This is a genomic window from uncultured Roseovarius sp., assembly GCF_963972555.1.
Lineage (GTDB): Bacteria > Pseudomonadota > Alphaproteobacteria > Rhodobacterales > Rhodobacteraceae > Roseovarius > Roseovarius mucosus.
The window spans coordinates 55,040-110,876 of the sequence record NZ_CAXAUM010000005.1; the positions used below are offsets into that span (position 1 = coordinate 55,040).

Annotated in this window: 59 protein-coding genes (2 of these 59 cut by a window edge); 28 read left to right on the forward strand and 31 right to left on the reverse strand. The window is 63.7% G+C overall.

All coding sequences use genetic code 11. From position 1 onward, the window contains the following. Both AACZ65_RS06595 and AACZ65_RS06600 read left to right on the forward strand, forming a co-directional pair. Positions 1–416 carry the 3' end of an MFS transporter gene (locus AACZ65_RS06595; protein WP_339669101.1) on the forward strand. Its footprint begins 802 nt before the window's first position, so 416 of the gene's 1,218 nt are visible here — the last part of the coding sequence; the start codon falls outside the window, past its left edge; its stop codon occupies positions 414–416. Between the two features lie 14 nt (positions 417–430). After that, on the forward strand, positions 431–817 hold the full coding sequence (locus tag AACZ65_RS06600) for a hypothetical protein (RefSeq protein ID WP_339669104.1): 387 nt from the start codon (positions 431–433) through the stop codon (positions 815–817). A 12-nt stretch (positions 818–829) separates the two neighbouring features. Here AACZ65_RS06600 and AACZ65_RS06605 read toward each other — a convergent pair whose 3' ends face one another. Then, positions 830–1,720: an NAD(P)-dependent oxidoreductase gene (locus AACZ65_RS06605; protein ID WP_339669106.1), complete on the reverse strand. Its 891-nt coding sequence runs from the start codon at positions 1,718–1,720 to the stop codon at positions 830–832. Positions 1,721–1,800: 80 nt separating this feature from the next. On the opposite strand from AACZ65_RS06605, the gene AACZ65_RS06610 reads away from it, so the two are divergent. From AACZ65_RS06610 to grxD, 7 genes are all read left to right on the forward strand, one after another. Then, complete coding sequence (locus AACZ65_RS06610) at positions 1,801–4,278, forward strand: penicillin acylase family protein (RefSeq protein WP_339669108.1); 2,478 nt, start codon at positions 1,801–1,803, stop codon at positions 4,276–4,278. Between the two features lie 168 nt (positions 4,279–4,446). Next, positions 4,447–4,983, forward strand: a complete 537-nt coding sequence (locus tag AACZ65_RS06615) for a phosphoribosylglycinamide synthetase (RefSeq protein ID WP_339669111.1) — start codon at positions 4,447–4,449, stop codon at positions 4,981–4,983. Positions 4,984–5,161: 178 nt separating this feature from the next. Next, entirely contained in the window at positions 5,162–7,327 is a 2,166-nt protein-coding gene (purL, locus tag AACZ65_RS06620; protein WP_339669113.1) for a phosphoribosylformylglycinamidine synthase subunit PurL, read from the forward strand. A gap of 251 nt (positions 7,328–7,578) precedes the next feature. Then, entirely contained in the window at positions 7,579–8,112 is a 534-nt protein-coding gene (locus AACZ65_RS06625; protein WP_339669115.1) for a hypothetical protein, read from the forward strand. Between the two features lie 150 nt (positions 8,113–8,262). Then, a complete protein-coding gene (locus tag AACZ65_RS06630; protein ID WP_037269401.1) occupies positions 8,263–8,499 on the forward strand; it encodes a BolA/IbaG family iron-sulfur metabolism protein in 237 nt (78 codons plus the stop codon). A 5-nt stretch (positions 8,500–8,504) separates the two neighbouring features. Next, positions 8,505–8,723, forward strand: a complete 219-nt coding sequence (locus tag AACZ65_RS06635) for a hypothetical protein (protein ID WP_339669118.1) — start codon at positions 8,505–8,507, stop codon at positions 8,721–8,723. Between the two features lie 21 nt (positions 8,724–8,744). Continuing rightward, entirely contained in the window at positions 8,745–9,107 is a 363-nt protein-coding gene (gene grxD / locus AACZ65_RS06640) for a Grx4 family monothiol glutaredoxin (RefSeq protein WP_037269394.1), read from the forward strand. 39 nt (positions 9,108–9,146) lie between these two features. On the opposite strand, the gene speB is transcribed toward grxD, so the two are convergent. Next, positions 9,147–10,112 (reverse strand): agmatinase, encoded by a 966-nt coding sequence (gene speB / locus AACZ65_RS06645; RefSeq protein WP_339669121.1) that lies wholly within the window; start codon positions 10,110–10,112, stop codon positions 9,147–9,149. A 12-nt stretch (positions 10,113–10,124) separates the two neighbouring features. Further along, entirely contained in the window at positions 10,125–11,288 is a 1,164-nt protein-coding gene (locus AACZ65_RS06650; protein ID WP_339669123.1) for a M20 aminoacylase family protein, read from the reverse strand. Between the two features lie 62 nt (positions 11,289–11,350). Here AACZ65_RS06650 and mazG point away from each other — a divergent pair, with 62 nt between their 5' ends. The 3 genes from mazG to AACZ65_RS06665 all read left to right on the forward strand — a co-directional run bounded on the left by mazG (position 11,351) and on the right by AACZ65_RS06665 (position 13,021). Continuing rightward, positions 11,351–12,166 (forward strand): nucleoside triphosphate pyrophosphohydrolase, encoded by an 816-nt coding sequence (mazG, locus tag AACZ65_RS06655; protein WP_339669125.1) that lies wholly within the window; start codon positions 11,351–11,353, stop codon positions 12,164–12,166. 74 nt (positions 12,167–12,240) lie between these two features. Then, the gene (locus AACZ65_RS06660; RefSeq protein ID WP_339669127.1) at positions 12,241–12,621 is read left to right on the forward strand and encodes a DUF2237 domain-containing protein; all 381 of its coding nucleotides are present in this window, start codon (positions 12,241–12,243) and stop codon (positions 12,619–12,621) included. A 4-nt stretch (positions 12,622–12,625) separates the two neighbouring features. Further along, positions 12,626–13,021, forward strand: coding sequence for a carboxymuconolactone decarboxylase family protein (locus tag AACZ65_RS06665; protein ID WP_339669130.1), 396 nt, complete (start codon positions 12,626–12,628; stop codon positions 13,019–13,021). Here AACZ65_RS06665 and AACZ65_RS06670 read toward each other — a convergent pair. The 9 genes from AACZ65_RS06670 to ihfB all read right to left on the reverse strand — a co-directional run bounded on the left by AACZ65_RS06670 (position 12,988) and on the right by ihfB (position 18,177). Continuing rightward, complete coding sequence (locus AACZ65_RS06670; protein ID WP_339669132.1) at positions 12,988–13,536, reverse strand: helix-turn-helix transcriptional regulator; 549 nt, start codon at positions 13,534–13,536, stop codon at positions 12,988–12,990. The two genes, AACZ65_RS06665 and AACZ65_RS06670, sit on opposite strands and share 34 nt — an antisense overlap. A gap of 21 nt (positions 13,537–13,557) precedes the next feature. Continuing rightward, positions 13,558–13,992 (reverse strand): hypothetical protein, encoded by a 435-nt coding sequence (locus AACZ65_RS06675; protein ID WP_339669134.1) that lies wholly within the window; start codon positions 13,990–13,992, stop codon positions 13,558–13,560. Further along, positions 13,982–14,299 (reverse strand): hypothetical protein, encoded by a 318-nt coding sequence (locus AACZ65_RS06680; protein ID WP_339669137.1) that lies wholly within the window; start codon positions 14,297–14,299, stop codon positions 13,982–13,984. Before AACZ65_RS06680 ends, AACZ65_RS06675 begins: the two co-directional genes overlap by 11 nt. A 144-nt stretch (positions 14,300–14,443) precedes the next feature. Then, positions 14,444–15,667 (reverse strand): tryptophan synthase subunit beta, encoded by a 1,224-nt coding sequence (trpB, locus tag AACZ65_RS06685; protein WP_339669139.1) that lies wholly within the window; start codon positions 15,665–15,667, stop codon positions 14,444–14,446. A gap of 81 nt (positions 15,668–15,748) precedes the next feature. Then, positions 15,749–16,378: a class I SAM-dependent methyltransferase gene (locus tag AACZ65_RS06690; RefSeq protein ID WP_339669141.1), complete on the reverse strand. Its 630-nt coding sequence runs from the start codon at positions 16,376–16,378 to the stop codon at positions 15,749–15,751. A gap of 64 nt (positions 16,379–16,442) precedes the next feature. Beyond that, a complete protein-coding gene (locus tag AACZ65_RS06695; protein WP_339669144.1) occupies positions 16,443–16,901 on the reverse strand; it encodes a GNAT family N-acetyltransferase in 459 nt (152 codons plus the stop codon). After that, complete coding sequence (locus AACZ65_RS06700) at positions 16,885–17,532, reverse strand: phosphoribosylanthranilate isomerase (RefSeq protein WP_339669147.1); 648 nt, start codon at positions 17,530–17,532, stop codon at positions 16,885–16,887. Before AACZ65_RS06700 ends, AACZ65_RS06695 begins: the two co-directional genes overlap by 17 nt. Positions 17,533–17,541: 9 nt before the next feature. Then, the gene (locus tag AACZ65_RS06705; RefSeq protein ID WP_339669150.1) at positions 17,542–17,892 is read right to left on the reverse strand and encodes a DUF1049 domain-containing protein; all 351 of its coding nucleotides are present in this window, start codon (positions 17,890–17,892) and stop codon (positions 17,542–17,544) included. A 3-nt stretch (positions 17,893–17,895) separates the two neighbouring features. Beyond that, positions 17,896–18,177, reverse strand: coding sequence for an integration host factor subunit beta (ihfB, locus tag AACZ65_RS06710; RefSeq protein ID WP_008282380.1), 282 nt, complete (start codon positions 18,175–18,177; stop codon positions 17,896–17,898). A gap of 318 nt (positions 18,178–18,495) precedes the next feature. Here ihfB and AACZ65_RS06715 point away from each other — a divergent pair, with 318 nt between their 5' ends. Genes AACZ65_RS06715 through AACZ65_RS06725 form a run of 3 tightly spaced genes read left to right on the forward strand, consistent with a single transcriptional unit; the run spans position 18,496 to position 21,336 of the window. Further along, complete coding sequence (locus tag AACZ65_RS06715; RefSeq protein WP_339669155.1) at positions 18,496–19,437, forward strand: nucleoside hydrolase; 942 nt, start codon at positions 18,496–18,498, stop codon at positions 19,435–19,437. Further along, positions 19,434–19,883 carry an N-acetyltransferase gene (locus AACZ65_RS06720; RefSeq protein ID WP_339669158.1) on the forward strand — a complete coding sequence of 150 codons (450 nt, stop codon included), beginning with the start codon at positions 19,434–19,436 and terminating at the stop codon, positions 19,881–19,883. The genes AACZ65_RS06715 and AACZ65_RS06720 overlap by 4 nt, the downstream gene beginning before the upstream one ends. A 31-nt stretch (positions 19,884–19,914) precedes the next feature. Further along, on the forward strand, positions 19,915–21,336 hold the full coding sequence (locus AACZ65_RS06725; RefSeq protein WP_339669160.1) for a YdiU family protein: 1,422 nt from the start codon (positions 19,915–19,917) through the stop codon (positions 21,334–21,336). A gap of 38 nt (positions 21,337–21,374) precedes the next feature. Here AACZ65_RS06725 and AACZ65_RS06730 read toward each other — a convergent pair whose 3' ends face one another. The 5 genes from AACZ65_RS06730 to AACZ65_RS06750 form a co-directional block, all read right to left on the reverse strand. After that, positions 21,375–22,676 carry a DEAD/DEAH box helicase gene (locus AACZ65_RS06730; protein ID WP_339669163.1) on the reverse strand — a complete coding sequence of 434 codons (1,302 nt, stop codon included), beginning with the start codon at positions 22,674–22,676 and terminating at the stop codon, positions 21,375–21,377. 418 nt (positions 22,677–23,094) lie between these two features. Continuing rightward, positions 23,095–24,060, reverse strand: coding sequence for a DUF3179 domain-containing (seleno)protein (locus AACZ65_RS06735; protein ID WP_339669166.1), 966 nt, complete (start codon positions 24,058–24,060; stop codon positions 23,095–23,097). A 90-nt stretch (positions 24,061–24,150) separates the two neighbouring features. Next, positions 24,151–24,798, reverse strand: coding sequence for a DUF4336 domain-containing protein (locus AACZ65_RS06740; protein WP_339669168.1), 648 nt, complete (start codon positions 24,796–24,798; stop codon positions 24,151–24,153). Positions 24,799–24,854: 56 nt separating this feature from the next. Beyond that, the gene (locus tag AACZ65_RS06745; protein WP_339669170.1) at positions 24,855–25,403 is read right to left on the reverse strand and encodes a peptidylprolyl isomerase; all 549 of its coding nucleotides are present in this window, start codon (positions 25,401–25,403) and stop codon (positions 24,855–24,857) included. Next, the gene (locus tag AACZ65_RS06750) at positions 25,396–25,902 is read right to left on the reverse strand and encodes a peptidylprolyl isomerase (protein WP_037269353.1); all 507 of its coding nucleotides are present in this window, start codon (positions 25,900–25,902) and stop codon (positions 25,396–25,398) included. Before AACZ65_RS06750 ends, AACZ65_RS06745 begins: the two co-directional genes overlap by 8 nt. 126 nt (positions 25,903–26,028) lie before the next feature. On the opposite strand from AACZ65_RS06750, the gene AACZ65_RS06755 reads away from it, so the two are divergent. Both AACZ65_RS06755 and AACZ65_RS06760 read left to right on the forward strand, forming a co-directional pair. Further along, complete coding sequence (locus AACZ65_RS06755) at positions 26,029–27,213, forward strand: phosphoglycerate kinase (protein WP_339669176.1); 1,185 nt, start codon at positions 26,029–26,031, stop codon at positions 27,211–27,213. A 102-nt stretch (positions 27,214–27,315) separates the two neighbouring features. Continuing rightward, entirely contained in the window at positions 27,316–28,209 is an 894-nt protein-coding gene (locus tag AACZ65_RS06760; protein ID WP_339669179.1) for a fructose bisphosphate aldolase, read from the forward strand. Between the two features lie 84 nt (positions 28,210–28,293). Here AACZ65_RS06760 and mfd read toward each other — a convergent pair whose 3' ends face one another. After that, complete coding sequence (mfd, locus tag AACZ65_RS06765; RefSeq protein ID WP_339669181.1) at positions 28,294–31,746, reverse strand: transcription-repair coupling factor; 3,453 nt, start codon at positions 31,744–31,746, stop codon at positions 28,294–28,296. Between the two features lie 37 nt (positions 31,747–31,783). Beyond that, a complete protein-coding gene (locus AACZ65_RS06770) occupies positions 31,784–32,311 on the reverse strand; it encodes a component of SufBCD complex (protein ID WP_339669183.1) in 528 nt (175 codons plus the stop codon). Between the two features lie 122 nt (positions 32,312–32,433). Here AACZ65_RS06770 and hemB point away from each other — a divergent pair, with 122 nt between their 5' ends. Together hemB and AACZ65_RS06780 are read left to right on the forward strand one after the other, a co-directional pair. Then, positions 32,434–33,435, forward strand: coding sequence for a porphobilinogen synthase (gene hemB / locus AACZ65_RS06775; protein WP_339669186.1), 1,002 nt, complete (start codon positions 32,434–32,436; stop codon positions 33,433–33,435). Between the two features lie 130 nt (positions 33,436–33,565). Continuing rightward, positions 33,566–34,126, forward strand: coding sequence for a YSC84-related protein (locus AACZ65_RS06780; protein ID WP_037269339.1), 561 nt, complete (start codon positions 33,566–33,568; stop codon positions 34,124–34,126). A 42-nt stretch (positions 34,127–34,168) separates the two neighbouring features. On the opposite strand, the gene AACZ65_RS06785 is transcribed toward AACZ65_RS06780, so the two are convergent. Together AACZ65_RS06785 and AACZ65_RS06790 are read right to left on the reverse strand one after the other, a co-directional pair. Next, on the reverse strand, positions 34,169–35,986 hold the full coding sequence (locus tag AACZ65_RS06785; RefSeq protein ID WP_339669190.1) for an SLC13 family permease: 1,818 nt from the start codon (positions 35,984–35,986) through the stop codon (positions 34,169–34,171). 87 nt (positions 35,987–36,073) lie between these two features. Then, positions 36,074–36,343, reverse strand: coding sequence for an usg protein (locus AACZ65_RS06790; protein WP_037269335.1), 270 nt, complete (start codon positions 36,341–36,343; stop codon positions 36,074–36,076). A 221-nt stretch (positions 36,344–36,564) separates the two neighbouring features. On the opposite strand from AACZ65_RS06790, the gene gyrA reads away from it, so the two are divergent. The 3 genes from gyrA to AACZ65_RS06805 all read left to right on the forward strand — a co-directional run bounded on the left by gyrA (position 36,565) and on the right by AACZ65_RS06805 (position 40,416). Further along, entirely contained in the window at positions 36,565–39,264 is a 2,700-nt protein-coding gene (gene gyrA / locus AACZ65_RS06795) for a DNA gyrase subunit A (RefSeq protein WP_339669497.1), read from the forward strand. 139 nt (positions 39,265–39,403) lie between these two features. Continuing rightward, a complete protein-coding gene (locus AACZ65_RS06800; protein ID WP_339669194.1) occupies positions 39,404–39,985 on the forward strand; it encodes a hypothetical protein in 582 nt (193 codons plus the stop codon). 80 nt (positions 39,986–40,065) lie between these two features. Next, the gene (locus tag AACZ65_RS06805) at positions 40,066–40,416 is read left to right on the forward strand and encodes a DUF6614 family protein (protein ID WP_339669197.1); all 351 of its coding nucleotides are present in this window, start codon (positions 40,066–40,068) and stop codon (positions 40,414–40,416) included. An 87-nt stretch (positions 40,417–40,503) separates the two neighbouring features. Here AACZ65_RS06805 and AACZ65_RS06810 read toward each other — a convergent pair whose 3' ends face one another. Continuing rightward, a complete protein-coding gene (locus AACZ65_RS06810) occupies positions 40,504–41,622 on the reverse strand; it encodes a polysaccharide biosynthesis/export family protein (RefSeq protein ID WP_339669200.1) in 1,119 nt (372 codons plus the stop codon). A gap of 99 nt (positions 41,623–41,721) precedes the next feature. Between AACZ65_RS06810 and AACZ65_RS06815 the strand changes: the two genes are divergently transcribed. From AACZ65_RS06815 to AACZ65_RS06825, 3 genes are all read left to right on the forward strand, one after another. Continuing rightward, positions 41,722–42,570, forward strand: coding sequence for an SDR family oxidoreductase (locus tag AACZ65_RS06815; RefSeq protein WP_339669203.1), 849 nt, complete (start codon positions 41,722–41,724; stop codon positions 42,568–42,570). Continuing rightward, a complete protein-coding gene (locus AACZ65_RS06820; RefSeq protein ID WP_339669206.1) occupies positions 42,567–43,202 on the forward strand; it encodes a sugar transferase in 636 nt (211 codons plus the stop codon). The genes AACZ65_RS06815 and AACZ65_RS06820 overlap by 4 nt, the downstream gene beginning before the upstream one ends. 168 nt (positions 43,203–43,370) lie before the next feature. After that, positions 43,371–45,248, forward strand: coding sequence for a nucleoside-diphosphate sugar epimerase/dehydratase (locus AACZ65_RS06825; RefSeq protein ID WP_339669209.1), 1,878 nt, complete (start codon positions 43,371–43,373; stop codon positions 45,246–45,248). Between the two features lie 3 nt (positions 45,249–45,251). Here AACZ65_RS06825 and AACZ65_RS06830 read toward each other — a convergent pair whose 3' ends face one another. From AACZ65_RS06830 to prfA, 6 genes are all read right to left on the reverse strand, one after another. Further along, positions 45,252–46,721, reverse strand: coding sequence for a carboxypeptidase M32 (locus tag AACZ65_RS06830; protein WP_339669211.1), 1,470 nt, complete (start codon positions 46,719–46,721; stop codon positions 45,252–45,254). Between the two features lie 2 nt (positions 46,722–46,723). Further along, positions 46,724–47,866 (reverse strand): heme A synthase, encoded by a 1,143-nt coding sequence (gene ctaA, locus AACZ65_RS06835; RefSeq protein ID WP_339669213.1) that lies wholly within the window; start codon positions 47,864–47,866, stop codon positions 46,724–46,726. A 55-nt stretch (positions 47,867–47,921) separates the two neighbouring features. Continuing rightward, complete coding sequence (locus AACZ65_RS06840; protein WP_339669216.1) at positions 47,922–48,665, reverse strand: RNA methyltransferase; 744 nt, start codon at positions 48,663–48,665, stop codon at positions 47,922–47,924. A gap of 112 nt (positions 48,666–48,777) precedes the next feature. Then, positions 48,778–49,497, reverse strand: coding sequence for a DUF4167 domain-containing protein (locus AACZ65_RS06845; RefSeq protein WP_339669219.1), 720 nt, complete (start codon positions 49,495–49,497; stop codon positions 48,778–48,780). A 206-nt stretch (positions 49,498–49,703) separates the two neighbouring features. After that, a complete protein-coding gene (gene prmC, locus AACZ65_RS06850) occupies positions 49,704–50,561 on the reverse strand; it encodes a peptide chain release factor N(5)-glutamine methyltransferase (RefSeq protein WP_339669222.1) in 858 nt (285 codons plus the stop codon). Beyond that, positions 50,558–51,604, reverse strand: a complete 1,047-nt coding sequence (gene prfA, locus AACZ65_RS06855; RefSeq protein ID WP_339669225.1) for a peptide chain release factor 1 — start codon at positions 51,602–51,604, stop codon at positions 50,558–50,560. The genes prmC and prfA overlap by 4 nt, the downstream gene beginning before the upstream one ends. 64 nt (positions 51,605–51,668) lie before the next feature. On the opposite strand from prfA, the gene AACZ65_RS06860 reads away from it, so the two are divergent. Next, positions 51,669–51,956, forward strand: a complete 288-nt coding sequence (locus tag AACZ65_RS06860) for a hypothetical protein (RefSeq protein WP_297542661.1) — start codon at positions 51,669–51,671, stop codon at positions 51,954–51,956. On the opposite strand, the gene AACZ65_RS06865 is transcribed toward AACZ65_RS06860, so the two are convergent. From AACZ65_RS06865 to AACZ65_RS06875, 3 genes are read right to left on the reverse strand one after another with little or no spacing between them, the layout of a single operon-like run. Further along, on the reverse strand, positions 51,888–52,292 hold the full coding sequence (locus AACZ65_RS06865) for a DUF1499 domain-containing protein (protein ID WP_339669233.1): 405 nt from the start codon (positions 52,290–52,292) through the stop codon (positions 51,888–51,890). The genes AACZ65_RS06860 and AACZ65_RS06865 overlap by 69 nt on opposite strands. A gap of 19 nt (positions 52,293–52,311) precedes the next feature. Next, positions 52,312–52,707, reverse strand: a complete 396-nt coding sequence (locus AACZ65_RS06870; RefSeq protein WP_339669236.1) for a cell division protein ZapA — start codon at positions 52,705–52,707, stop codon at positions 52,312–52,314. Continuing rightward, positions 52,700–53,203 (reverse strand): hypothetical protein, encoded by a 504-nt coding sequence (locus AACZ65_RS06875; protein WP_339669238.1) that lies wholly within the window; start codon positions 53,201–53,203, stop codon positions 52,700–52,702. Before AACZ65_RS06875 ends, AACZ65_RS06870 begins: the two co-directional genes overlap by 8 nt. Before the next feature lie 211 nt (positions 53,204–53,414). Between AACZ65_RS06875 and tkt the strand changes: the two genes are divergently transcribed. Then, entirely contained in the window at positions 53,415–55,430 is a 2,016-nt protein-coding gene (tkt, locus tag AACZ65_RS06880) for a transketolase (protein WP_339669240.1), read from the forward strand. Between the two features lie 290 nt (positions 55,431–55,720). Continuing rightward, positions 55,721–55,837 carry the start of a DNA polymerase IV gene (locus AACZ65_RS06885; RefSeq protein ID WP_339669243.1) on the forward strand. It continues 1,137 nt past the right edge of the window, so only the first 117 of its 1,254 coding nucleotides appear in the window; the start codon lies at positions 55,721–55,723; its stop codon lies beyond the right edge, outside the window.

The window sequence follows — 55,837 nt, forward strand, 5'->3', positions numbered from 1 at the left end:
TCCCCTCTTTCTTCACCGGCCACCTGATTGCCCGCTTTGGCGTGGAAAAGATCGTGGCCACCGGCCTTGTCATCCTCGCCGGTGCGGGGGCTGTGGCCCTCAACGGCGTGCAGCTGGAAAATTTCTTTGTCGCCCTCATCCTCTTGGGCATCGGCTGGAACTTCGGCTTTATCGGGGCCACCACCATGCTCGCAGGCGCCCATGCGCCGCACGAGCGTGGGCGGATGCAGGGCCTCAACGACCTCATTGTCTTTGGCGGCGTGACCTTTGCCTCGCTCTCGTCGGGTGGGCTGATGAATTGCTCAGGCGGCACGCCTCAGGCTGGCTGGACGTCCGTAAACCTCGCCATGGCCCCGTTCCTGATGCTGGCGGGCGGCGCGCTGATATGGCTGACGCTGCGCCCCAAGGACGCCTGATAGAAGGGGCAAACATGATATTGCAAATTTGGCAGAGTTACCGCCGCCTCCCCCTCTGGGTGCAGCTTTGGGTCGCGCTCATCCTCGTGCCGGTCAATGCCGCGTCGCTCTTTTTTGTCACGCAGCCCGCAGGCGCGTGGCTGGCGCTCATGGCGGTGGGCGCCATGCTCTGCAATGGTGTGCTGATGCTGGTCGAGCGCGGCTTTTCCAAGGTGATGGCCGTGCCGCATGTTCTGATCTGGACGCCGATGCTGGGGCTGATCCTGTGGCTCTTGACCCAAGACATCGCCGATGGCTTTCGGACCTATCTCCTGATCCTGCTGGCGGTCGATGTCTTTTCGCTCATCCTCGACGTCATCGACACCCGCAAATGGCTGTCAGGCGACCGCAAGATCGCCTGACGCCCTGTTTGTTCAGCCCAGCTTGCGCAGACGCGCAAAGAGGCTCGAGGTATCCCAACGCCCGCCGCCCATCTTCTGCACATCCTTGTAGAACTGATCGACCAGCGCCGTCACCGGCAGGCTCGCGCCGGTCTCGTCTGCGGTGCTCAGGCAAATGCCCAGGTCCTTGCGCATCCAGTCGACGGCAAAACCGTGGTTCCACTTGTCGTCCAGCATGGTCTCATAGCGGTTCGACATCTGCCACGACCCGGCCGCACCCTGAGAGATCACCTCGACCACCGCGCGCCCGTCGAGGCCCGCCTTCTCGGCGAAATGCAGCGCTTCGGCCAGCCCCTGCACCAGACCGGCAATCGCGATCTGATTGCACATCTTGGTCATCTGACCGGCCCCGCTCTCGCCGATCCGGCGGCAGAGCTTGGCATAGACCTGCATCACCGGCTCGGCCGCCGCATAAGCCGCCTCATCGCCGCCACACATGATCGAAAGCTGGCCATTCTCTGCCCCCGCCTGACCGCCCGACACCGGCGCATCGACAAAATTCAGCCCCGCCGCCTTGGCCTCGGCGTAAAGCTCGGCCGTGACCTTCGACGACACCGTAGTGTGATCCACGAACACCGCGCCTGTCGCCATCCCGGCAAAGGCACCATCTGCCCCCTGACAGACCGAGCGCAGATCGTCGTCATTGCCCACGCAGGCCATCACGAAGTCGGCCCCCGCTGCGGCCTCGCGCGGGGTGGCGGCGTGCCGCCCGCCATGCTGGGCCGCCCACGCTTCGGCTTTGGCGGCCGTGCGGTTGTAGACACAGACCTCATGCCCAGCTGCCGCCAGATGCCCCGCCATCGGATAGCCCATAACCCCGAGCCCCAGAAACGCCAGTTTTGCCATTGTCCTGTCCTCTCCCATACTGTGTGCCATTGTCTTGCCGGGGTTTTCTGACTATCCCCGGCAGGTGATGCAAGCGGAAAATAGGGCGGTGCCGGGGCATGTCAGGGCTGTTGAAATGGTTGTTGCGGCTGGCGAGCGGCGCGATCCTGCTGGCGCTGTTGGCACTGGTCGGCACCTATTTCCTGCTGTCGCGCTCGCTGCCAGACTATGACAAGACGCTGACCGTTTCGGGCATCTCCGCCCCGGTCGAGATCGTGCGTGACAATGCCAATGTGCCGCATATTCTCGGCCAAACCGATGCCGACAGTTTCTTTGGGCTGGGCTATGCCCATGCGCAGGACCGGCTCTGGCAAATGATGACCATGCGCCGCACCGTGCAGGGGCGGCTTTCAGAGGTGTTCGGCTCCCGCACTGTCAAGATCGACAGCACCCTGCGCCGGCTCGACCTCTACACGCTCGCGCGCCAGTCGGTCGCGGTGCAGGACGCCGAGACATTGGCGGCGCTCAAGGCCTATTCCGATGGCGTCAACGCCCGCCTGACCGAGATCAACCGCGAGGCACTGGGGCGCGGGGCACCCGAACAGTTCATTTTCAACGCCCCCATCGCCCCATGGCAACCCGCCGACTCCATCGCGCTGATCAAACTCATGGCGGTGCAGCTTTCCTCGCATCTCGAAAACGAGGTGCTTTTTGCCCGCGCCGCTCTGGCGCTGGAAGATCCGGACCGTCTTGCCGACATCATGCCTCTTGCGCCCGGCAGCGGCATCGCCGCCCTGCCCGAATATGCCGCCCTCTTTCCCGGTGCGGACTGGTCGCGCGTCGCGCAGAGCAAAGCCGAAACGGACGATCCGCTCTCGCCCTTCAAACATCGCGCCTTCGCCGGGGCCTCGAATGCCTTTGCCGCTGCGCCCTCGCGCTCGGCCTCGGGCGGGACACTTCTCGCCAATGATCCGCACCTGGGCTTTTCCGCGCCGAACATCTGGTATCTCGCCCGGCTTGACCTGAAAACCGGTGGCGTGATCGGCGGCACCATTCCCGGTATTCCCGCGATCCTGACCGGGCGCAGTGCGCGACTGGGCTGGGCAGTCACCTCATCCTATCTGGACGATCAGGACCTTTATATCGAAGAGGTGAATCCCGATAATCCCGATGAATACCGCACACCCGACGGGTGGAAAGAATTTCGCACCACGCGCTCCATAATCGAGATCAAGGATGCCGATCCCGTCACCCTCACCCTGCGCTGGACAGACAACGGCCCCGTCCTGCCCGGCAGCCATTACGATCTGGCCGAAGTGACCCCTGCAGGCCATGTGGCCTCCCTCGCCTGGACAGCTCTCAGCCCCGAGGATACCACCATGTCCTCGGCCATCGGCCTGATGCGCGCGCAGACTGTGCAAGAGGCGATTAACCTAAGCCGCCTTTACATCGCGCCTTCCCAGAACCTTACCCTTGTGGACCAAAGCACCATCGCCATGCGCCTGATCGGGGCCATGCCGCGCCGCGACGCCCGCCACGAAAGCGAGGGGCGCATGCCCGCACGCGGTTGGCTGCCGGAAAACCGCTGGCAAGGCATGCTGCCCTTTGCCGCCAACCCCGAATTCATCGCCCCCTCGGGTGGCATCCTCGGCAATACCAACAACAAGGTGGTGGATCGTCCCTTTCCCATGCATGTGAGCCACCTCTGGGGCGACACACAGCGCGTCCACCGCTGGCGCCGCCTGATGCAGGGCCGCGAAGTGCATACCCGCGACAGCTTTATCGAGGCGCAGCTGGACACCGTCAGCTTTACCGCCCGTTCGCTCTTGCCACTCATCGGCGCCGATCTGTGGTTCACCGGCGAAGCCGCCCCCGAGGGCACCCCCGAACGCCTGCGCCAAAGGGCGCTGACCATGCTGGCCGACTGGAACGGCGAAATGAACGAACACCTGCCAGAGCCACTCCTCTATGCCGCTTGGATGCGCGCGCTGATGGACCGGCTCATTCGCGACGATCTGGGCCCCCTCTCGCGCGAATTCGACCACCCCGATCCGATTTTCATCGAACGGGTGTTCCGCAATGTCGATGGCGCTGCCGCCTGGTGCGATGTCAAGCAGTCAACGGCGGTCGAGACCTGCACAGACATCGCGCGCATGGCGCTCGACGATGCGCTGATCTGGATTTCAGAGCGCTACGGCGCGTCGCTGGAAAGCCTGCGATGGGGCGACGCGCATCAAGCCACCCATGATCATCAAGTGTTGGGCGATGTGCCGCTCCTGCGCTATTTCGTGAATATCCGCCAATCCACCTCGGGGGGCGATAATACGCTCTTGCGTGGGCGCACGCGCGGCGGCAACGGGCCAGACCGGTTCCAGAATGTCCATGGCGCGGGCTATCGCGGGGTTTACGACTTTGCCGATCCTGACAGCAGCGTGTTCATCATCGCCACCGGCCAGTCGGGGCATTTCCTCAGCCGCTATTACGACAACCTGTCACAACTCTGGCGGCGCGGCGAATATATCCCCATGTCGCTCGACCCCGATCTGGCACGCGCGGCGGCGGTGGGGATCACGACCCTGCGCCCCGAAGCGCAATAGCAGCGCCCTCAGCCCCCCGCGCAGTCGTTAAGGCTTGCAGGGTCAAAGCGTTTCAACTTTTTTCATTCTATTTGGAACCGTGCCGTGCCTCCGGCGTTGACCCTCCAAGCGCGCATTCGGCGCGTTGATGCAAATCGCAGGACTGACCCTGCAGAAACGGAGGATACTATGACGTTCCGCACACTGGCTCTTGCAACGGCCCTTACAAGCGTTTCAGCCCTGACGGCCTTGGCCGCAGACGAAGGCGGCACTGAACGGCAGGCGCAAGACAACAGCGGCGTGGATGCCATCTATGAACAAGGCGAGGGCACAGCAGCAACCGCGCAGTCCGACACTTGGTCAGAGGCCACGGTGGCCGAGAATGGTGACATTCACGCACCCACCGATCTTGATCTGACAGCAAAAGGCGAGCGCGAGGCCAGCAAGACCCTCGTCGAGAATATTCTGGCAGAGGCCGAGACCGGCGCAAAGCTGACGTCGGTGGATGACAAGATCATCGGCGAAGTCGCCTCGCACGAGGGTGACAAAAGCGCAGAACACCTGATCTACGTCGATGTGAGCGCAGATGCCGACCTTGCGGCCGAGCGTATCGGATTTGAGGCAGGCACGCTCAGCGTCGGGGAAAACGGTGGCTTGGAATATGCCATGACGCTCGAGCAATTGCGCACCGCCGTGGCAGAAAAAGTCGCGACGATGACGCAGTAACGCCCCGCGTTTCACGGCGCGCCCCTCCCTCTCGGCGCGCCCACGGCCCGGCCCTCAAAGGCCGGGCCGCTTTGCTGTAATGCCCCAAAATCTCCCGCAGCCGATCACGCGCCCCTTCCCCCCGCCGCGCGGGTGCTTTAAAGACCCGCGCATGCACATCCCCGAAGGAGCCCGCCCGATGCAGGAACCGTCCATCACCCCCGATCTCATTGCGGCCCATGGCCTCAAGCCAGAGGAATACGACCGTATCCTCGAGATCATCGGGCGCGAGCCGACCTTTACCGAACTGGGCATCTTTTCGGCCATGTGGAACGAGCATTGTTCCTACAAATCGTCAAAGAAATGGCTGCGCACCCTGCCCACCACCGGGCCTCAGGTGATCTGCGGTCCGGGTGAGAATGCCGGCGTGGTTGATATCGGCGACGGTCAGGCCGTGGTGTTCAAAATGGAAAGCCACAACCACCCTTCCTATATCGAGCCTTATCAAGGGGCCGCAACCGGGGTGGGTGGCATCCTGCGCGATGTCTTCACCATGGGCGCGCGCCCCATCGCCTCGATGAACTCGCTCAGCTTTGGCGAACCGTCGCATCCCAAAACGCGCCAACTCGTGCATGGTGTCGTGGCGGGCGTAGGCGGCTATGGCAACTGCTTTGGCGTGCCATGCGCAGGGGGCGAGGTGCGCTTCGATCCGGCCTATAACGGCAACTGCCTTGTAAACGCCTTTGCCGCAGGTCTGGCCGAGGCAGACAAGATTTTCTACTCCGCCGCCTCTGGCGTCGGCATGCCCGTGGTCTATCTCGGGGCCAAGACGGGCCGGGACGGGGTTGGCGGTGCCACCATGGCCAGCGCCGAATTCGACGACAGCATCGAGGAAAAGCGCCCCACCGTGCAGGTGGGCGACCCCTTCACCGAAAAGCGTCTGATGGAGGCCTGTCTCGAATTGATGGCTACGGGCGCAGTGATTTCCATTCAGGACATGGGTGCTGCGGGCCTCACCTGTTCCGCCGTGGAAATGGGCGACAAGGGCGGTCTCGGCGTCAAGCTGCAACTCGACGCGGTACCACAGCGCGAGGCGAACATGACCGCCTATGAAATGATGCTCTCGGAATCTCAGGAACGCATGCTCATGGTCCTGCGTCCCGAGCTTGAGGCCGAGGCACGCGCGGTGTTCGAGAAATGGGACCTCGATTTCGCCATCGTCGGCGAAACCATCGCCGAAGACCGCTTTCTCATCCTGCATGGCAATGACATCAAGGCCGATCTGCCCTTGGCCACCCTCTCGGGCTCTGCCCCGGAATATGACCGGCCATGGGTGGAAACAGCGCCCGCAGTTCCGCTCGATGCGGCCAGCGTGCCTGGCGTCGATCCCATCGACGGTCTCAAGGCATTGATCGGCTCGATCAATTACTGCGCGCGGCAATGGGTCTATGAGCAATATGACACCATGGTCATGGCCGACACAGCCCGCACGCCGGGGCAAGGCGCAGGCCTCATCCGCGTGCATGGCACCGACAAACTTCTGGCCTTCACCTCCGACGTGACCCCGCGCTACGTCAAGGCCAACCCGTTCGAGGGCGGCAAACAGGCGGTGGCCGAGGCCTATCGCAACCTGACCGCCCTGGGCGCGGTGCCGCTTGCCACCACCGACAACCTCAACTTCGGCAACCCCGAAAAGCCCGAGATCATGGGGCAGTTCGTGGGCGCGATCAAGGGCATCGGCGCGGCGGTGGCCGCTCTCGACATGCCCATCGTATCCGGCAACGTCTCGCTCTATAACGAAACCGACGGTGCCGCGATCCTGCCCACGCCGACCATCGGCGCTGTGGGCATCATCCGCGATCCGGAAACGGCAATCACCGGACAGGCGCGCGACGGGCATGTGGCGCTTGTCTTGGGCGAAACCCATGGGCACCTGGGCCAATCGGCCCTTTTGGCCGAGGTGTTCAACCGGGTCGAGGGCGACGCGCCCCCCGTGGATCTGGCCGCAGAAAAACGCCACGGCGATTTCATCCGCGCCAACCATGCGCTGATCAAGGCCTGCACCGACCTTAGCGATGGGGGTCTGGCCCTCGCGGCCTTCGAGATGGCTGAGGCGGCAGGCGTGGGCGTGCAGCTTGACAGCGATGATGCCGCCACCCTCTTCGGCGAGGATCAGGCGCGCTATCTCATCGCCTGCAACTTCGATCAGGCCGAGGCGCTGATGATCGCCGCAGGTCAAGCGGGCGTGCCACTCGCCTCCGTTGGGCGCTTCACCGGCGACACCGTGCGCTTTGGCAAATCCGAGGCTCCGCTCGCCGAATTGTCGAGCCTGTTCCGGGGCACCTTCGGGGCGACCTTCGGCTAAGGAAGCAGGCACATCAGGATGGCGATTCTGGCCTGTTTCTGACGTTCGTCCCAATCTCCAAAGCGCGAACTCAAGGCGCGTAGCGCCGCCGCGCAGCGCCCGTCCGCCCCCTCGGACGGGCCCCGCGCGGCTCATCGCATAAGCGCAACGATCCCTTAAGACCACCCTCTCACCCCATCACATTATCCGGAGCCCCATGGCGCGGACACGGCCACCGTGGCAGGCTCGTGCCAGCCATGAAAGGATCGTCCATGCTTCGCCGCCTGCTTCTTGCCAGCCTTGTCCTGCTCGCCACGCCCCTCACGGCGCAGGACACCCCCCCAGAGCCAGAACCCGCGATGACGCTCGACCGGCTCGATACCATCATCCGCGCCCTCGACCCGCAAGCGCAGAGCAACGGAACCGTCTGGCAGCTCAGCGTCAATGACGTGCAGGTTCTCATCGTCACGGATGAAACCGCCGACCGGATGCGCGCCATGACCCCCGTTGCCAAGACCGAAGACCTTGCACCCGAAGACCTCAGCCGCATCCTGCAAGCCAATTTCGACACCGCTCTCGATGCGCGCTACGCCATTGCCAAGGATATTCTCTGGGCCGCCTTCATCCATCCGCTCAAACCTCTGGAAAAGGACGAATTCATCTCGGGACTGGGTCAGGTGGTGAACCTCGCCCAGAGTTACGGCACGCTCTATTCCGGCGGCGCGCTGCAATATGGCGGCGGCGACAGCGGTGCGCTGCAACGCGCGCTCATCGACGATCTGCTCAAGAAGGGCGAGGAAATCTGAACCTCGCCAGAGGGGGGCGCTGCCCCCCACGCGCCTTGCGGCGCTCCCCCCGAGGTATTTTGCGCCAGATGAAAGGCAGGTGCCACGCTCTCTTGCACTCCTCCCGGCGGCGCTCTACATCTTGGGCAAGACCTGACAAGGAGACCACCGATGGCCATGCTCGCCTCCGATCTCGAAGCCCTGATCCGCCAGGCCCTGCCCAATGCCAAGATCACCGTCGAAGGCGACGACGGCGTGCATTTCGCCGCCGAAGTGATCGACGAGAGCTTTCGTGGCATGAACCGCGTGCAGCAGCAACGCGCCGTCTACGCCGCGCTCAAGGGCAAGATGGACGGCCCCAATGGTGCCGTTCATGCGCTCGCACTGACAACCAAGGCGCCCGACTGAGCCTGATGGAACCCCGCCTTCTCGTTGCCTTGCTGATCTTACCCTTCGCTGGAATTTTTGCCTATACGATGTGGCATGAAATCCTCCGCTACCGCCGCGACGGGCGCGCCGCCTATGGCCTTGGCTATTGCGAAGAAACCGACAGCACCCATGTAACGCTTTTGGGCGACGATGAAACCGGGTATGACCCGGACGAGACCGACACCTCGGCCAAGGCCGATTGACAGACCGATAGGACACACATCATGACTGACGCCAAGACCCGCATCGAAGACACCGTGAAATCCGCCGATGTCGTGCTCTACATGAAGGGCACCAAGGACATGCCACAATGTGGCTTTTCCAGCCGCGTTGCGGGCGTGCTGAATTACATGGGCGTCGAGTTCAAGGACGTCAACGTCCTCGCCGATGAAGAAATCCGCCAAGGCATCAAGGACTATTCCGATTGGCCGACCATCCCGCAACTCTACGTCAAGGGCGAATTTGTGGGCGGCTGCGACATTATCACCGAAATGACGCTCTCGGGAGAACTCGACGAATTGTTCGAAAAATCCGGCGTGTCCTTTGACAAGGACGCCGCCGAAAAAATCCGCGAAGCAAACGCCTGATCTGGTGCGGGCGGCCGGAATGACCGGCCGCCTGTCTCTTTAACCCCGCCGGGTCCAGCCCCAGAGACAGAGCATTTCCATCAGAACATGCGCCCCCGCAATCGCGGTGGCCCCCGTGGTATCATAGGGCGGCGATACCTCGACCATATCCCCACCAACCAGATTGATCCCCGCCAGATCGCGCAGAATGATCGCGGCCTGCGCCGATGTCAGCCCGCCCCAGACCGGCGTGCCGGTGCCAGGTGCATAGGCGGGGTCGAGCGCGTCGATGTCAAAGGTCATATAAACCTGAGCATCGCCCACGATCTCTTTGATTTTACGCGCGATTTCCATCGGCCCTTCCAGATGGACCTGCCGCGCGTCAAGGGTGGTAAAGCCCATCGTATCGGGATTGGTGGTGCGTATCCCCACCTGCACCGACCGCGTGACATCGACAAAGCCTTGTTTCACGGCCTTGTACATCATCGTGCCATGATCGATCCGCGTGAGGTCGTCATCGACCCAGGTATCAGAATGGGCATCGAAATGCACCACCGCCAGCGGTCCGTATTTTTCGGCATGGGCCTGCAACAGCGGCAGGGTGATATAATGGTCGCCCCCGATCGCGAAACAGGCGGCACCCGCTGCGAGAATCCCCTTGGCATGGTCATGCAAGGCCTGAGGAAAAGCTGCCACTTGCGCGTAATCAAACGCCAGGTCGCCATAATCCACGATGCTCAGATGCGAGAGTGGATCATAACCATCCCAGCCATAGGGCGGATCATAGACCTGCAGCGCGCTCGCCTCGCGCACCGCGCGAGGCCCCATGCGGGTGCCGGTCCGGTTGGTCACGGATTGGTCGAACGGCACGCCTGTGATCGCCACATCCACACCGCTGAGGTCTTTGCTGTAGCGCCGCCGTGCAAAGGACAGCGCCCCACCAAAAGTGTTCTCATAAGTCAGCCCGCGCGGATCATCGCGCGCAAATGCCTGATCCACCTGCTTTTTCGCATCTTCCAGTGCCATGCTATTCCCCTCTCAGGCAATCGGTTGCGCGCGCTCGACCAGCCGCGCGAAAAACGAGGCGCCGATTGGCGCCACCGCATCGTTGAAATTGAATCCCGGATGGTGCAGCCCCGGCCCCTCGCCCTGCCCAAGAAACAGATACGACCCCGGACGCTCTTGCAGCATATAGGAAAAATCCTCGGCCCCCATCTCGCGCGGACGATCCGCGATGACGGCCCCCTCGCCCACCACCTCGCGCGCAATCTCTGCGGCAAAGGCAGTCTTGTCCGCGTCATTATAAGTGGCGGGATAGCCTAAATCGATCCGCACTTCGGCCCGCACCCCATGCGCCGCCGCTGTGCCCATGGCCACCTCGCGCAAACGCCTGTGCACCATCTGCTGCACCTCGGGCGTGAAGGTCCGGATCGTGGCGTTGATATAGGCGGTCTCGGGGATCACGTTATCGACCGTGCCGGTGTGAATCTGCGTCACCGAGATTACCAGATCATCCAGCGGATTGCGGTTGCGGCTGACAATGGTCTGAATCGCCTGCACGATGGCCACCGCCGCCACCACCGGATCAAGGCACTCATGCGGCATGGCCCCATGGCCACCCCGCCCGATCACGTCGATATGGAGCGTGTCCACCGCCGCCATGATCGGCCCCGGTGTGGTCTCGAACCGGCCCGCAGGCACCCCCGGCAGCGTATGCAGCGCATAGACCTGATCCACGCCGTAGCGGCTCAGCGCGCCCTCCTCGACCATGATACGCCCTCCGCCCGGCCCCTCTTCGGCGGGCTGAAAGAGCAGCACCACGCGCCCAGCGAAATTCCGCGTCTCCGACAGGTATTTGGCCGCCCCCAGCAACATGGTCGTATGCCCGTCATGGCCGCAGGCATGCATCTTGCCCGGGGTCTGGCTGGCATATTCAAGCCCGGTGATCTCGGTCATCGGCAGCGCATCCATATCGGCGCGCAGACCAATCGTGGGCCCATCCCCCCGCCCCTCGATCACCGCGACCACACCACTGGTCGCCACCCCGGTTTCGATCTGGGTAATGCCGAATTCGCGCAGGCGCTCGACCACAAAGGCCGCTGTCTGATGACAATCGAACCCAAGTTCGGGATGCGCGTGCAGATGCCTGCGCCAGGCCGTCATTTCCTCGGAAAACCCGGCAATTCGATTGATCACGGCCATCTCTGGACATCCCTTCCTTCTCGCGTCAGGGTCCACTCAACCCCAAAGACGAGGCCGCCGCAATGCCTGACGACACGCTCATCCACGATCCCCTTGGCGGCTTGCCCCGCCTCATCGCCATCATGGCCCGCCTGCGCGATCCCGACACGGGCTGCCCCTGGGATATCGAACAGGATTTCGCCACCATCGCGCCATACACGATTGAAGAGGCCTATGAGGTGGCCGACGCGATTGAACAGGAGAACTGGCAAGAATTGCGCGGCGAATTGGGCGATCTTCTGTTGCAGGTGGTGTTTCATTCCCAGATCGCGCAGGACCGGGGCCTGTTTGACGTTCAGGACGTGGCCAACGCCATCTCGGATAAAATGGTCGCGCGCCATCCGCATGTGTTCGGCTCCGAGAGCCGCGACAAGACCGCCGAACAGCAAACCCGCGACTGGGAGATGGTCAAGGCCGCCGAACGCGCCGCTGAGGCCAAGACCGGCACGCTCGACGGCGTGGCGCTTGGCCTGCCTGCGCTCCTGCGCGCGGTCAAGCTCCAGAAACGCGCCGCGCGCGTTGGCTTTGACTGGCCAGACTCTTCTCATGTTCTCAACAAGATACGCGAAGAAGTTGAGGAACTGCATGAAGCGGCCACTGAGTTGACCCAAGACGCGGTGGAAGAGGAATTCGGCGACCTTCTCTTTGTCATGGCAAATCTCGCCCGGCACATGAAGCTCTGCCCCGAAACCGCCTTGCGCCGCGCCAATGCCAAGTTCACCCGGCGTTTTGAGCGGATCGAGGCGCTCTTGGCCGAACGTGGTTTGCGCCCGTCAGACTCGGATCTGGCCGAAATGGACGCTCTTTGGGATCAGGCCAAGGCCGAGGAACGCAGCTAGTTCCATCCTACAACCGCTTGTAATCACGCCCAAAACCCGCCACTCTGCTGACGACTAGCAAAAGGACCGACCCAATGACGATCATGGATGAGGCCCGTAATGTTCTGGGTGAGGCTCTGGAAGCCTGCTCGACCAAGCCGCTCACCGGCTTTTTCCGCGACGGCCATTGCAACACCTGCGACGCGGACCACGGCAGCCATACGGTCTGCGCGGTGATGACCGCTGAATTTCTGGCCTTTTCCAAGTATGTCGGCAACGACCTCAGCACGCCGCACCCGGAATTCCAGTTTCCCGGCCTGAAACCGGGCGATCAATGGTGCCTCTGCGCCGCGCGCTTTCTTCAGGCCCATGACGAGGGCTGCGCCCCCATGGTGCGGCTCGACGCCACCCATGTGCGCGCCCTCGAAATCGTGCCGTTCGAAGTGCTGCAAGAGCACGCCGCCCCGGAGAGCTGAGAGAATGGCGACTGTCCCCCTTCTGTCCGATTCCGAGGCCAGCCCCGAGGCGCGCGCCGTATTCGACGACATCCGCGCCACCCGTGGCAGCGATTTCATCAACAATTTCTGGCGCGCGCTGGCCCATGACCCGGCGCTCTTGCGCGCAACCTGGGACCGGCTCAAATCCGTGATGGGCCCCGGCACAATCGACCCGCTGACCAAGGAACTGATCTACATCGCCGTGTCGGTCGCCAATGGTTGCGAATACTGCGCCCATTCCCACACCGCCGCCGCACGCGCCAAGGGCATGACGCCTGAACAGCATGGCGAATTGCTCGCGGTCATCGGCATGGCCTCTCAGACCAATGCGCTCGCCAACGCCCTTCAGGTCCCGGTCGATGAGGTGTTCAAGGCCTGACGGTCCGCCAACCCAACATCGGGCACCGACGGCAATGGCCCCTCCATCAGATCGTCGATAAAGAGGCTCAAGAGCTGCGCGCGGCTGTTCACGCCAGCCTTGCGATATATCGCCGTGCTCTGCGCCTTGACCGTCCCCTCCGAGGTGTTGCGCAGCGTGGCAATATCGCTGGAGGATACGCCCTTTATGGCAAAAAGCGCCACGTCACGCTCTGCCGGGGTCAGCCCCCATGCCGTAAATCGCTCTTCCAGCACCGCCATAAAGGCCCCCGAGGCCAGTCGCAGATCGGACTCCGCCTTGTCGCGCCGCCGCGCCGACAGCACCATGAGCCGCGCCGTCACAATGACCCCGATCACAAGCCCAAAGGCCGCGCCAATCTCGATGAACTCATAAAGCTGCCAGTTGATCGGCGTGACGCGCAGACCAAAGAGATTGGCCAGAATGTCATACAGAAAAAAGAACGCGCAGGCGAGTTGCACCGCAAAAAGCAGGATATACCCCGCCCGCGCCCTCATGCGCCCAATCCTCGGCAGGTCTTAGTCATCGTCCTTCTTTCGCCGTTTGTCGTCGTCACTGTCGAGCAGGTAATCGTCCTTGCCTTTGCGCTTACGCTTACGCTTGCCGTCGTCGTCAATGTCGGTCCAGTAATCGCGCAGGATCGCCCCCGTCGCGGGGTTGAGGATGATCTCGCGCCGCGTGTCGTCCTCACGAGCGATGATCTGGACCCGCCCCAAGAGCGTCGTCGTGACCGCGATGTCCTCAAACCCCTGTCCCCGCAGCTGCGCCACGATCCGATCGGCGGCGGTCTGTGCACCCGCAGGCACGGCAAGGACAATTGCGGTTGCGGTCAAAGCGGTCAGAATCAAGCGACGCATGGCACCCTCAGGCAAGAGCAAGGCCCGCACGCGAAACCGCGCGCAGGCCGGATAGCCGCCAGACTGGCGGCTGGACCCGTTTCGGTCAATCGTCATCGCGCTTGTCACGTCCGACAAAATCGCGATCCCGGCTGCGATACTTGACCCCAACCGAGATGTCATCGTCATACTCGGCGCTCTCGATTTCGCGCTTGAGCACGGCGCCGGTGGTGCTGTCATAGACCACTTCCAGCTTTTCAGCGCCGCGTATCGCCTCGATCTTGGTCTGGGTCCGCCCGGTCTTGACCTCGATCCGGTCATACCCCTCGGCCTGAAGCGCGGTGACCTCCGTGTCGATCAAGGGGCTGGCCTCAGCCATGACGGGCAAAAGGGTAGCAAGCGCGGCATACACGATAGGTTTCATAAGCAATCTCCACTGGTGTCTATCACTGAACCGGCGGCGGCATGCCCCCGGATGAGCCCAGATTGACCCCAAGCAAAAGCCCCGGCCACTGGACCGGGGCTTAAATACGCCACCATAAACCATGGTTTATGCCCTGAACGCGCCTCAGATCTTCATGTCAAAGCCCAGATGCTTGGCGACCGTGAATATATCCTTGTCGCCACGCCCACACATATTCATCACCAAGAGGTGATCCTTGGGCAGGGTCGGCGCGATCTTCATCACATGGGCAAGGGCATGGCTCGGCTCCAGCGCCGGGATGATCCCCTCCTGCGCACAGCAGAGCTGGAACGCCTTCAGCGCCTCGGTGTCGGTGATCGACACATATTTGGCACGCCCCGTCTCATGCAGCCAGCTGTGTTCCGGCCCAATGCCCGGATAATCCAGACCTGCCGAAATCGAATGTCCCTCAAGGATCTGCCCATCGGCATCCTGCAAGAGATATGTGCGATTGCCATGCAACACGCCGGGCCGCCCGCCGGTCAGGCTTGCGCAATGCTCCATACGGTCGTCAACACCATGGCCCCCAGCCTCGACCCCGATGATATTGACGGTCGGATCATCCAGGAACGGATAGAACAGCCCCATCGCATTCGACCCGCCGCCAATCGCCGCCACCAGCGTATCGGGCAGACGCCCTTCGGCGGCCTGCATCTGCTCTTTGGTTTCCTTGCCGATGATCGACTGGAAATCTCGCACCATCGCGGGATAGGGATGCGGCCCCGCCACCGTGCCAATGCAATAGAAGGTGTCGCGCACATTCGTGACCCAGTCGCGCAGCGCATCGTTCATCGCATCCTTGAGCGTGCCACGCCCGCTTGTAACCGGCACCACCTCGGCGCCAAGCAAACGCATGCGGAACACATTGGGCGCCTGCCGCTCGACATCATGTGCGCCCATGTAGACCACGCATTGCAGCCCGAACTTGGCGCAAACGGTAGCCGTCGCGACCCCATGCTGACCCGCACCGGTTTCCGCAATGATCCGTTTCTTGCCCATCCGGCGGGCAAGGATGATCTGCCCCAGCACATTGTTGATTTTGTGCGCGCCGGTGTGGTTCAGCTCATCCCGCTTGAGGTAAATCTTGGCCCCACCCAGATGCTGCGTCAGCCGGTCGGCATAATAGAGCGGCGAGGGGCGGCCGACATAATGCGTCCACAGATCATGCATCTCGTCCCAGAACGATGGATCGGTCTTGGCATGCTCATACTGCTCTTCCAGTTCCAGAATGAGCGGCATCAGGGTTTCCGACACGAACCGCCCGCCGAAATCGCCGAACCGGCCCTTTTCGTCGGGGCCAGTCATAAAGCTGTTGAAGAGATCGTTCATTGTCTCGGGCCTTTGTCATTCGGGAAAGTCTGAGGATGAATATGGGACGCGCAGGGGATTTTCCAGCGAAAAGCGGGGCAATCAGAGGCGGCGGATCACATAGAGCCGCGACCACAGGTCCGGTTCAGCCAGAAGAAAGGGCAAGAACGGCTCTGACCGCTGCGCGATATGGATCTGGCCACTGTCCACCAGCGATTCCACCACCGATTGAAACCCCTGCGCCTTCCACGTTGCCTCAAGCAGGTTAAAGACACCGAAGCCGCCGGGGCGCGTCACACGGGTCAGATGAATGAGGCTCTCCGCCGGGGCATGTCCGGGACCAAAGGCCCCGACACAGACGAACCCGGCAAAGCTGTCATCGGCAAAGGGCAGACCGCTGCCCATCTCCGCTTCGACCAGATCGGCGTAATGCCCCGTTGTCTGCGCCGCGGCCAGCATGCCGGGTGAGAGATCGCAGCCAGTGATCGGTCCGTAACCCAGAGTTCGCAGGCTCTCGGCCACCAGCCCAGTGCCACAGGCGGCATCCAGCACTGGGCCTTCGCTGGTTCCCATGAACCGCGCAAACATCGCGGCCCCGAGGCCCGGCAATCGAAACCCCCGCGCCAGATTATCGGCGTCATAGCTCAGCGCCCAATCATTATAGATCGCGCGGGATTGCTCAGGCGTCTTCGCCCCATACACATCGCTCAGATCCTCGGGATCACGGGTCATCACAGCCTCTCTTCGCTCTTTCACAAAGCATCCGTTGCGGGTTAGGGCCTGTCAACCGGAACGCCTAATCCAAGGCCCGCTTGAAACCGACATGCGAAGCCGTATAGCCAAGGCTTTCATAAAATCTGCGGCTCTCGGTGCGGGTTTCATTCATTGTCAGTTGGATCAAGCGGCATCCCGCAGCACGCGCGCGCGCCTCGACATCCGCGAACATGAGATGCCCCAATCCCTGCCCACGCAGATGCCTTGCAATCCGCACGCTTTCCACCTGCGCCCGACGCGCCGCCAAAAGCGACAGCCCGCTGATCATCGTGATTTGATAGGTGGCCAAAACCGCGCCCTGCGCGTCAACGCCCACAATGAGGTGATTGTTGCCCTCGGCCTGCATGGCGTCAAAGGCGGTCAGATACTCGGCCGTATCCCCCAGTTCCCGTCCCCGCCCCAGAACATCGTCGCGCAAAAGCGCAACCACCTGCGCAACCTCATCACGGCGCGGCTCGCGAAATTCAAGCACCTTGGGCATTGCGGATAAACGCGCGGATCAGATCCGCATCCTTGATCCCCGGCGCGGCCTCGACCCCGCTTGAGACATCAAGTTGGCGTGCGCCCGTGCGCGCCACCGCCAGGGCCACGTTGTCAGGGTTCAGCCCCCCCGCCAAAAGCCATGGCAATGCCCAGTCGCGCCCCGCGATCAAGCCCCAGTCAAAGGACAGCGCATTGCCGCCCGGTCGTGTCGCCCCCGGTGGTGGCTTGGCGTCGATCAAAAGCTGATCGGCTACACCGCTATAAGCGTCGATCTGCGCCAGATCCGCCGCTTCGGCGATCCCGATGGCCTTGATCACCGGCAACCCATAACGCGATTTGACCTCTGCCACCCGCGCCGGGCTCTCATCCCCATGCAATTGCAGGAAATCGAGCGGCACCTGATCCGTGAGCGCATCGAGCGTGGCCTCATCGGCATCCACCGTCAGCGCCACCTTGGCCACCCCCGGCGGCACGCTCAAGGCAAGCGCCCGCGCCTGCGTCAGCCCCACATTACGCGGCGATTTCTCGAAAAACACGAACCCGACATAGGCCGCACCCGCCTCAAGCGCCGCCGACACGTCAGCGGCGGCGGTCAGGCCGCAAATTTTGACACGAATATTTCTTGTCATGCGTGCAGGTTAGCTCGCCTGATCAAGAAGCGCCAGAACCTCATCCTTGCCCTGATGCCGCTCGCCTTTCAGACGCTTGATCTCGGCCCGCAAACTGGCCAGTTCCCGCGCCTGCCGCGCCGCGGCTGCCCGCTCGCCCGCCTCGCGAATCCATTCCCATATGAACCCGACAATCAAACCCATCAGGATGCCGCCAAAGATCACGATGAAAAGCGGCAGATCATAGGTCGGATTGAGCGCGGCAAAGCCCGCCAATTCATCGGGCAACACCCGCAGGGTCACAGCCCCGCGATTGGCCAGTGCAATCAGCACCAGCGCAAGGGCGAAAATGGCAATCGAAGCATAGCGGATATAGCGCATGGATTACTTTCCGTTGAGCCGGTCACGCAAGAGCTTGCCGGTCTTGAAAAAGGGCACGTTTTTCTCTTCAACATGCACGCTTTCGCCGGTGCGTGGATTGCGACCTGTGCGCGCATCCCGCTTTTTCACCGAGAATGCACCAAAGCCGCGCAATTCGACGCGGTTGCCCTCGGCCAGCGCATCGGTGATTTCGTTGAAGATGGTATTGACGATACGCTCGACGTCGCGCTGATAAAGATGCGGGTTCTCGTCGGCGATTTTCTGTATCAGTTCCGATCGGATCATCGGTGGTCTCTCCCCCGGCCTTATTGTTTGTAACTTTGTGGCAGTTGGGGGGACTATAGCCAGAATGCTGCGAAACCCAAACAGAAAGCCGAGGCAAGAGGCGGAAATCTATGCGGTTTTTTGCTGACCGCGGGCAATTTCCCCGCCCTGCCCTCACCCGGCGACGACACTTCACGGGCGCGGCCTTGATGCTGCGTCGCGGCATCAAGGCCGCGCGGGTGTTGATTCGGATCGGCGGCCACGCGCCTCCGCACGACGCCACTGGTGGACATTTCGCCACATCCGCCCCATGGTGCGCCGGGCACCGTGAGGACAGGCATGACGGCACGACAGATCATCATAGACACCGATCCCGGTCAGGATGATGCGGTCGCGATCCTCTTTGCCCTCGCCTGCCCCGAGGCGCTCGACGTGCTGGGCCTGACCTGCGTGGCAGGCAACGTGCCGCTCGCCCTGACCACGCGCAACGCGCGCAAGATCTGCGAATTGGCAGGTCGCCCCGATCTGCCGGTCTTCGCCGGGTGCGACCGCCCCCTTGGCCGCGCGCTGATCACGGCAGAGCATGTGCATGGCCGCTCTGGACTTGATGGCCCCGACCTGCCCGAACCGACCATGCCGCTTGCGGAGCGGCACGCCGTCGAGTTTCTGATCGACACCCTGCGCGCGCGCCCCTCTGGCACGGTTACACTGGTGCCCATTGGCCCTCTCACCAATATCGCCACCGCCTTTCGGCACGCCCCCGACATCATCGCGCGCGTTCAGGAAATCGTGCTCATGGGCGGCGCGCACGCGGCGCATGGCAATGTGACCCCGGCGGCAGAGTTCAACATCCATGTCGACCCCGAGGCTGCCGCCTGCGTTCTGGCCTCCGGTGCACCGCTCACGATGCTGCCGCTCGATGTGACTCACAAGGCCCTCGTCACCCCCTCCCGCAATGCCGCCTTTCACGCCCTCGGCACGCCCGTGGGGGCGGCGGTTGGCGCGCTCACCGGGTTCTATGAACGCTACCACCCCGAACGCCACGGCACCGACGGCGCGCCGCTGCACGACCCCTGCACGATTGGCTGGCTCTTGCGCCCTGATCTCTTCACCGCCCGCCGCGTCAATGTGGAAATCGAGACCGGATCCGAGTTGACCATGGGCATGACCGTGGTGGATTGGTGGGGTGTCACCAAACGCCCCGCCAATGCCACATTCATCCACGATATTCGCTCGCAGGATTTCTTTGACCTGCTCACTGAAAGGCTCTCGCGCCTATGACCACCGCCCTCAGCCTCGCCCGGCCCGATGATCTGGACCGGCTTTTGCCGCTGGTCGCCGCCTTTCACGACGAAGCCGGCATTGTCCAGTCCGACAGCACCCGCCGTGCCGCGCTTTTGCCCATGCTCGAAGGCAGCCCGCATGGCGTAACCTATTTGATCGGACCGGGCCGCGCGCCCATCGGCTATATCGTCATCAGCTTTGGCTGGTCGGTCGAATTTGGCGGGCTCGATGGCTATGTCGATGAATTCTACATCCGCCCCGGTGTGCGCGGGCGCGGCATCGGCTCCGAGGTGATGGTCAGCCTGCCCAAGGCTCTTGCCGGTGCCGGGCTGAAGGCCCTGCATCTCGAAGTCCGACGCGACAATGACAAGGTGCGCGCCCTGTATCGCAAACTGCGCTTCGAGCCGCGCGATGCCTACAGCCTCATGACCTGCGCGCTCTAGACTTTTCCGCGCTTGACCCTAGGTAAACTACATGACCCGACTGATCCCGTTCCAAAACAGCTACGCCAATCTGCCCGCGCGGTTCTACACGCAGCAAGCGGCCCTGCCCGTGCGCGCCCCGCATCTGATCCGCTTCAACCGGGATCTGGCCGCCGAACTGGGCATAGCCGAGGCCAGCGAAACCGAGCTTGCCAGTATCTTTTCCGGCAATCAGGTGCCCGAGGGTGCCTGCCCCTTGGCCCAGGTCTACGCCGGTCATCAGTTCGGGGGCTTCTCGCCGCAACTGGGCGATGGGCGCGCGCTCCTGTTGGGCGAGGTGATTGACCGCAACGGCCAGCGCCGCGACATCCAGCTCAAGGGCTCTGGCCCGACCCCCTATAGCCGGATGGGCGATGGGCGCGCATGGCTTGGCCCGGTCCTGCGCGAATATGTGGTGTCCGAGGCCATGCACGCCCTTGGCCAGCCCACCACCCGAGCCCTCGCCGCCACCCTGACCGGCGAGCCGGTTTATCGCGAGGCGGGCGGCCTGCCCGGCGCGGTGTTGACCCGCGTGGCCGCCAGCCATCTGCGCGTCGGAACCTTCCAGTTCTTCGCAGCCCGCCGCGATCTCGACGGGTTGCGCACCCTCTATGACTATACCGTCGCGCGGCACTATCCCCATGTCGAAGGCCCAGCGCATCTCTTGGCCGAGGTGATCCGCGCCCAAGCGCGGCTGGTGGCGGGCTGGCTTTCCATCGGCTTTATCCATGGGGTGATGAACACCGACAACACAACCATTTCCGGCGAAACCATCGACTATGGGCCCTGCGCCTTCATGGATGTCTACCATCCACAGACCGTGTTCAGTTCGATTGATACGCGCGGGCGCTATGCCTATGACAATCAGGCGCATGTGATCGTCTGGAACATGGCGCAACTGGCGACGGCGCTGGTGCCCCTCATGCCCGATCTGGACGAGGCGATCGAGGATTTCACCGCGCTCGTTCATGCCATGCCCGACCAGATCGAGGTCGAATGGCGCCGCGCCTTTGGCCGCAAGATCGGCATTGCCGAGGCGACGGCCGAAGATGCCGCCCTCATCGCCGATCTGCTCGCACGGATGGCCGAGGGGCGGGCGGATTTCACCAATACCTTCCGGGGGCTTCTTGATGGCACAGCGCGCGATCAGTTCCTCGATCGCGCAGCCTTTGATACATGGGAGCCGCTCTGGCGCGCCCGCATCGCGCGGGAACCAGACCCAGAGGCGGTGATGCGCGCCGCCAACCCGGCCTTCATCCCCCGCAATCACCGGGTTGAACAAATGATCGAGGCCGCCGTTGCGGGTGATTACGCGCCTTTCGAGCGGTTGCTCGACGTCTTGGCACGCCCCTACACGGATCGGCCCGACGCGGATGATCTCAAACGCCCGCCGACACCGGCGGAGGTGGTCGAAAACACATTCTGCGGCACATGAAAAACGCCGGGGAATGACCCCCGGCGCCTTCGTATTGATCAGGCCGCGTTCGACCGCGCGCCACCACCGCCGCCAGGCTTGCGCCGACGACCGCCACCGGCCCCCGGCTTGCCCTGCTGGCCGCCTCCGTTGAAGCCACCGCCACCACTGCGTCGGCGCGGCCCACCGCGCCCCGCCGCGAGCTTGGGCGATTTCGGATCGGGCAGCACTTCCCAAGGACGGCCCGAGGCCACCGGGATCGTCGTGCCCAACACCTTTTGAATATCCTTCAACTCGCCCATCTCGTCAGGCGCGCAGAAGGCAATCGCCGCCCCGTCCCGGCCCGCCCGCGCGGTCCGGCCAATCCGGTGAACATAGTTGTCGGGTACATTCGGCAACTCGTAATTATAGACGTGCTTGACGTTGGGAATATCAAGGCCCCGCGCCGCCACATCGGTCGCCACGAGGATCTTGACCTGACCATCACGGAACGCCTTGAGCGCGCGCTCGCGCTGACCCTGGCTCTTGTTGCCATGGATCGCCGCCACGCTGTACCCGGCCTGTTCCAGCCGCTTGGCCAGCTTGTCCGATCCGTGCTTGGTGCGACCAAAGACCAGTGCCAATTCGTTTTTGTGCTTGGCCAACATCTCGATCAGCAGGTCGGGCTTGGCCGCCTTGGCGACAAAATGCACCTCCTGCGTGACCTTATCGGCGGCCTTGCCCGGCGGGCTGACCTGCACCCGCTTGGGATTCTTGAGGTAGCTACTGGCCAGCTCTTCCATCTGCTTGGGCATGGTGGCCGAAAACAGCATCGTCTGACGCTCTGCCGCCAAGAGACCCGCAATCCGGCGCAGCGCATGGATAAAGCCCAGATCAAGCATCTGATCGGCCTCGTCCAGCACGAGAAAGCGCGCCGCATCCAGACGCACCGCGCGCCGGTCGATGAGGTCAAGCAACCGCCCCGGTGTCGCCACCAGAATGTCGGTGCCCTGCTCCAACCGCTTGATCTGCGGATTGATCGAGGCACCGCCCACCACAAGATTGATCTTGATCGGGCTGTCCTTGACCAGCGGCAAGAGCGCGTCGCGGATCTGGCTGGCCAGTTCGCGCGTGGGCGCGAGAATGAGGCTGCGGATGGTCTTGGGCGCAGGCTTGCCCGGTGCCTCCATCAGCGCTGTGATCAGGGGCAGGCCAAAGGCCATGGTCTTGCCAGTGCCGGTCTGCGCAAGGCCCAGAACGTCAAACCCGTTCAGCGCATGCGGAATGGCATGGGTCTGGATCGGCGTCGGCTCGGTGATGCCTGCGGTGGCCAGCTTGCGCACCAATGCAGCAGGCAGGCCCATTTCGTCAAATAGGTTCAAGTCGTATCCTTTCAGGGGCGCGAGGACATCCCGCAGCCCGTCACAGGCGGTGATAGACACCGCCCGGTCGTCGTGGTTTCACCAACCAGCAGCCAAGGGACCGCATGCCCCCTGCACTCTGACAGGTGTTTGGCCCCACGCGTGATTTTGGGATCATCCGCGACATTTCATAAGATACGCCCATTTGGGCAGTGCTGCTCACGCGGCAGGAAACGTCGGTTGAGTGCGATATGGAGGCCCCGCGCGCAGAAGTCAAGCGCAGCGTCCCGTTTTGCCCCACACCCCTCGGGCGTGTTGCCTCTGTCATCCTCGGGCTCGACCCGAGGACCTCATGCCCGAAATGCCCCCCCGCGCGGATCGCTGGGCCGTCCCGCGGACCAGCGACCGCGCGGCATCTCAGCGGATCACGCAATCCCCTTCACCTTACCATCCACACCCCCTTGGGCCAGAACGCATGAAACGCAAAGGCGAACATCACGTCATGCGGCACATCGCGCCCCTGCCCGTCGCGCACCCGCACCGTGCCCACGTCGCGGCCTTTGGCAATGGTCCCGTGATCCAGCGCCGAGGCCTGCCCCGCCTCCCAGCTGATCCTCACCCCTGCCTCCGTCACCCCCCCCACTGCCCGAACCCGCGTCAAGGGCCAGGCCCGGTTGCCCACCCGCACCACCCGCTCGAGCGGCGCAATTCCATGCGGCGGGTCCTCGCCATTGTAGAGAAACGGCCGCGCCGAAGTATCATAGCCCCGATAGGGATTGCGTCCGTAGGACCGGTTATAGGCCGGCTCGTCCATCACCAAACCATCCGGATTGCGGGCGCGGAACTGATCCCAGCTTTCCATCCAGCTCGGCATCTGCTTGAGCGTGGTGCCCGTCAGATCGCCGACGACCGCCTCGCCAATCGCCTGTTGCCACCAGCTTTGGGTCTCGCGGTCATACATCACCATATCCGAGTGGCGCAGCTTGCCCGACACGCCGAATGTCAGCACCCCCCGCGCCGTACGCCGGTCGAATGTCATGCCGGAATTGCACAAGGGGCAGAATGTGACCGCCACCGGCACCCCCCCCACCGTGTCATTCACGATCTCATGCCAGGTGAGGTAGCGGATTGGGTAGGCGCGCGGCTGCGTGCCGGGGATTTCCAGCGTGATCACCGGCTCTAAGTCCGCAATCCGCCTCTCCGTGGATGCTTTGCGATATTTCGGCCCGGTAATGGCCGGTATCCCATCCTTGGGCGGCCCACCCGACACGATTTCGGACCAGTCGCGCACGGTAGTCTTGTCGAAATTCGTTTGCGGCCATTCCGCCCGCCAAGACCGGGGATCGGCATGGACCAACGAGGCAATCAGCATCAGGGATGTCAGCAGGGCAAGGAAACGGGGCATGGCGGATCCTGTCGTGGCATCGGGTCTGCACCAAGAATGCGGAAGGTACAGGATTCGAACCAGCCCACCCCACGCAATTGTGACCCCGCATCAGCCGCGCCGCGCCTCGCTCAGCGCCCGGTCCCACAGCCGGTCCCGCATCAGGCGACGAAAGGCGCGCTTGACCTCGCCACTGGCGTCGCGCGTGTAGCACCGCCCATGGGTCAGGATCAGCCGCTCGGGGCCCCAGTCCAGCACCTGCTCGACCAGATCCCCCACCGCCTTGCGCCCGCCCAGACGCCCCGCCAGGCCCAAGGGCGGTTTGCCATCGCTGTCGTCGATCCCCGCCAGCCAGACCAGCGGGCGCATCCAGACGGGCAACGGCGCGGTCTCCACCGCGATGATGAGCCGTGAGAGGATGGCAGAACGGCTGGCCTGATGCAGAAAGACAACCTCGGTCTGCGCCCCCTCCAGCACGAGCGGCTTGATCTCGCCCGCCCAAGAGGCGGTTTTCACCTCTGCCCCGCGCCAGATCCGCGCGCCGGGATAGGCCGCCTGCCAATCGCCGAGATGCGGCAATTCCGGAGCATGGGGCAGCACGATATGCGCCACGCGCCCGCGTGTCTCGAGCCAGTCGCGCAGCCCGTCGGTCAAGACCCCCGGCGCATGCACCCATAGCGCACCGCCTGACAGCTCGATCACGACCGTGCGCAGCGGCATCGCAACGCCGCCGCGCCAGATCACAGGGCCGCCCGCCACACCCCAAACCCCATGGGCCAGAGGCTCCGGGACGCATGTGGGGGCGACTGACATGCTTATTCGGTCACAGTGACTTTCGTCATCACATCAGGCTGGCCGATCACGGCCCCATTCGGCCCGTTGCCGCGCTTGATCGCATCGACGATCTCCATGCCTTCGGTGACTTCACCGACCACGGTATATTGCCCGTTCAGGAACTCACCCGCATCGAACATGATAAAGAACTGGCTGTTCGCGGAATTCGGGTTCTGAGCGCGCGCCATGCCGACCACACCGCGCAGGAACGGCTTGTCCGAAAATTCGGCCTTGAGGTCGGGCCGAGCGCTGCCGCCCATGCCCGCGCGGCTCATGTCGCCGCCCTCCAGCTTGCCAAATTGCACATCCCCGGTCTGCGCCATGAAGCCTTCGATCACCCGGTGAAACACAACCCCGTCATAGGCCCCCTCAGCGGCCAGCACGGTGATCTGTTCCACATGCCCCGGCGCGATATCCTCAAAGAGGTCAATCTTGACGATGCCATTGGCCTCGCCAGCGATTTCGATCTCGAGCCCCGTCGCAAGCGCAGGACCTGCCAGCAGGCTCAGTGCAAGTGCGATCTTATACATCTGCGGCCACCTTGACGCTGATCATCCGGTCCGGGTTCGCGGGCGGCTCGCCGCGCGTGATGGCATCGACATGCTCCATGCCCGCGATCACCCGGCCATAGACCGTGTATTGACCATTCAGGAAATGGTTGTCGCTGAAATTGATAAAGAACTGGCTGTTGGCGCTGTTGGGGTTCTGGCTGCGTGCCGCCCCCAGCGTGCCGCGATCATGCGGGATCTTGGAAAACTCGGCCTTTAGATCGGGCAGGTCGCTGCCGCCTGTGCCAGCCATGCGCGGATTGTAATCCTTTTCCATATTCGCGTGCTGAACATCGCCAGTCTGCGCCATGAAGCCGTCGATCACACGGTGAAAGGCCACGTTGTCATAGTGCCCTGCGCGGGCCAGTTCCTTCATCCGTTCGCAATGGCCCGGCGCGATGGCAGGCAACAGCTCGATGGTGACAGTGCCACCCTTCAGCTCCATCAGAATGGTGTTCTCGGGGTCCTTGATCTCGGCCATGGGGCTCTCCTTGATAAATATGCCCAGATACCTAGGCGGTTCCCGCGCGATTGCCAAGCACAGAGGTTGACGCTGGCAAAGACCCGCGCCAATAGAGGCGCGACCAGATTTCGGGAGGCATGTGGCATGAGCTGGAAAACCCTTGACGACATGGATCTGACCGGCAAGCGCGTGCTGGTGCGCGTCGATATCAACGTCCCCGTTGAAAACGGCCTTGTCACCGACGCCACCCGGATCGACCGGATCGCCCCCACCGTTCTCGACATTCTGGCCAAGGGCGGACGGCCCATCCTTCTGGCGCATTTCGGGCGCCCCAAGGGCAAGGTCGTGCTGGACATGTCCCTGCGCGTGACCGTGCCCGCGCTCGAGGCCGCCTTGGGCCGCAAGGTGCGGCTGATCGAGACCCTCGAAGGGGCCGAAAACCTGACGGACGAGGCGCTGGCCTCTGACGTGCTGCTGCTCGAAAACATCCGCTTTCACCCCGGCGAAGAGGCGAACGATCCCGCCTTTGCCGCGCGTCTGGCACAGCTTGGCGATGTCTATTGCAACGATGCCTTTTCCGCCGCCCATCGCGCCCATGCCTCAACCGAAGGGCTGGCGCATCACCTGCCCTCCTGCGCGGGCCGCCTGATGCAGGCGGAATTGCAGGCGCTCGAGGCCGCCCTTGGCACCCCGAAACGCCCGGTCGTGGCCGTTGTCGGCGGCGCCAAGGTCTCGACCAAGCTCGACCTCCTGGGCAATCTCGTGGCAAAGGTGGACAGCCTCATCATCGGCGGCGGCATGGCCAATACCTTCCTCGCGGCCATGGGCCTCGATGTGGGCAAATCGCTCTGCGAACACGACATGGCCGATACCGCCCGCGAGATCATGCTCAAGGCAGGGGCGGCGGGCTGCAAGATCCTGCTTCCCGCCGATGTGGTCGTGGCGCGCGACTTTGCCGCCGGTGCCGCGCATGAGGTGGTGGGTGCCCATGCCTGCCCGCCCGATGCCATGATCCTTGACGCCGGACCGCAGGCCGTGGCCCATATCATCGCCACGCTCGATGCCGCCAAGACGCTGATCTGGAACGGCCCGCTTGGCGCGTTCGAAATCTCCCCCTTCGATGCCGCCACCAACGCCGCCGCCACGCACGCCGCAGAGCTCAGCCAGGCGGGCAAGCTGACCTCCGTCGCAGGGGGCGGCGATACCGTGGCGGCGCTCAACAAATCCGGTGCCGCCGAGGGGTTCACCTATATCTCGACGGCAGGCGGTGCCTTTCTCGAATGGATGGAAGGCAAGGATCTGCCCGGCGTTGCAGCACTCAAGTCCTGAGCAAGATCACAGCGCCCGCCTGTTAGCGCCACCACGATTGCAAGCCCCGCGCCCCTCGCCTAAGAGGGCGCGAGATCATTTAATGCTTCAGGGGTGTTCCATATGAGCAAGACCGAACAGGCCAACAAACTCCGCGCGGGCCAAGGCTTTATCGCCGCCCTCGACCAGTCGGGCGGCTCCACCCCCAAGGCACTGCGCCTCTACGGAATCGAAGAAAGCGCCTATGGCTCCGAGGCGGAAATGTTCGATCTGGTGCACGCCATGCGCGCGCGCATCGCGCAGGCACCGGAATTCACCGGCGACAAGGTTCTGGGCGCGATCCTGTTCGAGATGACCATGGACCGCGACATCGGCGGCAAACCCTCGCCCGCCTTCCTCTGGCAAGAACGCGGCGTCGTCCCCTTTCTCAAGGTCGACCAGGGGCTCGCCGGGGATACCGAGGGCGTCAAGCTGATGAAACCCATGCCCAATCTCGATCCGCTCCTGGACCGCGCGGTCAAAGCGGGCATTTTCGGCACCAAGATGCGCTCTGTCATCGACGCCGCCAACCCTGCGGGCATCGAGGCCGTCGTGGCCCAGCAATTCGACGTGGGACAGCAGATCCTCGGTCATGGCCTCGTGCCGATCATCGAGCCCGAAGTGACCATTTCGATCAAGGACAAGGCCGAAGCCGAAGAAATCCTGCGCGCCGCCATCCTCGCCCAGCTTGACGCGCTGCCGGCCGATCAAGAGGTGATGCTCAAACTCACCCTGCCCGAATCCCCGAACCTCTACGAGAGCCTCGTCAACCACCCCCGCGTGCTGCGCGTCGTGGCGCTCTCGGGCGGCTATAGCCGGGAAGAGGCCAACGCTCGTCTGGCGCAAAATCGCGGCGTCATCGCCAGCTTCAGCCGCGCCCTGACCGAAGGTCTCTCGGTGCAGCAATCGGATGCCGAATTCAACGCCACCATCGCGAAATCCATCGACGACATCTACCGTGCCTCCATCGCGGGCTGATCGCCCGCCGCTTCATCTGGCCCAAAATACCTCAGGGGAGTCCCGGATAAAATCCGGGACGGGGGCAGCGCCCCCACCCCGTCCTCACCCCTTCGCGCGCTTGGCCTCGGCCACGACCTTCTCCGCCAGATCGCGGGCGATCCCAAAGGCCCCCTTGATCCGGTCGCTCTCGCCCTTCCAGTCGCGGCGCACCACGATCTTGTTGTCGCGCACCTTGGCCAATCCCCGCTCGTCATTGATGAACTCCACCAAGCCCTGCGGCGAGGCGAATTTGTCGTTGTGAAACTGGATCGTGGCCCCTTTCGGCCCGCCATCGAGCTTGGCAATGCCAGCGCGTTTGCACATCGCCTTGATCCGCACCACCAGCATCAGCATGTTCACTTCGCGCGGCAACTTGCCAAAACGGTCGATCAACTCGGCGGCAAAGCCTTCCAGCTCCACCTTGGTCTCCAACCCGCTCAGGCGACGGTAGAGCCCCAGACGCACGTCGAGATCGGGCACATAATCCTCGGGGATCAGCACAGGCACGCCCAGATTGATCTGTGGCGCCCACTGCTCGTCGCCCTCCGACAGCCCTTCCATCTGGCCGGATTTGATCTTGGCAATCGCCTCTTCCAGCATGGATTGATAGAGCTCGTAACCCACATCGCGCATCTGCCCGGACTGTTCCTCGCCCAGCAGATTGCCCGCCCCGCGAATATCGAGATCCTGTGAGGCCAGCGTGAACCCCGCCCCCAATGTGTCGAGACTGCCCAGCACCCGCAGCCGCTTTTCCGCCCCCGGCGTCAGCGGCACGCGCGGCTTGGTGGTGAGGTAGGCATAGGCGCGCGTTTTCGAGCGCCCGACCCGCCCCCGGATCTGATAAAGCTGGCTGAGGCCAAACATATCGGCCCGGTGGATGATCATCGTATTGGCCGTAGGAATATCGAGGCCCGACTCGACGATCGTCGTCGCCAGCAGCACATCGTATTTCCCGTCGTAGAACGCGTTCATCCGCTCGTCGAGTTCCCCCGCTGCCATCTGCCCGTGGGCGATGACATAACTGACCTCGGGCACCTGTGTTTTCAGGAAATCCTCGATTTCCGGCAGATCGCTGATACGCGGCACCACATAGAACGACTGCCCGCCGCGATAATGCTCGCGCAAGAGCGCCTCGCGCACGGTGACACTGTCGAACTCGCTCACATAGGTGCGGATCGACAAACGGTCCACGGGCGGCGTGCTGATGATCGACAGATCGCGCACCCCCGACAGCGACAGTTGCAGCGTGCGCGGTATGGGCGTCGCGGTCAGCGTCAGCACATGCACATCAGAGCGCAATTGCTTCAACCGCTCCTTATGCGCCACGCCAAAGCGCTGTTCCTCGTCGATGATCAAGAGACCGAGGTTCTTGAACCGTATGCCCTTGGCCAAGAGGGCATGGGTGCCCACGACAATATCCGCCTCGCCGCGCGCCATGGCATCGCGGGTCTTGGCCGCCTCGCCCGTGGAAACAAAGCGCGACAGGGGCCGCACATTGACGGGAAAGCCGCGGAACCGCGAGGCGAATTCCTGATAATGCTGCCGCGCCAGCAAGGTCGTCGGCGCAATCACCGCCACCTGTAGCCCGGACATCGCGGCGACAAAGGCCGCGCGCATTGCCACCTCGGTCTTGCCAAAGCCGACATCGCCACAGATCAACCGATCCATCGGCGCGCCGGATCCCAGATCGTTCAACACATCTTCGATCGCGTGCAACTGATCGTCGGTCTCCTGATAGGGAAACCGCGCGGCAAACGCCTCCCAGGCGTGATGTTCCGGCTCGATGACGGGGGCGCTGCGCAACGCGCGCTCGGCCGCCACCCGGATCAGACGATCTGCCATCTCGCGGATACGCTCTTTCAGCCGCGCCTTCTTGGCCTGCCAGGCGCCGCCGCCCAGCCGGTCAAGCAGCCCCTCTTCGTGCCCGTATTTCGACAAAAGCTCGATATTCTCGACCGGCAGATAGAGCTTGGAGCTTTCGGCATATTCCAGCACGAGGCATTCATGCGCCGCGCCTGCGGCTGTGACCACTTCCAGTCCCAGGTACCGCCCGATGCCGTGATCCACATGCACCACCAGATCGCCGATGCTCAGGCTCTGCGCCTCGGTCAGGAAATTCTCGGCCCGGCGCCGTCGCGGCGCGCGGATCAACCGCTCGCCCAGCACATCCTGTTCGGAAATCACTGTCAGCCCCGGCGCGTCAAACCCGCTCTCGAGCGGCCAAACCGCCAGATGCAGCCCATGCTTGCCGATGCCCTTGGCACTGCTGATCCCGACCGCGCCGATCAGCCCCTCATCTTCCAACAGCCCCTCAAGCCGCTCTCGCGCGCCCGTGGAATAGGACGCCACCAGCACCGGAGACTTCTCTAGCTTTGCCTGAATATGATCCTTCAACGCGCTGAAGAGGTTGATGTTTTCCTGCTGGCGTTCAGGCGCGAAATTGCGCCCGATGCGCCCGCCCGCGTCGATCACCCCCGGCCCGGTCGCCTGCGGCAGCGCCGCGAATTGCAACACGCGCCGGTTCGCCACCGCCGCCGTCCACGCGGCATCGTCGAAATACAAGAGACCGGGCGCCACCGGCTTGTAGACCGTATCGCCCCGCGATTTCTGGCTCAGCGCCAGATGCCGGGTCTCGTATTGATCCGCGATACTGTCCCAACGCGCCAGGCGTTGCGGCGTCACCTGCTCATCGAGGGTGATCGTGGCCCCGGGCAGATAATCAAAAAGCCCCTCCAGCCGCTCGTGAAAGAACGGCAACCAATGTTCGACCCCGGCATGTTTGCGCCCGGCACTCACCGCCTCGTAGAGTGGATCATCCGTGCCCGCCGCGCCAAATTCGATCCGGTAATTCTGGCGAAAGCGTCGGATCGCCTCTTCGTCCAGAATGACCTCGGACACCGGGGCCAACTCCACACGGTCCAGCTTTTCCGTGGTGCGCTGCGTGCCCGGATCAAACCGACGCACCCCGTCCAGCACATCACCAAAGAGGTCAAGCCGCACTGGCCCCCCCTCGCCCGGCGGGTAAATGTCGATGATCCCGCCGCGCAGCGCATAGTCCCCCGGCTCAGTCACCGTGGGGGCCTGCGTGAACCCCATCCGCACCAGAAACTCGCGCAACGCCTTTTCATCGACCCGCTCGCCCACCGCGGCGACAAAGGCCGCACCGCGCAGCACATCGCGCGCGGGCACCCGCTGCGTGGCGGCATTGAGCGTGGTCAGAAGGACGAATTGCGACGGACCGCCATGCGCCAACCCCGCCAGCGTCGCCATCCGCGTCGCGCTGATTTCGGCATTGGGTGAAACGCGATCATAGGGCAGGCAATCCCACCCCGGAAAGGTCATCACCGGCATGTCCGGCGCAAAGAACCGCAACGCCGCCTGCATCGCCACCAAACGCTTGTCATCCCGCGCGATATGCAGAACCGGCGCGCCGGTCTTGGCCACTTCGGCCAGAATGAGCGTGGCGTCAAAGCCTTCGGGCGCGCCGCCCACGGTGATATGCTGCGCCTTGGTCATGATTTTCCTGCGTCTTGCGCCCGGTCAGTGGCGCGTGTCATCCCAGAATATTGGCGTTCATGTTCTGATACATGCCCCACATGGCGGTCACGAAAATCGACACCATGCCGATCACCTGAATAATCAGGCGATGGGTCTGCAACCGCTTGATCAACGCGGCCCCCGTCCACCCCTGCACCGCGATGCGCTGCGCCATCCGCACGGACAAGCCCCAGACCAACAAAAGCGGAAAGCCGAGCAAGAACAACGCCTGAGCGAATTCGTTGTGATAAACGAAACCCAGCAACACGAGCGTGGTCAGAATGAACGCCGTGATCCCCGCCATCAACAACCCGGATTCCTGCACCAGATAGAGCAAGCGGTTGATATTGATCCGCACCATATCCTCGAAATCCGTCATCGCCTGCGCGCTGCGGCCCTTGCGGGCACGAATGGCCATGTCCCATGGCACACCCATCACCCAATGACTTGCCGAGGACCATGTGACCGCCAAGGCGATCCAGAACCAGAGGTTGCTGAATGACCGCATGTCGATCAACTCGAAAACCGTGTCGTACAAGTCCAAATCCGCGCCCCTCTTGCCGCATCGTCGCCTCTCTTAGCGCCGGTGCGCGGCAATTCCTACCCTTGAGATGCGCGAATTTCCATGCCACTCAGTCAGGGTTGATCCAGCCAGAAAGACCGCCCATGCGCCCGACCCAAGCCGCCTTTCCCGCCACCCGCCTGCGCCGCACCCGCGCAACCCCCAGCATCCGCGCCCTCGTGGCCGAGAATACGCTGACAGCGGGCGATCTGATCTGGCCGCTTTTCGTGCGCGACGGCGACGGGATCGAAGAACCGGTGCCCTCCATGCCCGGTGTCATGCGCCGCTCCATCGACCGCATGGTCGCCGCCGCCCAAGAGGCCGCCGATCTGGGCATCCCGGCCATTTGCCTCTTTCCCTATACCTCATCCGAGAACCGCACCGCCGATTGCGCCGAGGCGTGGAATCCAGAGAACCTCAGCAACCGCGCCACCCGCGCGATCAAGGCCGCCGTGCCCGGCATCACCGTGATGACCGATGTCGCTCTCGATCCCTATTCCGACACCGGCCACGACGGCTTTGTCGTGGAGGGCGAGATCGTGAATGACGCCACCGTCGAGGCGCTTGTGAAACAGGCGCTGTCTCAGGCCGAGGCAGGCGTCGACATCATCGGGCCGTCCGACATGATGGACGGGCGCGTGGGCGCGATCCGCACGGCGCTAGAGGCGCATGGCTATCCCAATGTGATGATCATGTCCTATGCCGCCAAATACGCCTCTGCCTTCTACGGCCCGTTCCGCGATGCGGTGGGCGCGGCAAACGCGCTCAAGGGCGACAAGAAAACCTATCAGATGAACCCCGCCAATACCGACGAGGCCCTGCGCCTGATCGAGCGTGACCTCAGCGAGGGGGCCGATATGGTGATGGTCAAGCCGGGGATGCCTTATCTCGACATCTGCCGGCGGGCCAAGGAAACCTTTGGTGCACCCACCTTTGCCTATCAGGTCTCGGGCGAATACGCGATGATCATGGCCGCCGCGCAAAACGGCTGGATTGACGGCGAGCGCGCCATGCTGGAAAGCCTGATGTGCTTTAAACGCGCCGGTTGTGACGGGGTGCTGACCTATTTCGCGCCCGAAGTGGCGCGGCTCTTGTTCAGAGGGTAGCGCTCGCGCGCAGTATCCCGCGCATGACCGCAATCCATGGTGACACCAGCGTTGCTTGCCCCTATACTGAGTGTCAGACCGGTATGAGACAAAAGACCGGCCCGAAACGAGGCAACAGACAGGCAATCCCATGAGCATTCTGACCAGACGCACCTTTACCCTCGGCCTTATGGCTGGCACGCCGCTCCTTGCGGCCTGCGGCAATGGCGTGGGCAGTTCCGGCGCGGCCACCATCGACGCCCGTGTCGATGCCACGCTGAACCAGATGTATTCCCGCTATCCCAACACGCGCGATCTTGCGGCTAAATCCAACGGCATGCTCATCATGCCGGTCGTGACCGAGGCAGGCTTTCTCGTCGGCGGCGGCTTTGGCCGCGGCGCGCTGCGCATCAACAATGTCACGGTCGATTACTATTCCGCCACCAAGGGCAGCGTCGGTCTTCAGATCGGCGCGCAGCAATTCGCACATGTGCTCTTTTTCATGACCCCCGATGCGCTTGAGAAATTCCGCCGCTCCTCCGGTTGGGCGGCCGGTGCCGATGTCGAATATGTGTTCAATGACCGGGGCGAGAACCTTCGCGCCGACACGACCACCTCCTCCAGCCCGGTTATCGCTGTGATCTTCGGTCAGGCCGGGGCCTTGGCGGGCGTCTCGCTCGAAGGCATGAAATATACCCGTATCATCCCCTGATACCCTCTATCTCGACGCCGCACGCCCTAGGGCGCTGCGGCGTCAGAGCGGCCAGACGATCAGCAAGAGCGGCAGGCTGACCGCCACCACCAGAACTTCCAGCGGCAATCCGAGCCGCCAGTAATCGCCAAACCGAAACCCGCCCGGCCCGAGAATAAGCGTGTTGTTCTGATGCCCGATGGGTGTGAGAAACGCACAAGACGCGCCAATGGCCACCGCCATCAGAAAACTGTCCGGGCTGACGCCCAGCGTGCCCGCAATGCTCAGCGCGATGGGGCACATCACGGCGGCAGTCGCGGCGTTGTTCATCACATCCGACAGAAACATCGTGGTGATCAGGATCACCGCCAGCGCCGCCACCGCCTGCCCTCGCGCCACCTCTGCCACCAGAAACTCCGCCAGAACCCCGGCTGCGCCCGTGGCCTGCATCGCCCCAGCCACGGGAATGAGCGCGGCCAAAAGAACGATCACCGGCCAGTCAATCGCCGTGTAGACCTCTCGCGGAGGCACCGTGCGAAACAACATCGAGGCCAGCACCGCCAAAGCAAAGCTCGCCGCCGCTGGCAGCACCCCAAACGTGACCAACAGGATCGCCATGCCCATGATCGCCGCCGCCGTGAGCGCCATCCGACGGCTTGGCAGGCGCAAATCGCGCGCGCCCAGCGGCACACAGCCCGTGTCATGCATGAAATCCGACAACGACTCCGCCGGTCCTTGCATCAAGAGCAGATCACCCGAGCGCAGCTTGACCGAGCGCAATCGCGCCCGCGGGGCCTGCCCGGCCCTTGCCACCGCCAAGAGATTCAGACCATAGCGCGTGCGCAGGTGCAGGTCGCTGGCCGACAAGCCGACAATCGACGATGCAGGCAGCACCGCCACCTCGCGCAGCACCGTATCGCGCTCTTCTCTCGACTTGGCCTCCTCGCCGTCCTCCGCCTCTTCCTCCTCCGGTGCTGCATCCTTGGCGCGTTTGACAGCCTCCTCCAGCGTCAAATCGAACACCGACAGCGTTTCGGCCACCGCCTCGACATCCGCCTCCAGCACCAGCACATCACCTGCGCGAATGCGCCGCCCGCCATGCGGGGCCAAGAGGCGCACCTCATTGCGCACCAGCGCCACCACCTGCGCATCAGAGCTTTCAACCTCCCGCTCGAAGGCCCGCAGCGTCAGCCCGATGGCCTTGCTGCGCTCGCTCACCCGCACCTCGGTCATATAGGCCCCCGCATCGAACTCCGACGCGCCCGCCGGCTTGCGCGTGGGCACCAAACGCCAGCCGATCACGGCAATGGCCACCACGCCCAGAACCGCCACTGCCACGCCAATCGGCGCGAAATCGAACATCTCAAAGGCGCCGCGCCCAGCCTCTTCGCGAAAGCCCGAGACAATCAGATTGGGCGGCGTGCCGACCAGCGTCGTCATGCCCCCCAGAATGGTGCCAAAGGCCAAAGGCATCAAAACCTGCCCCGGCGGCATCTCAAGCCGATGGGCCAGTTGCACCGCCACCGGCATCAAGAGCGCCATCGCCCCAACATTGTTCATGAACCCCGACAACATCGCCCCAAGACTCAAGAGCGCCGCCATGCTGACAAAGCGCCCCGCCTCACGCGGCAGCACCGCCCGCGCCAGCGCATCGACCGCGCCGGTATTTTGCAAACCTTGGCTCAGCACCAGCACGCAAGCCACAGTGATCACCGCCGGATGGCCAAACCCGGCAAAGGCCTCTGCGGCGGGCACCAGCCCTGTCACGACGCAGGCCATGAGCGCGGCCAACGCCACCACGTCATGCCGCAGCTGCCCCCACAAAAACAGACCCATGGTCAGCGCAAGCACGCCGAGAATCATCATCTGCGGGGCTGTCATCGGGCGATCCTCCAGACCGGAAACGAGAACCCACGACAAAATCACGGACCTGCGGGCGCTTCAACCGCCCGCGGCGTCAATATGCCCTCAATGCAGCGTGAATTCGCCCACCACATTGCGCCACTCCCCCGGCGCGATCAGCTTGCGATGGGTGAAACGCACCGAATGCAGCGGGCCTTCTAGCTCGCGCTGCCAGAATTCGATAAAACCAAAAAGCTTGGGATGATCCGGTGCCAGATCATAATCCTGCCAAAGGTAACTGTTCAGTACGTTGCGAAAATCGGGCATCCGGTAGAAGAATTCCGCCGTCGTCAGCCCATATCCCTTGAGCATCATTTCCGTCTCAGACATCTGCATGTGTCTCTCCTGTCACTGCCTGACAGGATCATGGTGCCAGAAATAAATTACTTTTCAATTAAAACAGTATATTAGCACTCTGCTTGCCCGGCTGACAAAGGCAATTCCCCAGCCCCATTGCACCCTATATCCTGCCTCTGATATAGTCCTTTCAACAAGATATAGAGAATGATCACAGGACGGTCCCAAACGTGAGCGATACGCCCCAACCCCCTGAAAACATGGATGAAACCCCGCCAGAGCGGCCCAGCCACAGCGGCCCCTCCGTCTCGATCACCCATGAGATGAAAACTTCCTATCTCGATTACGCCATGAGCGTGATCGTAAGCCGCGCGATTCCCGATCTGCGCGACGGCCTCAAACCCGTGCATCGCCGCATCCTCTATGCCATGCACGAGAGCGGCAATACCCACGATAAACCCTACCGCAAATCCGCTCGCGCCGTGGGCGATGTGATGGGCAAATATCATCCGCACGGCGATTCCGCGATCTATGACGCGCTGGTCCGCATGGCGCAGGATTTCTCGATGTCCCTGCCCCTCCTCGATGGTCAGGGCAATTTCGGCTCGATGGATGGCGATAACGCGGCGGCCATGCGCTATACCGAGGTGCGGATGGACAAACCGGCCGCCTATCTCTTGGCCGATATTGAAAAAGAGACCGTCAATTTTCAGGACAACTACGACGGCAAGGACCGAGAGCCCACCGTCCTGCCCGCCCGCTTTCCCAACATGCTGGTGAATGGCGCAGGCGGCATCGCCGTCGGCATGGCCACCAATATACCCCCGCACAATCTGGGAGAGGTGGTCGATGCCACGCTGGCGCTGATCGACAACCCCGATCTCGAGAGCGAGGATCTGATCCAGTATATCCCCGGCCCCGATTTCCCCACCGGCGGTCTCATGCTCGGGCGGTCCGGCGCGCGCAAGGCGTATCTTGAGGGGCGCGGCTCTGTCATCATCCGCGCCAAGACCCGCGTCGAGGAAATCCGCAAGGACCGCTTTGCCATCGTCATCGACCAGATTCCCTATCAGGTGAACAAGGCCACGATGATCGAAAAGATCGCCGAGGCCGCCCGCGACAAGCGGATCGAGGGTATCAGCCATGTGCAGGACGAGAGCGACCGCAACGGCGTGCGCGTGGTGATCGAGCTCAAACGCGACGCCACCGCCGAGGTCGTGCTCAATCAACTCTATCGCTTTACCCCGATGCAGACCTATTTCGGCTGCAACATGCTGGCCCTCAATGGTGGCAAGCCAGAGCAGTTGACGCTGCACCGGTTCCTCTCGCTCTTCATCACCTTCCGCGAAGAGGTGGTCGCGCGCCGCACCGCCTATGATTTGCGCAAGGCGCGCGAGCGCGCGCATTTGCTCTGCGGTCTGGCGGTCGCGGTCTCCAATGTCGACGAGGTGGTCGCCACCATCCGTGGCTCCATGGATGCTGCCGAGGCCCGGCAAAAACTGATGGAACGGCGCTGGCCCGCAGGTGACATCCTGCCCTATATCGCGCTGATCGACGACCCCAGCCACCGCGCCAACGAGGACGGCACCTATAACCTGTCCGAGGTTCAGGCCCGCGCCATTCTCGATCTGCGCCTGCAACGCCTCACACAACTGGGCGTCAAGGAGGTCACCGACGAACTCCAGGACCTCGCAGGCAAGATCAAGGAATATCTCGCCATCCTCGCCAGCCGCGAGCGGATCATGCAGATCATTTCCGACGAGCTGCGCGAAGTGCGTGAACTCTTCGCCGTCCCCCGCCGCACCGAGATTGTGGACTGGTCCGGCGACATGGAGGACGAAGACCTCATCGAGCGCGAGGATATGGTCGTGACCGTCACAAGCGGCGGCTACATCAAACGCACGGCCCTGGCCGATTTCCGCGCCCAAAAACGCGGCGGCAAGGGTCTGTCGGGCATGGCCACCAAGGACGAGGATGTCGTCACCACGCTCTTTGTGGCCAATACCCACACGCAGCTTTTGTTCTTCACCACCTCCGGCATGGTTTACAAGCTCAAGACTTGGCGCTTGCCACTCGGCGGCCGCACGTCCAAGGGCAAGGCGATCGTCAACATCCTGCCTATTCCCACCGGGGTCTCCATCGCGGCTATCATGCCCGTCGACCGCCCCGAAGAAGATTGGGAAGACCTGCAAATCGTCTTTGCCACCTCTGCAGGCGATGTGCGGCGCAATGCGCTGTCGGATTTCACCAATGTCATGCGCAACGGCAAGATCGCGATGGACCTGCCCGAGGGCGTGGAATTGGTCAACGCGCGCATCTGCGGCCCCGAGGATGACGTGATGCTGGTGACGGACTCCGGTCGCGCCATCCGCTTCCCGACAACCGAGGTGCGCGTCTTCAAGGGCCGCAAATCGACCGGCGTCCGTGGCATCCGCCTCTTGGGCGATGACCGCGTGGTGTCGATGTCCGTGATCCGCCATTTCGACGCCTCCGCCGACGACCGCGCCGCCTATCTCAAGATGCGCCGCCAACTGGCAGGGGCCGAGGACGACGGCACTGGCGAGGACGAAGGCAATGCCGACGCCGCCCTCAGCACCGAGCGGTTCGAGGAAATGCAGGCTGCCGAGAACCTGATCCTGACCATCACCGCGCGCGGCACCGGCAAACTCAGCTCAAGCCATGACTACCCGGTGCGCGGGCGCGGCGGCATGGGCGTGCAGGCCATGGACAAATCCATGCGCGGCGGTGCCGTAGTGGCCTCCTTCCCGGTCACACTCGAAGACCAGATCATGCTCGCCACTTCCAAGGGCCAATCGATCCGCGTGCCGGTCGATGGCATCTCCTTCCGCTCGCGCAGCGCAGGCGGGGTCAAGGTGTTCAACACCGGCACCGGCGAAGAGGTGGTTTCCGTGGCCTGGATCGCCGAGCAGGCCGAAGAGGACGAGACCGCCGAAGGCTGAACCAGCGCCCCCGCGACAGGGTATCATCACGCTCCGGCCGCATTTTCGCCGGATTTTCCATGATGATACCCTAGTCGCCTCGCGGCATGGTTGTATTTGTCTCCTTCGGTTCCCGGCACCTCTCACTGCGGATTGTCTCATGGCCAAGCCCACCAGCGCCAGCATGGACCAAACCGGTCTCAACCTGATCCGGATCGTGATCGGTTCGTATTTCCTCGCGCTCTCGCTTGATCTCGTCTCCGGGCTTGATGCGGCCACGCTCTTTGCCGCCCTCATGCCCCATGCGGCGGCGGATTTGATCGGCTCGACGCTGCTCTTTTGCCTTAGCGCGGCCCTGATGGCCGGGCTGCACCTGCGCCTTGCGGCGCTGAGCCTCGCACTCTTGGTCTTCTGCTCCAGCCTCGTGCAAAACCTCATCACCGTCACCCCCGAGAGCCTCTCGGCCTTCTGGCGCGACCTGACCTTGGCGACGGCGGTGTTGCTCACCTATCTCACGCTCGGCCCCGGCGCGCTGCGCCGGGCCTCGGTGCTGGCCCACCGCGCCCGCCTGCGCCGCGCCATGGCCCAAAGGGCCATTAGCCCGCGCCGCATCACGCCGCAACCGGCACCAAAACGCCCCGTTCAGCAGGAAATCCGCAGCGCCCTCGCCGCGGCCACGATCACGCATCGCCCTGCCGACCGGGATGAGGACGCCGTCGACAATATCTTTGTGAATATCTGACCGGGCCCGCGCCGCTTAACCCAACCTAAACTCTTCCGGCGCAAAATGGACGCGTGACCCCTTGCGCCGGATGCCCGCCGATGAACCTCTATTGCTGCATGATCGACCTCAGGCAGGATGCCAAGGCACTGGCTTTTGCCGCCGCTCTCGATGCCTGGCTCTCGCATCTGCACCACCACGGCACCATCGGCCGCTGGCGCCTATTGCGGCGCAAACTTAATCTCGCCGCCGATGCCTATGGTGATTTCCTGCTTGAAATCGAGGTCGATGATCTGGCCCAGCTTGACCGCGCTTTTCGACTGACCGGCGCGCAGGACGAGGTGACAACCGTGCTGCATGACCGCGTGCATGCCCAGATCGCGCAGGCGCGCTTTGCCCTCTATCGCCCCTTCCCCGATGCCGAACGGGTCGACCGCATGTCCCTCATCTGAGCCCGGCTTCATCTGGCCAAAAATACCTCAGGGGGTCCGGGGGACAGCGTCCCCCGCCTATCCGCCCGCTTGTCTCAGCCGCCCGGCTTAGTTCGCGACGTTGTTCGCGGTCGAGGCAAAGCCCACCACCGTGCCAAAGAGGCCAAGAATGGTCTGCACGCGTGTGACCGGCGATTCGGTCGCAAGCAGCGTGTCGCCCGGATTGATCTGAAACTGCCGCGCCGCAAAGAGACCATCCGCATTGGTGAAATCCAGCGAGAAAATCACCTGCCGCATCTCGGGGCCGGGCTTGTCGGGGTTGATATGATGCCGCTCATATTCACGCAGCACCAACAGCCCCTTGGGATCCGCGCGCGCAGCACTCAGGCCGCCCATCATCGAGACCGCCTCCATCGCCGTGACCTGCTCATCCTCAAAGGCGATCACTTTCTGGCTGCCCGCGGCCCCCAGCACGTTGAACGTGCGGTCATCCTCGGTCACGACGATCTGATCCCCGCCCCGCACCAGCGCATTGCGCGCCGGCTCGGCATATAGGCTCTCCGCCCGCGTCTCATACACCTGCCCGCCCCGCTGCAGTATTACCAGCGGATTGACCATTGCGGGCGAAATGCCGCCCGCGCTCGCCAACACGCTCAGAATGCGCGTGTTGCGCGACTCAAGCGGATAGTTGCCAGGTGCGGCCACACCTCCCACCACATCGACGGCATTGTTGCGCCCCGGCTCGACGTTCAACTGCACCTGCGCCGATGGCGCGATCTCCAGCATCCGCTCCTGCAACGTGGCGCGCGCCTCGGATTCGGTCATGCCACGCAGGTTGATCTCACCGATATAGGGCATGAACACCGTGCCCGAAGGCGAAACCGTCAGCCCCGCGACAGGGGTCGAGCGCGACGCCTCGCTGGCCAGCAAGGAATTTTCCTGATTGTCCCAGACGATGACATTGAGCCTGTCACCCGTCTGGATGGTCGACGAATCCGGGCCACGGCTGGCGGTCAGCCAATGGTAACTGCCCTTCCAGCCCGACGCAGGCCAGAGCGCCAGCGCCGGGGTCGAGCGGCGCGTGACCTCGACCACCTGAAAAGTCGGTGCCTTGTTGTCCTTTTCGGCCAGAACCTCGCTTTGCAGGGCGGCACCCCGGGGCAGACTGCACGCCGCCACCGCAGCAATCATCATCATTCCGAGGATAATCCTGATTGTGCGCGTCACTCTCCGACTCCCCGGTTCCTCTGGCATTGCATCGGTTCCTACCCCGGTCCTGCCGTGCTAGACAATCGGAATCTGCCCATCAACGACAGGCAAAGCCGCATGCTGGCCGAAATACGCCATGACCCGACCGCGCTGATCACCGGTGCCACTGGCCGTCTCGGAACGCTGCTGCGGGCGGCCTGGCCGGCCACGACCGGCCCTCGCCCCCTGTGGCTGGCGCGTCGGGAACCGGCGGATATCCTGTGGTCTCCGGGCGGGGTGCTGCCGCCCAATCTGCCCCGTTGCGACACGGTGATCGCCCTTTGGGGACAGGTCACAGGCACGCCAGAGGATCTCTCGGCCAATGTCGCGCTCGTGCAACACGGGGCGGAACTGGCGCGGGCCTGCGGTGCACGGCGCATGCTTCACCTCTCCTCTGCCGCCGTCTACGGCCCCGGCACCACCCTGACAGAAGCCGACCCACCCCAGCCCGCCAATGCCTATGGCCAGGCCAAGCTGGCGATGGAGACGGCGGTGCGCGCCCTGCCTCCCGGCGAGACGCGCCATTGCTGCCTGCGGTTGGCCAATGTCGTAGGGGCCGATAGCCTCGCCTCGGCCCTGCGCGCCGCTGATGGCGCGGTGTCGCTCGACCGCTTCGCCGATGGCACCGGCCCCTTGCGCAGCTATATCGCCCCGGGCGACCTCGCGCAGGTGCTCTGCGCGCTGTCAGAGCTTTCCCCAGACCGCCTGCCGGACGTGCTCAACGTGACCGCCCCCGTCCCCGTGACGATGGAAAGCCTCGCGCGCGCCGCCGGACGCCCCCTGATCTGGCGAAAAGCCCCGGAAAATGCGGTGCAGGCCGTCACCCTTGATGGCACATCTCTTGCCGCTCTGCTTCCATTTCTGTATCTGAAACAGACAGCACAGCAGATGATCGACGACTGGCACAGTTTGGAGATGGCAGCATGACCCCGGCCAAAAGGGCCTTTGACGTGGCATTCGCGCTGCTGCTGATCGTGCTTTTGTCACCGTTCATCGTCGTGATCGCGCTTTTGATCGCGATCTGCGACGGGCGGCCCGTGTTCTACCTCTCGGAACGGATGAAGACGCCCGATACCCCGTTTTGCCTGTGGAAATTCCGCACCATGCGCGTGGTGGCCAACGATTCTGGCGTCTCCACGGGATACAAGCAGCATCGAGTCACGCCGCTTGGCCGCCGCCTGCGCGCCACCCGCCTTGATGAACTGCCGCAACTGCTCAACGTTTTGCGCGGTGACATGAGCTTTGTCGGTCCTCGCCCGCCGCTGCGCTGCTATGTCGAAAGCTGCCCGGACATCTACGCCCACGTGCTGGAAAAACGCCCCGGCGTGACGGGACTGGCCACGCTCGTCTACCACCGCACTGAAGAAAAACTGCTCTCGGCCTGCACCAACCACGAGACCGGCGAGACCACCTATGTCACCCGCTGCATCCCGCGCAAGGCGCGGCTAGACCTGATCTGGGCACGTCATCAGAGCCTCTGCTACGACATCCGCCTGATCTGTCAAACGGTGATTCGCGTCTTTTCCCGGCGGCGCACAGTCCGGGCCAACCGCAGCTGATCCGAATGGCTGACGACCGCTATCGCATATATTTTAGACCAATCGGCTAAAAATTGCTCAGAATCGTCTCTCGGCTTTTCAAAACGCTGTTAATCGGCATTCCTTAAGACGCCATGAACGCATACAAAAGATTTGATTTCGACGTACTTGATCTCAGGGGTTAGTGCCGTGCTGTACAAAACCGTCACCTCACTGAAGCAGGGCCAGAAACAAGCGTTTTTCCTGACGCTGGACATGCTGATCGTCGTTGTGTCCTACGTCTTTTCCGTGGTTCTCTTCATGGGGCCCACAGCCCTTTCGGGCAATCTCGTCGCTGCCTCCAACGATCTCTTCGCGATGATGTGCGTCGCGGCGGCGCTCGCCACCTATTTCGGCCTGCACAAGGTCAAACTGAAATCCTACGAGATGCAGGGCATGCTCAGCTCTGGCTGGGTGGCGCTCGCCATCACCGCCAGCGGGATTGCCTTCTCGCTCTTGGACACCAGCGTCGCAGCCCCCGCCACGGTCTATATCGTCTGCGGCATGATGTTCCTCATCCTGTCCGCAACCTCGCGATTGGTGCTGCGCACCGCCCTCTTGCGCATCTACCGCAACGGCAATCGCCGCCTGCGGGTGCTGATCTACGGGGCCGGTCAGACCGGCCAACAGCTTGCGACGGCGCTGGCAACCGACGATGCCGTATTGCCCATGGCCTTTGTCGATGACGAACCGCGCCTGCAATCCCTGACCATTGCCGGGCTCAAGGTCTACAAGTCCGACGATCTGCCGGACCTTGTAAAGCGTTATGACATTCAGCGCGTGATCCTCGCCATGCCAAGCGCGCCCCCCGCCAAACGCACCCTGCTCACGCGGCGCATCGCCGAACACGGGGTCGAGGTGCACGCCCTGCCCTCTTTTGCCGATCTGATTTCCAACGACGCCCATAGCCTCTATCAAAGCCGCCCCGTCGATCTGAACGAGCTTTTGGGCCGCGACGGGCTTGAGGACAAATTGCCCGGCTCCCGCGACAGCTACAAGGGGCGCTGCATCCTTGTCACCGGCGCCGGTGGCTCCATCGGCTCAGAGCTGTGCCGCCAGTTGATCGCCTATGATCCCGGACACCTGATCCTGCTTGATCATGCCGAACATGCCCTGTTCGAGATCGAGCGCGAATTGCGCAGCCTTGCACCCGAGATGCGGATTTCGCCCGTTCTGGGCTCGGTCTGCGAAAAATCCCTCGTCAACGTGCTCATGCGCTCGCGCAAGGTGGAAATCGTGCTCCACGCCGCCGCCTACAAACATGTGCCCATGGTCGAATCCAACGCCATCGAGGGGATGCGCAACAATGTCATCGGCACGCGCACCGTGGCACAGGCGGCACGGGACGCGGGCGTCGAACGCTTCATCCTCGTCTCCACGGACAAGGCCGTGCGCCCCGTCAGCGTGATGGGGGCCTCCAAACGCTTTGCCGAAATGATCGTGCAGGATCTCGCCACCCGGAGCCAGAACACGCGCTTTTCCATGGTGCGGTTCGGCAATGTGCTGGGATCGTCCGGCTCGGTCATCCCGCTCTTTGCCGAGCAGATTGCCCGCGGCGGACCGGTCACGCTGACCCATGCCGATGTCACCCGCTATTTCATGACCATCCCCGAGGCCGCGCGCCTCGTGCTCTTGGCCGGATCCTTTGCCCGTGGCGGCGATGTCTTTGTGCTCGACATGGGCAAACCCATCGCCGTGCGCGACGTGGCGCGCAAGATGATCGAAGGCTCAGGGCTGACAGTGCGCGATAAACAGAACCCCCATGGCGACATTGAAATCCAGATCACCGGCCTACGCCCCGGCGAAAAGCTCTATGAGGAACTGCTGATCGGCTCTGACATGCTGACCACGCCGCACCCCAAGATCCTGCGTGCGCAAGAGGGGCATCTGTCGGAAATCGAACTCGCCAAGGCGCTGAAATCCCTCTCCGAGGCGATCGAGACACGCGATGTGGCCCTCCTGCGCAGCGTGCTGGCCCAGTGGATCGAACAGATCGAAGACCGCCCCGACGCAACGGTCAATCAATAGGCCTCAGCCCGCCAAGTCACCAAATTTCCGGTCGAGATAATCCAGAAGCGGCCCCGCCGTCGGGGCAGCGCCACAGGCGCGCGCAATGACCTCCGCCGGCTCGAATAGCCCGCCATGCCGCTGCACAGCCGCGCGCAGCCACGCCGTCGCGGCGGTCAAATTCCCCCGCGCCAACTGCGCCTCAAGCTCTGGCACCGCCTCTTGCAAGGCGGCAAAGAGGCATCCGGCATAGAGGTTACCCAGACTATAGGTCGGGAAATAGCCAAACAGCCCCACGGACCAATGCACATCCTGCAACACACCCTGCGAGGCGCGATCTACGGCATATCCGAAATCGGCAGCAAAACGGTCGTTCCACGCCGCCTCAAGATCGGCCACGCCCAGATCCCCCGCGATCAAGGCCCGCTCCAGATCATAGCGCAGCATGACATGCAGGTTGTATTGCACCTCATCGGCTTCTGTCCGGATATGGCCGCGATGCACCCGGTTCACGGCGCGATAGAATGTCTCTTCATCGGCAATACCGAAATCGCCGAACCCGTCCCGCATCCGCCCATAGAGCCAGCCACAAAACGCCCGGCTCCGGCCCAACTGGTTCTCGTAAATCCGGCTCTGGCTCTCATGCACCCCCATCGACACCCCCTGACCCAAGGGCGTCAGGCGATAGTCCGGGTCGATCCCCTGCTCATAGCAGGCATGCCCGACCTCGTGGATGGTGGAATAGAAACAGTTGAACGGGTCCGCCTCGCTCACCCGCGTGGTGATGCGCACATCATCCCCGCTGCCGGAACTGAACGGATGCACCGCCAGATCAAGCCGCCCCCGGTTCAGGTCATAGCCAAAGACCTGCGCCAATTCCCGCGACAGCGCCAATTGCGCGGTGCGATCGAATGTGCCCTCCAGCTTGGGCCACTCTACATCCAGCGCCGCCCCACGCAGCGCCACCAGCCGCGGCCGCATCTCGGCGAACATCGCATCAAGCTTGTCCGCGCCCATCCCCGGCTCGTAATCCTCGAGCAGCGCATCATAGAGCGCGCTGCCCGTCGACAGCGCCGCTGCTTCCTCGCGCTTGAGGCGCACCACCTCGGCCAGAACAGGCGCAAAGGCGGCATAGTCATCCGCCGCCCGCGCCTCGGCCCACTGCCCCTGCGCCCGGCTCGTGAGGCGGGCCAGCGCCACCGCCAGATCGCCCGGCACCTTGACCGCGCGCTCGTAATCGCGCCGGATGTGGCGCAATTGCGCCCGCGCCACGGGCGCGGTGGCCTCCAACTCCGCCTCAGCCAGCATCGCGCCGCGCGCCGGGTCCACCCGCCGCGCATGCAGCACCGCCTGAATCGCGCCCGATTCCTCGGCCCGCTGGTCGGCGGCCCCGTGCGGCATCATGGTTTCCTGATCCCAGCCCAGCCGCCCGGCCACCTGCGCCAGGGCCTGCGTCTCGCGCTCGCGCGCCATCAGATCGTCATAGGCGCTCATGCTCAGGTGCCCCGAATTGAGGTGGCGCGCGGATACTGGCTCAGGAACCGCGCCCGCAGGATCAGCACCCAGAGGACCACCGCCACGAATTGATGCGCAATCGCCAACTGCCAGGGCGCGATATAAAGCACCGTCATGATGCCCAACACGATCTGCAACAGCAGCACGGCAAAGGCAGCGGTAAAGGCCCCCCGCGTGCGCTCATGCGCGCTCTTGCGCCCACGCAGCCAGACCACCACGGCAAAGACCAGCAAGAGATAGCCGCTCATCCGGTGAATGAACTGCACCGTGCCGGGGTTCTCAAAGAAGTTCCGCCACAGGGGCTGCAAGTCCATCATATCGGGCGGCAAAAAGCCCCCCGCCATCAGCGGCCAGTCGGTATAGCTGCGCCCCGCATCAATCCCCGCCACCAGCGCCCCCAGCAGGATTTGCAGGAACGCAAAATGCATGAGCCCGGTCGAGAGGCTAAAGAGCTTGGCCTCGCGCCCGCGCCGCGCCTGCATCAGCTCGCGCTCCTCGCGCCCGAGCAGGAACACGAACCACGCGATCACCCCAAGGATCACAAAGGCCAACCCCAGATGCGTCGCCAGACGGTAAGAGGCCACCGCCACCATCTCGCCCGTCAGACCCGAGGATACCATCCACCAACCGATAGCGCCTTGCGTGCCGCCCAAAGCGCCCAAGAGCAGCAACCGACCGCTCCAGCCCTTGGGGATCTGCCGCGCGACGAGAAACCCGAAAAAGCCCAAGGCCCAGACCAGCCCGATCACCCGGCCCAATTGCCGGTGGCCCCATTCCCACCAATAGATGAATTGAAACTCCGCAAGGGTCATGCCCTTGTTGATTAGCTCATATTGCGGAATGGCGCGGTATTTGTCGAATTCCTCCATCCAATGCGCTTCGGACATCGGCGGCAGCGCGCCCGTCACCGGCTTCCATTCGGTGATGCTGAGACCGCTGTCGGTCAGCCGCGTCAGCCCGCCCACCGCGATCATCACCGCCACCAGCGCAAAGAGCACCATGAGCCAGAGCCGGATCGCCCCCCGCGCACCGCGTCGGCCCGCGTCGATCATGCCGCCCTGCGGTACGGGCTTCTCGGCCCCGGTCTGTCCCACCTCTTCGAAAATGCTGCGTTTTCCGCTCATGCTCACGCCTCTTTCTGTTCGCACCCGGCAACACTAGGGCGCGTCCCTGCCTGCTTCAACCGCGCGCCTTCCAGCGGACCATCTGCCGCATCACCCCGTGCAGGGTCTGCACATCGGCACGCGTCATCGGCATCCGGCTCCACATGTTGCGCAGGTTGGTCTTCATGCTCTCGGCCTTGTGCTCGGGAAAGAAAAACCCGGCCTCCTCCAGCCGCTCCTCGTAATGCGCGGCCAAGGCCTCGACCTCGACCTGCGCGGCCCAGTCGGTCTTGGCCAGATCGACCCGCTCGGGCACGACCTGGCCCGCCGCGCGCTGCCACTCATAGGCCACCAAGAGCACGCATTGCGCTAGGTTGAGGCTGGCAAAGACCGGATTGACCGGCACGTTGATGATCGCATTGGCGCGGGCGATGTCGTCATTTTCCAGCCCTGCACGCTCGGGACCAAAGAGCACCGCGACCTTCTCGCCCGCCGCGATCTTCTCGGCGGCCAGAACCATGGCGCGCTCGGGGCTCAGGACCGGCTTGGTCAGCCCGCGCGCCCGCGCGGTCGTGGCCAGAACAAACGTACAATCTTCCACCGCGCCCGCGGTATCCGCAACCAACAGCGCCTCATCAAGAAGCCGCCCCGCCCCGCTTGCCATGGCATCTGCCTTGGGATTGGGCCAGCCATCGCGCGGTGCCACGATCCGCATCCGGTCGAGGCCAAAGTTCCACATGGCCCGCGCTGCCGCCCCGATATTCTCGCCCATCTGCGGACGCACAAGCACAAAGGCTGGCTGGGGTCGGTCACTCGGCATCGGCAATCTCGCTTCGGTGTCATGCAAGGGGGCCCGCCACTGGCAAGCCCCCTCCTTCATCGGTATTCAGATACTCATATCGACCAGCCCCGCAAGGCGCTGTCGGATCGGATCACTCGGCCGCCTTGGTTGCGACCTCGCCACCCGCCTCGCCAGCGTTGCCACTCTCGGCCTTGGGCGGACGCTTGGCGCGTGGCTTGCGGGGGCGCTTGGGGGCCTCGGCCTCGGGGCTGGAGGCAGGGTTCGCCTCTGCCGTCACCTGTGCCTCCGGTTCAGCCCCCTGCTCCGGCGCAGAGCCCGCATCGCCCGCGCGGTCCTGTCCACGGCGCGGTCCCCTTTCGGGCGCATGCGCCCGGCGGCGCGACGGCTCGGGTTGCGGCTTGCTCTCGGGCGTCTCGACCAGACCGATGTCACGGTCGTCATAGCCGCCGATCACATCGGGCTGCGTCTGTGCGGCAGGATCCTGCGACACCGGCTGCTCAGCCTCGTCGCTCTCGCGGCCACCGGATCGTTCTGGCCGGTCGCGGTCGCGCTCCTGTTGGCGGTCGCGGTTGAACCGTTCCTGCTCCTCGCGGCGCGCATCCTGCTCTTTCTGCGCCTCGCTCAGCAGGCGCAGATAGTGCTCCGCATGCTGTTGGAAATTCTCGGTTGCGACCCTGTCGCCCGCCAATTGCGCATCGCGCGCCAATTGGTTGTATTTCTCAATGATCTGCTGCGGCGTGCCGCGTACCTTGCCTTCGGGTCCGGAACTGTCAAACACACGGTTGACGACATTCCCGACGGTGCGGTTGCGGTTCGGCTTGTTCCGCTGACGTGACTTCGATGATCTCATATGGTGCTGTCCAGCCCTGATGCTCAAAATGTTCGCTTGACCCGATGGGCGCCCCTTGCGCCGAATAAAACCGGATCGGACATGTTCTGGCTTGGTGTCAAGCGGGACCGCCCGAATGGGCATCCTCCGTCGTGACTGGACACCAATAAGCACGCGTCGCCCGGTCGCACAAGAGCAAAGCGGAAAATTTCCGCAAATCTAGCCGATTATGGCTCATTTCTGCGTGAACGCACAGGCCAGACCCCGCAGACAACCCGGTCGCGCCCTTCCAGATCAGGCAGGACAGCCACCGCCTCGAATCCCGCCGCGCGCAGGATGTCGGCCACCTCTGGCCCCTGCGTCCAGCCGATTTCGACCATCAACCGCCCACCGGGGTGCAGATGCACGCCCGCCCCGCCCGCAATCGCGCGATAGGCGCTCAGCCCATCCGCCTCATCGGTCAACGCCCCGCGCGGATCGTGCGCCCGCACCTCGGGCATCAGCCCAGCCATTTCCGTCGCCGCGATATAGGGCGGGTTCGACACGATCAGATCAAACACCCCCGTGACGCCATCGAACCAATCCGCCCGGATCAACTCCAGCCGCGCCGCGACCCCGTTCCGCGCGGCATTGCGCGCCGCCACCGCAAGCGCCGCGTCTGACAGGTCCGTGGCCACGCCCCGCACCTCGGGCCATTCCGCCAAGAGCGTCACCGCCAGAATGCCACTTCCGGTGCCAAGATCGAGCAAAGCCAAGGGCTTGGGCCCTGCCAAGGCTTCGGCGATCAGGCACTCCGTCTCGGGGCGCGGATCGAGCACATCCGCCGTCACGGCAAAGTCACGACCCCAGAACTCCCGCCGCCCGAGGATCTTGGCCACAGGTTCCCGCGCCGCGCGCCGCGCGATCAGCGCCGCGAACCGCTCAGCCGCCCCCGGCTCCAGATCATCGCCCAGATGCAAGGTCAGCCGGTCACGCGCAATCCCCACGGCCTCGGCCAAGAGCGCGCGCGCATCCCCCGCCGCCCCGTCGATGCCCGCCGCCTCCAGCCGCCGCGCCGCCTCAAGCAGGGCCTCGCGCAGGGTCACGACATCTCGGCCAGCAATGTGGCCTGCGCATCCGCCGTCAGCGCGTCGATCACCTCATCCAGGTCCCCGCCCAAGACCTGCTCCAACTTGTAGAGCGTCAGGTTGATCCGGTGATCGGTCATCCGCCCTTGCGGGAAATTATAGGTGCGAATGCGCTCGGACCGGTCGCCGGTGCCCACCTGCGCCGCCCGATTGGCGCTGCGTTCACTGTCAACGCGGTTGCGCTCCAGATCATAGAGCCGGGTTTTGAGCACCTGCATGGCAATCTCGCGGTTGCGATGCTGCGACTTCTCGGAACTCGTAACCACGATCCCGGTGGGCAAATGCGTGATCCGCACCGCCGAATCGGTGGTGTTGACATGCTGACCGCCCGCACCGGACGAGCGCATCGTGTCGATCCGCAGGTCATTGGCGTTGATCTGGATATCCACATCCTCCGCCTCGGGCAGCACCGCCACCGTGGCGGCAGAGGTGTGGATACGCCCGCCACTCTCGGTCTCGGGCACGCGCTGCACCCGGTGAACCCCCGATTCGTATTTAAGGCGGGCAAAGACCCCGTCGCCGCCGATCCGTGCCACCAATTCGCGGATACCGCCCAATTCGCTCTGCTGTTCCTCGATCACCTCAAAGCTCCAGCCGCGCGCCTCCGTATAGCGCTGATACATGCGCATGAGGTCGGCCGCAAAGAGCGCCGCCTCCTCCCCTCCTGTGCCGGGCCGGATTTCCAGGATCGCCGGTCGCGCATCCGCCTCGTCGCGCGGCAAGAGCGCCAGTTGCAGCCGTTGCTCCATCTCCGGCAACCGCGCCTCCAGCGCCGCCACCTCTTCGCGCGCCAGATCGCGCATCTCAGGGTCGCCCAGCATCGCGCGCGCGCCCTCCAGATCGTCCAGCGCCTGCCGATAGGCGCGGATTTCCTCGACCACGGGCCGCAATTCCGAATACTCGCGCCCGAGGCGGGCAATATCGCCACCGCCCTGCATCATCTGCGCCTCGACAAAGTCAAAGCGCTCCGCGATCTGTTGCAATCTGTCCAAGGGTACCATGGATGATCCTCTGTCCCATCCTTGTGACTTGGTCAAGAGGCGTCACCTGTGCTAGAATCGCCCTATGAAAGCGCTTTTGCCTCTCCTGCTGATCTGCGCCACCCCGGCGCTCGCCGATGGCACCATCGGGCGCAAGACCGTGGAATGCTACTGCACCGACCGCAATGGCGCGCGCGTCGAAATGGGCGAGACGATCTGCCTTCAGGTCGATGGCAACATGTTCATGGCGCAATGCCAGATGTCGCTCAACGTGCCGATGTGGCGCAAGATCACGGACGGATGCCTATCCTCCCGCCTGCCCCAATCGCTGCAACCAGCCGTCGATACGGGCGGCGTTGACGCCCAGATCTGACTTGCCAAAGCGCAGACGCCCGTAAATCTCGAGGGTCTCGCCGTCCTGCCGCACCGTGGTATAGTCGGGAAAGCCAAAGAGCCGCGAGCGCGTGACATAGGTGATCATGCCCTGCGCCACATCGCCGGCCAGAACCTGCGTGCGCGGCGTGGCGCGGATGATGGCATCAAGCGCGGCGAGATCCCCCGGCACCACCCGCACGGCCCCGCCCGCAAGATCGCCCGGCGCGGCGCTCTCGGGCATCACGTGCCAACGCGCCGGATCGCTCGGCGCAAGCCGCACATAAGCCATCCCCGCCACGATCCCGAGCAGGACCAGACCAAGCCAGAGCTTCATCGCAGCGCCCCCGCGCCCCTCACCCGGCCTGTGCCCCGTCCACGGTCTCGGCCAGTGCCTCGGCCCGCGCGGCGATCTCGGCGAGTGTCTCGACCACCTCGTTGGGCACCACCGGCACCTCGATCCTCTGCGCCTCGGGTGCGGGTGCGGTGCGCAGCTGATCCAACTCCGCCTCCTTCTCCGCCAGCCGGTCCTCGGCCTCGCGCAGCTTGTCCTGCAGGCCTGCGGTCTTGTCGGCCAGCATCAGACCCGCCATGAGCAACATGCGCGGCTCGGGGATGCGCCCGATCTGTGCCGCCAATACGGTGGCCTCCTCATCAAGCATCTTGGCGGCGGCATGGAGGTAATGCTCCTCGCCCGCCTGACAGGCCACCTCGAAGCGGCGCCCCCCGATCTCGATCTGAACCTCAGGCATCCGATGTCTCCGTTTTCTCTGTCTGCTCCGGCGCGGCACCCGCCTCGGCGATCACCTGCCCCAAGGCGACCAGCACCGCCTCGACCTCGCCCCGATCCGCACCGCGCGCGGCGCGCAGCCCCTCCAACTCGGCCATCATCGCCTTGTTGATCAGATGCGGCTCGGCCACGCCCGCCGCCTGCGCGTCGCGCAGCGCCTGATTGTTGTCGCGCAACTGCTGATTGGCCTTGCGCAGCGCCTGCAGATCCGCGTCGAGCTTGCGCAGGCTTTCGGCCTGCGCCCCCTCCACCGCGTCCAGCTTGGCATGCAGCGCCTTGATCCGCTCCTGCAACTGTGCATTGGCTAGTTGCTCTTCCTCCAACTGCCCCCGCAGCCGCGATACTTCTTCAGGATCGGCGGCGGTTTCAGGTGCGGCCGCGGGCCGCCCCTCCAGCCCCTGCGCGATGCGGTCCAGCGCCGCGGTGATCCGTGCCTGCAACTCGTTTATCTGGCTCATCCTCGAGGGTCCTCGCTTCTTTGCCCGGCTGTCCCACGAATCGCACACCGGGCGGGTTTTGATCAAGTCTAATGAAAGGATCAGCGAAATGCGCCCCCAAACCCGCTCAATCCATCGCTTCAGCCGCCTCGCGCTTGAACTTCTGGACCGGGCTGGTATGCAACGCCCAGATACACCCGTCAGACACCGCCATTCAAAGGATGCACGCCCCGTGGACATCGCCGCCCTTCGCACCGCCAACCCCGATCACTGGTCCAAGGCCACCGCCATCCGCGCGCTGACCCTCGACGCCGTCGCCGCCGCCAACTCCGGCCATTCCGGCATGCCCATGGGCATGGCCGACGTCGCGACCGTGCTCTTTGAGAAACATCTGAAGTTCGATCCCAGCAATCCCAACTGGCCCGACCGCGACCGCTTTATCCTCTCAGCGGGGCATGGCTCGATGCTGCTTTATTCCCTGCTCCATCTGACCGGCTATGCCGACATGACGATCGAGCAGATCCGCAATTTCCGCCAATGGGGGGCCAAAACCGCAGGCCACCCGGAATATGGCCACGCCACCGGCATCGAGACCACGACCGGCCCGCTCGGTCAGGGGATTTCCAACGCCGTGGGCTTTGCCATGGCCGAAGAGATGCTGCGCGCCCGCTTTGGCGCGAAACTGATGGATCACTATACCTATGTCATCGCCGGTGACGGCTGCCTCATGGAGGGTGTCAGCCAAGAGGCCATCGGTCTGGCCGGACGGCACCAATTGTCGCGCCTCATCGTGCTCTGGGACAACAACAACATCACCATCGACGGCACCGTTGATCTGGCCGATCGCACCGATCAGGTGGCGCGCTTCCGCGCCTCCGGCTGGCATGTGCTGGAAATCGACGGGCATGACCCGGTGGCGATAGACGCAGCCCTGACCGAGGCCAAGACCACGGCCCAGCCTACGATGATCGCCTGCAAGACCCATATCGCCCTTGGCCACGCGGCCCAGGACACCTCCAAGGGCCATGGCGCGCTGACCAATGCCGATCAGCTTGCCGCCGCGAAAGAGGCCTATGGCTGGCCCTATGGCCCGTTCGAAATCCCCGCAGATGTGAAATCGGCATGGGAGAAAATCGGCCAACGGGGCGCCGCAACCCATGCCGCATGGGCCAAGCGTCTGGCAGAGGCCTCGCCCGCGCGTCAGGCCGAGATCGCCCGCATCTTCAACCGCGACGTGCCGGTGAAACTTGGCGCGCGCATCCGCGCCCTCAAAAAGCAGATCAGCGCCGAGACCCCAAAGGTGGCCACCCGCCAATCCTCGGAAATGGTGCTCGAGGTCGTGAACCCGATCCTGCAAGAGACCGTCGGCGGCTCTGCCAATCTCTCGGGCTCGAACAACACCCGCTCAGGCGACATGACCGTCTTTGACGTGGACAACCGCAAGGGCCGCTATATCCACTGGGGCATCCGCGAACATGGCATGGCCGCCGCTATGAACGGCATGGCGCTGCATGGCGGCATCCGCCCCTATGGCGGCACTTTCATGTGCTTTACCGATTACGCCCGCCCCGCCATGCGTCTGGCCGCGCTGATGAAGATCCCGACCGTGTTCGTCATGACCCATGACAGCATCGGTCTGGGCGAGGACGGACCCACCCACCAGCCTATCGAACATCTCGCGATCAGCCGCGCCACGCCCAACACCTGGGTCTTCCGCCCCTGCGACACGGTCGAGACCGCCGAAGCCTGGGAACTGGCGCTGACCTCCAAGGAAACCCCCTCGGTCTTGTCGCTGACCCGTCAGGGCCTGCCCACCCTGCGGCGCGAGCATAAGGCCAAGAACCTGACCGCCCAGGGCGCCTATGTGCTGGCCGATGCAGAGGGCAAACGCCAGGCGATCCTGATGGCCACCGGCTCCGAGGTCGAGATTGCCATGAAGGCGCGCGATCTCTTGCAAGCCGAGGGCATCGGCACGCGCGTTGTCTCGATGCCGTGCTGGGAACTCTTCGAGGAACAGGACGACAGCTACCGCAAACGCGTCCTGCCCGCAGGCCCGGTGCGCGTCGCGGTCGAGGCGGCGATCCGCTTCGGCTGGGACCGCTGGCTCTACGGCGAGCGCGGCCGCCGCGAAAAGGGCGGCTTTGTCGGCATGCACGATTTCGGGGCCTCCGCGCCCGCGCCCACGCTCTACAAGGAATTCGGCATCACCGCCGAAGCGGTGGCAGCCAAGGTCAAATCCCTGCTCTGAGGGACCCAAGCCATTGTAAATGAGCCCGGATGCCCCGCATCCGGACTCATTCTTTTACGGTATGCCGCGCGGATCGCTGGGCCGGGGACTAGCGATACAACAGGAATGGCTGCCACTTTATGCCTGCCAAATCCGGATGACCTCACGGTCAGGCGCGCCCTCTCAAAATCGCTAGGCCGCCAGACGGCCCAGCGATCCGCGCGGCACCTTCGGTGCTATTCGCGCGGGTGACAGCCCACCACATCCCCCAACTTGCGCGCGCCCACACCCAGCCCCTACACTCTCTCATCATGCCCAGCCTCTGTCGCGATTGCCTGACCCGATTCGACACTGCCCGCCGCTGTCCCGCCTGCGGCAGCCCTCGCATCGTGTCCCATCCCGAGCTCTTTGACCTCTCCATCGCCCAT

Excerpts from the sequence above, each read along its gene's own strand:
- trpB (WP_339669139.1), bottom strand. The coding sequence starts at position 15,667 with ATGAACGATCTCTTCAACAGCTTTATGACTGGCCCCGACGAAAAGGGC.
- AACZ65_RS06845 (WP_339669219.1), bottom strand. The coding sequence starts at position 49,497 with ATGAGATCATCGAAGTCACGTCAGCGGAACAAGCCGAACCGCAACCGC.
- AACZ65_RS06690 (WP_339669141.1), bottom strand. The coding sequence starts at position 16,378 with ATGACCCGTGATCCCGAGGATCTGAGCGATGTGTATGGGGCGAAGACG.
- AACZ65_RS06790 (WP_037269335.1), bottom strand. The coding sequence starts at position 36,343 with ATGCAGATGTCTGAGACGGAAATGATGCTCAAGGGATATGGGCTGACG.
- AACZ65_RS06780 (WP_037269339.1), top strand. The coding sequence starts at position 33,566 with ATGAGCATTCTGACCAGACGCACCTTTACCCTCGGCCTTATGGCTGGC.
- gyrA (WP_339669497.1), top strand. The coding sequence starts at position 36,565 with ATGGATGAAACCCCGCCAGAGCGGCCCAGCCACAGCGGCCCCTCCGTC.
- AACZ65_RS06625 (WP_339669115.1), top strand. The coding sequence starts at position 7,579 with ATGCTTCGCCGCCTGCTTCTTGCCAGCCTTGTCCTGCTCGCCACGCCC.
- AACZ65_RS06735 (WP_339669166.1), bottom strand. The coding sequence starts at position 24,060 with ATGCCCCGTTTCCTTGCCCTGCTGACATCCCTGATGCTGATTGCCTCG.
- AACZ65_RS06670 (WP_339669132.1), bottom strand. The coding sequence starts at position 13,536 with ATGAGGGCGCGGGCGGGGTATATCCTGCTTTTTGCGGTGCAACTCGCC.
- prfA (WP_339669225.1), bottom strand. The coding sequence starts at position 51,604 with ATGGTACCCTTGGACAGATTGCAACAGATCGCGGAGCGCTTTGACTTT.
- AACZ65_RS06745 (WP_339669170.1), bottom strand. The coding sequence starts at position 25,403 with ATGTATAAGATCGCACTTGCACTGAGCCTGCTGGCAGGTCCTGCGCTT.
- AACZ65_RS06805 (WP_339669197.1), top strand. The coding sequence starts at position 40,066 with ATGAACCTCTATTGCTGCATGATCGACCTCAGGCAGGATGCCAAGGCA.
- AACZ65_RS06860 (WP_297542661.1), top strand. The coding sequence starts at position 51,669 with ATGAAAGCGCTTTTGCCTCTCCTGCTGATCTGCGCCACCCCGGCGCTC.
- AACZ65_RS06815 (WP_339669203.1), top strand. The coding sequence starts at position 41,722 with ATGCTGGCCGAAATACGCCATGACCCGACCGCGCTGATCACCGGTGCC.
- AACZ65_RS06800 (WP_339669194.1), top strand. The coding sequence starts at position 39,404 with ATGGCCAAGCCCACCAGCGCCAGCATGGACCAAACCGGTCTCAACCTG.
- AACZ65_RS06635 (WP_339669118.1), top strand. The coding sequence starts at position 8,505 with ATGGAACCCCGCCTTCTCGTTGCCTTGCTGATCTTACCCTTCGCTGGA.
- AACZ65_RS06830 (WP_339669211.1), bottom strand. The coding sequence starts at position 46,721 with ATGAGCGCCTATGACGATCTGATGGCGCGCGAGCGCGAGACGCAGGCC.
- ctaA (WP_339669213.1), bottom strand. The coding sequence starts at position 47,866 with ATGAGCGGAAAACGCAGCATTTTCGAAGAGGTGGGACAGACCGGGGCC.
- AACZ65_RS06610 (WP_339669108.1), top strand. The coding sequence starts at position 1,801 with ATGTCAGGGCTGTTGAAATGGTTGTTGCGGCTGGCGAGCGGCGCGATC.
- AACZ65_RS06650 (WP_339669123.1), bottom strand. The coding sequence starts at position 11,288 with ATGGCCGTGATCAATCGAATTGCCGGGTTTTCCGAGGAAATGACGGCC.
- hemB (WP_339669186.1), top strand. The coding sequence starts at position 32,434 with ATGCGCCCGACCCAAGCCGCCTTTCCCGCCACCCGCCTGCGCCGCACC.
- AACZ65_RS06605 (WP_339669106.1), bottom strand. The coding sequence starts at position 1,720 with ATGGGAGAGGACAGGACAATGGCAAAACTGGCGTTTCTGGGGCTCGGG.
- AACZ65_RS06840 (WP_339669216.1), bottom strand. The coding sequence starts at position 48,665 with ATGCCGAGTGACCGACCCCAGCCAGCCTTTGTGCTTGTGCGTCCGCAG.
- mazG (WP_339669125.1), top strand. The coding sequence starts at position 11,351 with ATGCCTGACGACACGCTCATCCACGATCCCCTTGGCGGCTTGCCCCGC.
- AACZ65_RS06755 (WP_339669176.1), top strand. The coding sequence starts at position 26,029 with ATGAGCTGGAAAACCCTTGACGACATGGATCTGACCGGCAAGCGCGTG.
- AACZ65_RS06720 (WP_339669158.1), top strand. The coding sequence starts at position 19,434 with ATGACCACCGCCCTCAGCCTCGCCCGGCCCGATGATCTGGACCGGCTT.
- AACZ65_RS06870 (WP_339669236.1), bottom strand. The coding sequence starts at position 52,707 with ATGCCTGAGGTTCAGATCGAGATCGGGGGGCGCCGCTTCGAGGTGGCC.
- AACZ65_RS06725 (WP_339669160.1), top strand. The coding sequence starts at position 19,915 with ATGACCCGACTGATCCCGTTCCAAAACAGCTACGCCAATCTGCCCGCG.
- AACZ65_RS06700 (WP_339669147.1), bottom strand. The coding sequence starts at position 17,532 with ATGACAAGAAATATTCGTGTCAAAATTTGCGGCCTGACCGCCGCCGCT.
- ihfB (WP_008282380.1), bottom strand. The coding sequence starts at position 18,177 with ATGATCCGATCGGAACTGATACAGAAAATCGCCGACGAGAACCCGCAT.
- AACZ65_RS06820 (WP_339669206.1), top strand. The coding sequence starts at position 42,567 with ATGACCCCGGCCAAAAGGGCCTTTGACGTGGCATTCGCGCTGCTGCTG.
- AACZ65_RS06680 (WP_339669137.1), bottom strand. The coding sequence starts at position 14,299 with ATGAAACCTATCGTGTATGCCGCGCTTGCTACCCTTTTGCCCGTCATG.
- AACZ65_RS06660 (WP_339669127.1), top strand. The coding sequence starts at position 12,241 with ATGACGATCATGGATGAGGCCCGTAATGTTCTGGGTGAGGCTCTGGAA.
- AACZ65_RS06760 (WP_339669179.1), top strand. The coding sequence starts at position 27,316 with ATGAGCAAGACCGAACAGGCCAACAAACTCCGCGCGGGCCAAGGCTTT.
- AACZ65_RS06630 (WP_037269401.1), top strand. The coding sequence starts at position 8,263 with ATGGCCATGCTCGCCTCCGATCTCGAAGCCCTGATCCGCCAGGCCCTG.
- AACZ65_RS06665 (WP_339669130.1), top strand. The coding sequence starts at position 12,626 with ATGGCGACTGTCCCCCTTCTGTCCGATTCCGAGGCCAGCCCCGAGGCG.
- grxD (WP_037269394.1), top strand. The coding sequence starts at position 8,745 with ATGACTGACGCCAAGACCCGCATCGAAGACACCGTGAAATCCGCCGAT.
- AACZ65_RS06705 (WP_339669150.1), bottom strand. The coding sequence starts at position 17,892 with ATGCGCTATATCCGCTATGCTTCGATTGCCATTTTCGCCCTTGCGCTG.
- AACZ65_RS06750 (WP_037269353.1), bottom strand. The coding sequence starts at position 25,902 with ATGGCCGAGATCAAGGACCCCGAGAACACCATTCTGATGGAGCTGAAG.
- AACZ65_RS06615 (WP_339669111.1), top strand. The coding sequence starts at position 4,447 with ATGACGTTCCGCACACTGGCTCTTGCAACGGCCCTTACAAGCGTTTCA.
- mfd (WP_339669181.1), bottom strand. The coding sequence starts at position 31,746 with ATGACCAAGGCGCAGCATATCACCGTGGGCGGCGCGCCCGAAGGCTTT.
- AACZ65_RS06865 (WP_339669233.1), bottom strand. The coding sequence starts at position 52,292 with ATGAAGCTCTGGCTTGGTCTGGTCCTGCTCGGGATCGTGGCGGGGATG.
- purL (WP_339669113.1), top strand. The coding sequence starts at position 5,162 with ATGCAGGAACCGTCCATCACCCCCGATCTCATTGCGGCCCATGGCCTC.
- AACZ65_RS06785 (WP_339669190.1), bottom strand. The coding sequence starts at position 35,986 with ATGACAGCCCCGCAGATGATGATTCTCGGCGTGCTTGCGCTGACCATG.
- speB (WP_339669121.1), bottom strand. The coding sequence starts at position 10,112 with ATGGCACTGGAAGATGCGAAAAAGCAGGTGGATCAGGCATTTGCGCGC.
- AACZ65_RS06675 (WP_339669134.1), bottom strand. The coding sequence starts at position 13,992 with ATGACGATTGACCGAAACGGGTCCAGCCGCCAGTCTGGCGGCTATCCG.
- AACZ65_RS06715 (WP_339669155.1), top strand. The coding sequence starts at position 18,496 with ATGACGGCACGACAGATCATCATAGACACCGATCCCGGTCAGGATGAT.
- AACZ65_RS06875 (WP_339669238.1), bottom strand. The coding sequence starts at position 53,203 with ATGAGCCAGATAAACGAGTTGCAGGCACGGATCACCGCGGCGCTGGAC.
- AACZ65_RS06600 (WP_339669104.1), top strand. The coding sequence starts at position 431 with ATGATATTGCAAATTTGGCAGAGTTACCGCCGCCTCCCCCTCTGGGTG.
- AACZ65_RS06695 (WP_339669144.1), bottom strand. The coding sequence starts at position 16,901 with ATGCCCAAGGTGCTTGAATTTCGCGAGCCGCGCCGTGATGAGGTTGCG.